Origin of the sequence: Nitrospira sp. (genome assembly GCA_037045225.1) — a bacterium.
Lineage (GTDB): Bacteria > Nitrospirota > Nitrospiria > Nitrospirales > Nitrospiraceae > Nitrospira_A.
In genome coordinates this window covers 57,672-110,643 of sequence record JBAOHZ010000008.1, presented here as the reverse complement: position 1 = coordinate 110,643, position 52,972 = coordinate 57,672, and the positions used below count along the sequence as shown (strand labels likewise).

General features: G+C 58.9%; 46 protein-coding genes, 3 pseudogenes and 1 riboswitch (1 of these 50 running past the window's edge). Of the genes and pseudogenes, 43 read left to right on the top strand and 6 right to left on the bottom strand.

The genetic code is table 11. The annotated features are described in order from the left end of the window. From V9G17_01135 to V9G17_01055, 17 genes and pseudogenes are all read left to right on the top strand, one after another. Positions 1-1,476, top strand: a 1,476-nt coding sequence (locus V9G17_01135) for a phosphoketolase family protein (protein MEI2751176.1), incomplete at its 5' end; no start/stop codon positions are given. Next, entirely contained in the window at positions 1,473-3,596 is a 2,124-nt protein-coding gene (gene glgX, locus V9G17_01130; protein ID MEI2751175.1) for a glycogen debranching protein GlgX, read from the top strand. The genes V9G17_01135 and glgX, both read left to right, overlap by 4 nt. Continuing rightward, entirely contained in the window at positions 3,593-6,073 is a 2,481-nt protein-coding gene (locus tag V9G17_01125) for a glycogen/starch/alpha-glucan phosphorylase (protein ID MEI2751174.1), read from the top strand. The genes glgX and V9G17_01125 overlap by 4 nt, the downstream gene beginning before the upstream one ends. 109 nt (positions 6,074-6,182) lie before the next feature. Then, complete coding sequence (locus V9G17_01120; protein MEI2751173.1) at positions 6,183-9,368, top strand: beta-phosphoglucomutase family hydrolase; 3,186 nt, start codon at positions 6,183-6,185, stop codon at positions 9,366-9,368. Between the two features lie 28 nt (positions 9,369-9,396). Further along, the gene (locus tag V9G17_01115; GenBank protein MEI2751172.1) at positions 9,397-10,551 is read left to right on the top strand and encodes an MlaE family lipid ABC transporter permease subunit; all 1,155 of its coding nucleotides are present in this window, start codon (positions 9,397-9,399) and stop codon (positions 10,549-10,551) included. Positions 10,552-10,565: 14 nt separating this feature from the next. Beyond that, on the top strand, positions 10,566-11,360 hold the full coding sequence (locus tag V9G17_01110) for an ATP-binding cassette domain-containing protein (protein ID MEI2751171.1): 795 nt from the start codon (positions 10,566-10,568) through the stop codon (positions 11,358-11,360). After that, a complete protein-coding gene (locus V9G17_01105; protein MEI2751170.1) occupies positions 11,357-12,388 on the top strand; it encodes an MlaD family protein in 1,032 nt (343 codons plus the stop codon). The genes V9G17_01110 and V9G17_01105 overlap by 4 nt, the downstream gene beginning before the upstream one ends. 1 nt (position 12,389) lies before the next feature. Then, positions 12,390-13,013, top strand: a complete 624-nt coding sequence (locus tag V9G17_01100; protein ID MEI2751169.1) for an ABC-type transport auxiliary lipoprotein family protein — start codon at positions 12,390-12,392, stop codon at positions 13,011-13,013. 447 nt (positions 13,014-13,460) lie between these two features. After that, positions 13,461-14,318, top strand: a complete 858-nt coding sequence (locus V9G17_01095; protein MEI2751168.1) for an NADP-dependent oxidoreductase — start codon at positions 13,461-13,463, stop codon at positions 14,316-14,318. Positions 14,319-14,479: 161 nt separating this feature from the next. Further along, the gene (locus V9G17_01090; protein ID MEI2751167.1) at positions 14,480-15,079 is read left to right on the top strand and encodes an SgcJ/EcaC family oxidoreductase; all 600 of its coding nucleotides are present in this window, start codon (positions 14,480-14,482) and stop codon (positions 15,077-15,079) included. 9 nt (positions 15,080-15,088) lie between these two features. Further along, complete coding sequence (locus tag V9G17_01085; GenBank protein MEI2751166.1) at positions 15,089-16,042, top strand: MBL fold metallo-hydrolase; 954 nt, start codon at positions 15,089-15,091, stop codon at positions 16,040-16,042. 35 nt (positions 16,043-16,077) lie between these two features. Further along, complete coding sequence (locus tag V9G17_01080; GenBank protein MEI2751165.1) at positions 16,078-16,659, top strand: NAD(P)H-dependent oxidoreductase; 582 nt, start codon at positions 16,078-16,080, stop codon at positions 16,657-16,659. A 25-nt stretch (positions 16,660-16,684) separates the two neighbouring features. Then, a complete protein-coding gene (locus V9G17_01075) occupies positions 16,685-17,686 on the top strand; it encodes a beta-propeller fold lactonase family protein (protein ID MEI2751164.1) in 1,002 nt (333 codons plus the stop codon). An 80-nt stretch (positions 17,687-17,766) separates the two neighbouring features. Then, on the top strand, positions 17,767-18,240 hold the full coding sequence (locus V9G17_01070; protein MEI2751163.1) for a hypothetical protein: 474 nt from the start codon (positions 17,767-17,769) through the stop codon (positions 18,238-18,240). After that, positions 18,147-18,728 (top strand): annotated as a pseudogene (locus tag V9G17_01065) (SDR family oxidoreductase). Before V9G17_01070 ends, V9G17_01065 begins: the two are co-directional and overlap by 94 nt. 214 nt (positions 18,729-18,942) lie before the next feature. Then, positions 18,943-21,114, top strand: a complete 2,172-nt coding sequence (locus V9G17_01060) for a glycoside hydrolase family 3 C-terminal domain-containing protein (GenBank protein MEI2751162.1) — start codon at positions 18,943-18,945, stop codon at positions 21,112-21,114. 114 nt (positions 21,115-21,228) lie between these two features. Further along, the gene (locus V9G17_01055; GenBank protein ID MEI2751161.1) at positions 21,229-21,651 is read left to right on the top strand and encodes a RidA family protein; all 423 of its coding nucleotides are present in this window, start codon (positions 21,229-21,231) and stop codon (positions 21,649-21,651) included. A gap of 171 nt (positions 21,652-21,822) precedes the next feature. Here the strand turns inward: V9G17_01055 and V9G17_01050 are convergent, their stop codons facing one another. Beyond that, complete coding sequence (locus V9G17_01050) at positions 21,823-21,945, bottom strand: hypothetical protein (protein ID MEI2751160.1); 123 nt, start codon at positions 21,943-21,945, stop codon at positions 21,823-21,825. A gap of 53 nt (positions 21,946-21,998) precedes the next feature. On the opposite strand from V9G17_01050, the pseudogene V9G17_01045 reads away from it, so the two are divergent. The 6 genes and pseudogenes from V9G17_01045 (at position 21,999) to V9G17_01020 (ending at position 25,336) form a co-directional block, all read left to right on the top strand. Beyond that, positions 21,999-22,573, top strand: a pseudogene (locus V9G17_01045) (SDR family oxidoreductase). A 191-nt stretch (positions 22,574-22,764) separates the two neighbouring features. Continuing rightward, positions 22,765-23,757, top strand: a complete 993-nt coding sequence (locus V9G17_01040) for an aldo/keto reductase (protein ID MEI2751159.1) — start codon at positions 22,765-22,767, stop codon at positions 23,755-23,757. Between the two features lie 34 nt (positions 23,758-23,791). After that, a complete protein-coding gene (locus tag V9G17_01035; GenBank protein ID MEI2751158.1) occupies positions 23,792-24,076 on the top strand; it encodes an aldo/keto reductase in 285 nt (94 codons plus the stop codon). A 46-nt stretch (positions 24,077-24,122) separates the two neighbouring features. After that, positions 24,123-24,689 (top strand): dihydrofolate reductase family protein, encoded by a 567-nt coding sequence (locus tag V9G17_01030; GenBank protein MEI2751157.1) that lies wholly within the window; start codon positions 24,123-24,125, stop codon positions 24,687-24,689. 15 nt (positions 24,690-24,704) lie between these two features. Beyond that, the gene (locus V9G17_01025) at positions 24,705-24,992 is read left to right on the top strand and encodes an NAD(P)-binding domain-containing protein (GenBank protein MEI2751156.1); all 288 of its coding nucleotides are present in this window, start codon (positions 24,705-24,707) and stop codon (positions 24,990-24,992) included. Positions 24,993-25,027: 35 nt separating this feature from the next. After that, on the top strand, positions 25,028-25,336 hold the full coding sequence (locus V9G17_01020; protein ID MEI2751155.1) for a hypothetical protein: 309 nt from the start codon (positions 25,028-25,030) through the stop codon (positions 25,334-25,336). Here the strand turns inward: V9G17_01020 and V9G17_01015 are convergent. Then, a complete protein-coding gene (locus V9G17_01015) occupies positions 25,294-25,587 on the bottom strand; it encodes a Swt1 family HEPN domain-containing protein (GenBank protein ID MEI2751154.1) in 294 nt (97 codons plus the stop codon). The two genes, V9G17_01020 and V9G17_01015, sit on opposite strands and share 43 nt — an antisense overlap. Before the next feature lie 364 nt (positions 25,588-25,951). Between V9G17_01015 and V9G17_01010 the strand changes: the two genes are divergently transcribed. The 4 genes from V9G17_01010 to V9G17_00995 all read left to right on the top strand — a co-directional run bounded on the left by V9G17_01010 (position 25,952) and on the right by V9G17_00995 (position 30,644). Next, the gene (locus tag V9G17_01010) at positions 25,952-26,278 is read left to right on the top strand and encodes a hypothetical protein (protein ID MEI2751153.1); all 327 of its coding nucleotides are present in this window, start codon (positions 25,952-25,954) and stop codon (positions 26,276-26,278) included. 155 nt (positions 26,279-26,433) lie between these two features. Continuing rightward, on the top strand, positions 26,434-27,861 hold the full coding sequence (locus V9G17_01005; protein MEI2751152.1) for an IS1182 family transposase: 1,428 nt from the start codon (positions 26,434-26,436) through the stop codon (positions 27,859-27,861). 315 nt (positions 27,862-28,176) lie between these two features. Next, positions 28,177-29,868 (top strand): carotenoid oxygenase family protein, encoded by a 1,692-nt coding sequence (locus tag V9G17_01000; GenBank protein MEI2751151.1) that lies wholly within the window; start codon positions 28,177-28,179, stop codon positions 29,866-29,868. A 353-nt stretch (positions 29,869-30,221) separates the two neighbouring features. Continuing rightward, positions 30,222-30,644, top strand: coding sequence for a DoxX family protein (locus V9G17_00995; GenBank protein ID MEI2751150.1), 423 nt, complete (start codon positions 30,222-30,224; stop codon positions 30,642-30,644). 420 nt (positions 30,645-31,064) lie between these two features. Here V9G17_00995 and V9G17_00990 read toward each other — a convergent pair whose 3' ends face one another. Beyond that, positions 31,065-31,370 (bottom strand): hypothetical protein, encoded by a 306-nt coding sequence (locus V9G17_00990; protein MEI2751149.1) that lies wholly within the window; start codon positions 31,368-31,370, stop codon positions 31,065-31,067. A gap of 209 nt (positions 31,371-31,579) precedes the next feature. Here V9G17_00990 and V9G17_00985 point away from each other — a divergent pair. From V9G17_00985 to V9G17_00950, 8 genes and pseudogenes are all read left to right on the top strand, one after another. Further along, a pseudogene (locus V9G17_00985) lies at positions 31,580-31,711 on the top strand (alcohol dehydrogenase catalytic domain-containing protein). Between the two features lie 3 nt (positions 31,712-31,714). Continuing rightward, positions 31,715-32,104, top strand: coding sequence for a zinc-binding dehydrogenase (locus V9G17_00980; GenBank protein MEI2751148.1), 390 nt, complete (start codon positions 31,715-31,717; stop codon positions 32,102-32,104). Positions 32,105-32,150: 46 nt separating this feature from the next. Beyond that, positions 32,151-33,629: an aldehyde dehydrogenase family protein gene (locus V9G17_00975; protein MEI2751147.1), complete on the top strand. Its 1,479-nt coding sequence runs from the start codon at positions 32,151-32,153 to the stop codon at positions 33,627-33,629. A gap of 263 nt (positions 33,630-33,892) precedes the next feature. Further along, on the top strand, positions 33,893-34,534 hold the full coding sequence (locus V9G17_00970; GenBank protein ID MEI2751146.1) for an NAD(P)-dependent oxidoreductase: 642 nt from the start codon (positions 33,893-33,895) through the stop codon (positions 34,532-34,534). A gap of 252 nt (positions 34,535-34,786) precedes the next feature. Further along, positions 34,787-34,927, top strand: a complete 141-nt coding sequence (locus V9G17_00965; protein MEI2751145.1) for a hypothetical protein — start codon at positions 34,787-34,789, stop codon at positions 34,925-34,927. Positions 34,928-35,035: 108 nt separating this feature from the next. Further along, positions 35,036-36,040 (top strand): FAD-dependent oxidoreductase, encoded by a 1,005-nt coding sequence (locus V9G17_00960; protein MEI2751144.1) that lies wholly within the window; start codon positions 35,036-35,038, stop codon positions 36,038-36,040. 493 nt (positions 36,041-36,533) lie between these two features. Next, positions 36,534-37,847: an HlyD family efflux transporter periplasmic adaptor subunit gene (locus tag V9G17_00955; protein MEI2751143.1), complete on the top strand. Its 1,314-nt coding sequence runs from the start codon at positions 36,534-36,536 to the stop codon at positions 37,845-37,847. Positions 37,848-37,905: 58 nt separating this feature from the next. Further along, on the top strand, positions 37,906-38,304 hold the full coding sequence (locus tag V9G17_00950; protein MEI2751142.1) for a hypothetical protein: 399 nt from the start codon (positions 37,906-37,908) through the stop codon (positions 38,302-38,304). 136 nt (positions 38,305-38,440) lie between these two features. On the opposite strand, the gene V9G17_00945 is transcribed toward V9G17_00950, so the two are convergent. The 3 genes from V9G17_00945 to V9G17_00935 are packed head-to-tail and all read right to left on the bottom strand — an operon-like array spanning position 38,441 to position 44,048. Beyond that, positions 38,441-41,491, bottom strand: a complete 3,051-nt coding sequence (locus tag V9G17_00945; GenBank protein ID MEI2751141.1) for an efflux RND transporter permease subunit — start codon at positions 41,489-41,491, stop codon at positions 38,441-38,443. After that, entirely contained in the window at positions 41,488-42,600 is a 1,113-nt protein-coding gene (locus V9G17_00940) for an efflux RND transporter periplasmic adaptor subunit (GenBank protein ID MEI2751140.1), read from the bottom strand. Before V9G17_00940 ends, V9G17_00945 begins: the two co-directional genes overlap by 4 nt. Continuing rightward, a complete protein-coding gene (locus V9G17_00935; protein MEI2751139.1) occupies positions 42,597-44,048 on the bottom strand; it encodes a TolC family protein in 1,452 nt (483 codons plus the stop codon). Before V9G17_00935 ends, V9G17_00940 begins: the two co-directional genes overlap by 4 nt. A 167-nt stretch (positions 44,049-44,215) precedes the next feature. Between V9G17_00935 and V9G17_00930 the strand changes: the two genes are divergently transcribed. From V9G17_00930 to V9G17_00895, 8 genes are all read left to right on the top strand, one after another. Beyond that, the gene (locus V9G17_00930; protein MEI2751138.1) at positions 44,216-44,896 is read left to right on the top strand and encodes a response regulator transcription factor; all 681 of its coding nucleotides are present in this window, start codon (positions 44,216-44,218) and stop codon (positions 44,894-44,896) included. Then, complete coding sequence (locus V9G17_00925; GenBank protein ID MEI2751137.1) at positions 44,889-46,277, top strand: ATP-binding protein; 1,389 nt, start codon at positions 44,889-44,891, stop codon at positions 46,275-46,277. Before V9G17_00930 ends, V9G17_00925 begins: the two co-directional genes overlap by 8 nt. A gap of 909 nt (positions 46,278-47,186) precedes the next feature. After that, positions 47,187-47,251, top strand: a riboswitch (Fluoride riboswitch). Positions 47,252-47,343: 92 nt separating this feature from the next. Further along, complete coding sequence (locus V9G17_00920) at positions 47,344-48,549, top strand: cation:proton antiporter (protein MEI2751136.1); 1,206 nt, start codon at positions 47,344-47,346, stop codon at positions 48,547-48,549. A gap of 474 nt (positions 48,550-49,023) precedes the next feature. Next, positions 49,024-49,470, top strand: a complete 447-nt coding sequence (locus V9G17_00915; protein ID MEI2751135.1) for a DMT family transporter — start codon at positions 49,024-49,026, stop codon at positions 49,468-49,470. 375 nt (positions 49,471-49,845) lie between these two features. After that, positions 49,846-50,277, top strand: a complete 432-nt coding sequence (locus V9G17_00910) for a CHASE3 domain-containing protein (protein MEI2751134.1) — start codon at positions 49,846-49,848, stop codon at positions 50,275-50,277. Then, complete coding sequence (locus tag V9G17_00905; GenBank protein ID MEI2751133.1) at positions 50,274-50,501, top strand: hypothetical protein; 228 nt, start codon at positions 50,274-50,276, stop codon at positions 50,499-50,501. The genes V9G17_00910 and V9G17_00905 overlap by 4 nt, the downstream gene beginning before the upstream one ends. Before the next feature lie 388 nt (positions 50,502-50,889). After that, positions 50,890-52,104 carry an ATP-binding protein gene (locus V9G17_00900; GenBank protein MEI2751132.1) on the top strand — a complete coding sequence of 405 codons (1,215 nt, stop codon included), beginning with the start codon at positions 50,890-50,892 and terminating at the stop codon, positions 52,102-52,104. Next, positions 52,101-52,972, top strand: the 5' portion of a protein-coding gene (locus V9G17_00895) for a sigma-54 dependent transcriptional regulator (protein ID MEI2751131.1). It continues 517 nt past the right edge of the window; only the first 872 of its 1,389 coding nucleotides appear in the window; it begins with the start codon at positions 52,101-52,103; its stop codon lies beyond the right edge, outside the window. The genes V9G17_00900 and V9G17_00895 overlap by 4 nt, the downstream gene beginning before the upstream one ends.

The following is a 52,972-nucleotide window of genomic DNA, read 5'->3' as shown; positions in this document are numbered from 1 at the left end:
CGGGCCGAGGATTATTGGCGTTCTCACCAAGTCCCGATGGGCGACATGGACAAGGCGTCGCACGTCACGATCCTCGAAAAATGGATGAAGCGTTACAAGCCGCAGGACCTGTTCGATAAGACCGGACGCCTCAAGCCCGAACTCCAGGAGCTGGCGCCGCAGGGAACGCGTCGGATGAGCGCCAATCCCCACACGAACGGCGGCCTCCTCCTCAAGGATCTACGGTTGCCGGATTTCCGCGACTACGCCGTGAAGGTGACGAAACCTGGTGCGATGGCGGCCGAGGCCACCCGCGTTCAGGGCCGATTCCTCCGCGACGTGATGAAGGTGAACCTGGATAGCCGGAACTTCCGTCTCTTCAGCCCGGACGAGAACAACTCAAACCGTTGGCAGGACGTCTTGGAGATCACGAAACGCACCTGGATCGCAGAGACCTATTCGTACGACGACCGTCTGGATCCCGACGGCCGCGTGATGGAGATCCTGAGCGAGCACCAGTGCCAGGGCTGGCTGGAAGGGTACCTGTTAACCGGCCGGCACGGATTTTTTTCCTGCTACGAAGCGTTCATCCACATCGTGGATTCGATGTTCAATCAACATGCCAAGTGGCTGAAGGTCTGCAATCACATCCCCTGGCGGAGGCCGATCGCTTCGCTCAATTATCTCTTGTCCTCCCACGTCTGGCGGCAGGATCACAACGGATTCAGTCACCAGGACCCCGGGTTCATCGACCATGTCGTCAACAAGAAGGCGGAGGTGGTCCGGGTCTATCTTCCCCCCGACGCCAACTGCCTGTTGTCGATCACCGATCACTGCCTCCGCAGCCGTAACTATGTCAACGTGGTCGTCGCGGGAAAGCAACCGGCTCCGCAATGGCTCACGATGGACGCCGCGGTCAAACATTGCTCGGCCGGCCTCGGAATCTGGGCATGGGCCAGCAACGACAGGGGAAGCGAGCCCGACGTGGTGATGGCCTGCTGCGGCGACGTGCCGACGCTCGAAACATTGGCCGCGGCGGATCTGCTCCGCCTCCATCTGCCGCAATTGAAAGTCCGCGTGATCAATGTGGTGAACTTGATGAAGCTTCAGCCGCCGAGCGAGCATCCCCATGGATTGAGCGACAAAGAATTTGACGCGCTCTTCACGACCGACAAACCGATCATCTTCGCCTTTCATGGATACCCATGGCTGATTCACCGGCTGACCTACCGGCGGACCAATCACCCCAATTTGCACGTGCGCGGCTATAAGGAAGAAGGGACGACCTCGACCCCGTTCGATATGGTCGTGATGAACGACCTCGATCGGTTCCATCTGGTGGGGGATGTGATCGATCGGCTACCGCAGCTCGGGTCACGCGCAGCCTACGCCAAGCAGATGATCCGCGAGAAGTTGCTTGAGCACAAGCAGTACATCGCGAAGCACGGCGACGACATGCCCGAAGTGCGTGATTGGAAATGGAGCGGCAACGGATGATCCAACCGGGAAAAAGCTTTCCTCTCGGCGCGACGGTCTCTTCCGACGGGGTCAACTTCAGCCTGTTCTCCAAGAACAGCACTCGCGTGGAATTGTTGCTGTTCGATCACGTAGGCGATACCAAGCCCTCGAGGGTGATAACTCTCGATTCCCGCCGGAATCGGACCTATCACTACTGGCATGTCTTCGTGCCCGATCTCGAACCGGGCCAGATCTACGGCTATCGTGCATTCGGTCCGTTCGAGCCGCACCGAGGATTGCGCTTCGATCCCGGAAAGGTCCTGCTCGATCCGTACGGCCGGGCGGTGGCGGTGCCGGAGCAGTTCAGCCGGCATGCGGCAGGCAAGCCGGGCGAGAACACCGCCGTGGCGCTGAAGAGCGTCGTGGCGGATCCTCATGCATACGATTGGGAAGGGGATACCCCGCTGAGACACCCCTTTGCGCGCACCGTGATCTACGAGATGCACGTCGCAGGCTTCACCCGCCACCCGAATTCCGGTCTTGCACCGGCGACGCGGGGGACCTACGCCGGCCTGCGCGAGAAGATCCCGTACCTGAAGGACCTCGGCGTGACCGCCGTTGAGCTCCTGCCGGTCTTTCACTTCGACGAGCAGGACGCTCCGCCGGGCCGTGTGAACTACTGGGGTTACAGCCCCGTCTCATTTTTCGCGCCTCACGCCTCCTACAGCTCCCGCAAGGATCACTTGGGCCCGCTCGACGAGTTTCGCGACATGGTCAAGGCGCTGCATCGAGCCGACATCGAGGTCATTCTCGACGTCGTGTTCAACCATACGGCGGAGGGTGACCACGAGGGCCCCACGCTCTGTTATCGCGGCCTGGAGAACGAGGTCTACTACATCCTGGAGGAGGATCGGTCACGTTATGCCGACTATACAGGCACGGGCAACACCTTGAATGCGAATCAGCCGATTGTCCGCCGTCTGATTCTCGACAGCCTTCATTATTGGGTAGAGGCGATGCACGTGGACGGGTTTCGCTTCGACCTGGCGTCGATTCTCTCACGCGATGAGGGGGGCCGTCCGCTGGACAATCCTCCCATTCTCTGGGACATCGAATCGGATCCCTTGCTGGCCGGAACCAAACTGATCGCGGAAGCCTGGGATGCGGCGGGTCTCGATCAAGTGGGCTCATTCGTCGGCGACAGCTGGAAAGAGTGGAACGGCCGATTCCGGGACGACGTCCGGCGATTCCTGAAGGGAGACAACGGTACGGTGAGACGGGTGGCCCAACGATTGTTGGGCAGCCCGGATCTCTATGGGCACGAGGCGCGGGAACCGGAACAGAGCATCAATTTCGTGACGTGCCATGATGGGTTCACCGTCAACGACCTGGTCTCCTACAACCGGAAGCACAATGGCGCCAACGGCGAGGGCAACCGCGACGGGAGCGACGACAACCTGAGCTGGAACTGCGGCGCGGAAGGTCCCACCGGCGACCCGGCCGTCGAGCGCCTCCGCAATCGGCAAGTGAAAAACTTCCTGACGTTGACGCTGCTGTCGATCGGCGCGCCGATCGTGCTGATGGGCGACGAAGTCCGGCGCACCCAACGCGGGAACAACAATGCCTATTGTCAGGACAATGAGAGCAGCTGGTTCGACTGGACGGACGCCGACAGGCATGCCGACATCCACCGGTTCATGAAATGCCTGCTTGCACTGCGCGCGCGGGGCAATCTGGCGCGAAGAGAAAGTCCGCTCACTCTGAACGAGATCCTTGGCCAAGCCAGGATCACCTGGCACGGCATCACGCTCAACCGGCCAGACTGGAGCGACGAATCGCACAGCCTGGCGATGACGGCACGTTCCTTTGACGGCCGGTTTCTCATCCACGCCATCGCCAACGCCTATTGGGAGCCGCTCGCGTTCGAGCTGCCGCGCGCGGCCGGGAGACACCGGGGGTGGCGGCGCCTGATCGACACAGACCTGGACTCACCGCACGACATCTGTCCTGGGCCCGATGCGCCGCTCGTTTCGGATGATCGGTACCCGGTTCAACCCCGGTCCGTGGTGGTCCTGTTCGCGACGGCTGCGCTCGAATCGGAGGCCCTTGGCCATCCGGAGCGGCACCGCATCGGGAATTCGTCTAAGGAGTCCGTATGAGCGCCATGGACGATCGTCTGAACGAGCTTTTTCGACAATATGGATGCGGGCCGGTCCAGTTCTACGGGACAGATGATGCACTCTACGAACGGCATCTGGTGTTTGATAATGTCATTGCTCCCGAGAAGGCGACCCCGCGCGAGCGGTACGAGGCGGTGGCACGGTCAATCCGCGACGTCATTTCGCAGCGCTGGCTCCTGACGGAGAAGACCTATGAGCGAGAGAATCCGAAGCGGGTCTATTACCTCTCCATGGAGTTCCTTTTGGGGCGCTCACTGGCCAACAATGTCGTCAATGCGCAACTGGCGGCGATCTCGCTCGAAATCATGAAGAAGAAGAGCCATGTCGATCTGGCCCTGATCGAGACGGAGCCCGATGCCGGGCTCGGGAATGGCGGCCTTGGTCGTCTGGCCGCCTGCTTCTTGGATTCCATGGCGACGATCGAGATCCCGGGCATGGGTTACGGTCTCCGCTACGAATACGGCATGTTCAAGCAAGCTATCAAAGACGGCTGGCAATTCGAGCAGCCCGACAACTGGTTGCGGCGTCCGGATCCCTGGGAGGTGGCACGATTGGAGGAAGCGGTTGAAGTGAAGCTGAACTGTTCATTCGAACTCCGCGGGGGTGAACTGCATCCCATCATCGGCCGGCCGTCGATTTTGCTCGGCATCCCGTTCGACCGTCCGGTGATCGGCTACGGTGGAAAGACCATCAACACGCTTCGTCTCTGGGCCGCCGCCACACCGGGCTACTTTGATTTTCAGCGATTCAGCCGCGGCGATGCCGTGGGCGCGCTGGCGGAAACGCTCACCGCCGAAACGCTCACGCGCGTGCTCTATCCCGATGATTCGACGTATAGGGGACAGGGACTACGCTTCCTGCAGGAGTATTTCCTGGTCGCGTGCTCGCTTGCCGATCTTGTCCGCCGCTTCCGGCATGCGAACAACGACTGGAGTGCCTTGCCGGCAAAGGTCGCGATTCAACTGAACGACACCCACCCGGCGATGGCCGTGCCTGAACTGATGCGGATCCTGCTCGACGAGGTTCGTCTCGGGTGGGAGCAGGCCTGGGAGCTGACGCAGCGCTCACTGGCGTACACGAACCATACGCTGTTGCCTGAAGCGCTGGAGAAATGGCCGCTTAGATGGTTTGAAGTGTTGTTCCCGCGGCTGGCGGAGATCATCGGCGAGATCAACCGCCGCTTCCTCGACTCGGTGCGCGCCCGGTTTCCAGGAGACGAGGCCCTGGTCCAACGCGTCAGTCTCATCGAGGAAGGCAAGGAGCGACAGGTCCGCATGGCCAACCTCGCCATCGTCGGTTCCCACAGCACCAACGGGGTCGCCGCCATCCACTCCGAGCTCTTGCGCAGGCGAGTGGTGAAGGACTTCGCCGACATCTTTCCAGAACGTTTCAACAACAAGACCAACGGTGTGACGCCGCGGCGATGGCTCTTGACCTGCAACCCAGGCCTGGCACGTGTCATCACCGATGCCATCGGCGAGGCTTGGATCACCGATCTCAGTCAATTGGCCAAGTTGAAGCCGCTCGCCGGAGACGGGGCCTTTCAGGAGGCGTTTCGCAAAGCCAAACGGGAGGCCAAGGCGCGGTTCGTGGATTGGCTCAAGGCGACAACCGGTGAAGTGGTAGACTCCGACACGATCTTCGATAGCCAGATTAAACGCATTCATGAATATAAACGGCAACTCCTCAACGCCTTGCACATCGTGGTGCTCTACAATCGTCTGCGCGAGAATCCACACCTCGAGTTCTCGCCGCGCACGTTCTTCTTCGCCGGCAAGGCGGCGCCGGCCTATAGGCTCGCCAAGCTCGTCATCAAGTTCATCAATAACCTCGCCGGCACCATCAACGGAGATCCCGTTATGAGCGGGCGCCTGCGGGTTCTCTTCCTGCCGGACTATTGCGTGTCGCTGGCCGAACGTCTCATTCCGGCCAGCGACGTGTCCGAGCAGATCTCAACGGCCGGTTATGAAGCCAGCGGAACCAGCAACATGAAGTTCATGATGAACGGGGCGCTGACGATCGGCACACGCGACGGCGCGACGATCGAGATGGCAGAGGAAGCCGGGGAAGAGAACTTCTTCCTGTTCGGTCTCACGGCCGAAGAGATCGTCAAGAGCCGCGGTTGGTACAACCCCTACTGGCATTATGAGCAAGAACCGGAAACGCGCCGGGCGCTGGACCTGATCTTTTCAGACCACTTCAGCCGGAACGAGCCCGGCGTCTTCACTCCCATTCGTGAGGCACTGCTGACGCAGGGCGACTATTACATGCATCTGGCGGATCTGAAATCATACAGCGAGGCGCATGAAAGGCTGGGACGGCTCTATACCGACCAGGACCGCTGGACGAACAAGGCCATCCTGAATGTGGCCGGCTCCGGCAAGTTCTCCAGCGACCGCACCATCGCCGAATATGCCCGTGAAATCTGGGAGGTCACGCCATGTCCTGTGTCCTAGCCAGTGAGGCCAAAAGACATACCTATCTAGCCCGTCAGGGGAGTGGAGAAAGCGGAGATCGCCATCAATCAGGCCTTGTGATACGTGCGAGTCTTGGGCACGAACTCCGATGACGGAAACAACGCACATTGTCACGCTGTCTCCTCGTGAGTACGACGCCGTGTTGTTCGATCTCGACGGCGTGTTGACCAAGACCGCGAGCGTGCATGCAGCGGCGTGGAAAAGACTGTTCGACGGGTTGCTCGAACAGCGGGCCGCCGGCACAGGAGAAGCGTTCGCGGCCTTCGACATCGACGCCGACTACCGGCGCTACGTCGACGGCAAGCCCCGGTACGACGGCGTGGTCTCATTTCTTGACTCGCGCGGCATTGCCCTGCCTTCCGGCGCGCCCGACGATGCCCCCGGCATGCAGACCGCACATGCGTTGGGCAACATGAAGGACCACTATTTTCTGCAACAGCTGGAGCAGCACGGCATCGAGCCTTATGAAGCCTCGATCGCGCTCGTCGAAACACTTCGCGCTCAGAAGGTCAAGACGGCCGTCGTATCCTCCAGCAACAACTGCGCGGCAGTGCTGGAAGCCGCGGGGATATCGGGTCTCTTCGACGCGCGGGTGGACGGACTGGACATCACCAGGCTGGCCCTCAACGGCAAGCCGGCGCCCGATGGGTTTCTGGAAGCGGCGCGGCGCGTCAAGGCCGACCCCTCGCGGGCCGTCGTCGTCGAAGACGCCCTCGCCGGCGTCGAGGCGGGGCGCGCCGGCGGATTTGATTTGGTCATCGGAATTGATCGCAGCGGGCAATCGCAGGCGCTGCGCGAGGCCGGCGCCGATGTGGTGGTGACCAGTCTCGCGCAGGTCCAAGTGACGACGGAGTCACCTTCTACGTGGTCGCTGATCTACGAAGGGTTCGATCCGGCGAGCGAGGGAACCCGCGAGGCATTGTGCTCGCTCGGCAACGGCTATTTCTCGACGCGCGGGGCGGTGACTTGGGCACGGGCGGACGGGATCCACTATCCCGGCGCCTACCTCGCCGGCGGCTACAACCGACTGCGCACCGACATTGCCGGTCGGACGGTTGAGAACGAGGATCTCGTGAATCTGCCCAACTGGCTTGCGCTCGAATTTCGCATCGCAGACGGTGACTGGTTCGATCTGCGAACAGTCACAATCCTCTCATATCGCCAGGAACTCGATCTCCGACTCGGCATGCTGCTCCGCGCCATACATTTCGAGGATGGCCAGGGGCGGCGCAGTACGCTGAAGGAGCGCCGCTTCGTATCGATGAGCGACATGCATCTGGGCGCGCTCGAACTGGCGCTCACCGCCGAAAACTGGACTGCGCGCGTCACGGTGCGTTCGGCGATCGACGGGCGTGTCGTCAATGCGGGCGCCAAGCTCTATCGCAAGTTCAATAATCGACATCTGGAGCCGCCGGCAGGCGAGGTAGTCGGTGAAGACAGCGTCTCGTTGCTCGTCCGCACCTGCCAATCCCATATTCAGGTTGCGCAGACGGCGCGAACGCAAGCGTTCATCGGCGATGCCCCTTGGAACGGCCCGCGTCGGGTCATCAACGAACCGGACTACATCGGACAGGAATTCGACCTCGAACTGAGGCAAGGCGAAACAGCGAGGCTTGAAAAGCTGGTCTCGTTCTATACCTCGCGCGATCACGCCATTTCCGAGTGCGGATTGGCGGCCCGTAAGGCGATCGCCGGCGCGGGTCGCTTCGACGCGATCATGGCGGAGCATGCCCTCGCCTGGAAACATGTGTGGCGTTACTTCGACGTGCATATGCTGCCCGCCGACGCCCCGTTCAAGCTGAACGTCCCGATGCTTCTTCGGTTGAACATGTTTCATTTGCTGCAGGCGGTTTCGCCCCATTCGATCGGCCTCGATATCGGCGTGCCGGCGCGCGGCTGGACCGGCGAGGCCTATCAGGGCCACGTCTTTTGGGATGAACTGTTTATCTTCCCGTTTCTCAATTATCGAATGCCCGAGATCACCCGGTCTCTTCTGCTCTATCGTTACCGGCGGCTTAGTGAGGCGCGCGCAGCGGCCAGGCGCGCGGGGTTTCAGGGTGCCATGTTCCCCTGGCAAAGCGGAAGCGACGGGCAGGAAGAAACGCAGGAGCTCAATCTGAACCCGCGCTCGCAACGCTGGGTTCCGGACAACTCGTACTTGCAGCGCCATGTGGGGAGCGCCGTCGCCTATAACGTCTGGCAGTACTTTCAAGTCACTCACGACATCGAGTTTTTGCGGTTTCACGGCGCCGAGCTGATTCTCGAGATCGCGCGTTTCTGGTCCAGCATCGCCCATTTCAACGATCAGCGCGGACGTTATGAGATCCACGGCGTCATGGGACCGGACGAGTTTCACGAGGGATATCCCGGCTCACCGGCGCCCGGCTTGAAGAACAACGCCTATACCAACATCATGGCCGTCTGGGTGCTGTGGCGGGCGCTGGAGGTGCTCCACCTGCTCCCGGACATGCGTCGCGAAGCGCTCATGACGCAGCTGGGATTGTCGGAAGAAGAGATCGCCCGCTGGGACGAGATCAGCCGCAGGATGTATGTGCCGTTTCATGACGACGGAATCATCAGCCAGTTCGAGGGCTACGAAAAGCTCGCCGAGTTGGATTGGGAGAACTATCGCATGCGGTACGGCAACATCGGCCGCCTCGAACTGATTCTCGAGGCGGAGAACGACAGCGCCAACCGCTACAAGGCATCGAAACAGGCGGATACCCTGATGTTGTTTTATCTGTTTTCCTCCGAAGAGCTCGGTGAACTGTTTGAGCGCCTGGGCTATCCGTTCGACCCGGCCACGATTCCGAGACAGGTCGCCTACTACGACTCCCGCTCGTCCCACGGATCGACGCTGTCTCGGGTGGTCCATGCCTGGGTGCTGGCGCGTTCCGACCGGCCGCGGGCGGCACGCTACTTCGCGGAAGCGCTGCAGAGCGATGTGAACGATATTCAGCAGGGCACCACCGCGGAGGGCGTCCATCTCGGCGCCATGGCGGGAACGGTCGATCTCGTGCAGCGCGTGACGATGGGGATCGAAGTCTCGGGAGACGTTCTCCGTCTCAACCCGAAATTGCCTCTGGAAGTGGAACGCCTCGACATGCACCTTCGCTATCGCGGACATTCGCTCGATCTCCGACTCACACGTGATGCGCTCACCGTGCGCGGAAGCAATGGCGGCGCGACACCGATCAAACTGGGAGTCAAGAACGAGGTGTTCGAGTTCGCGGGCAGCAGCACGCGCGTGTTCAAGCTCGATCCCCCGACGTGAGTTGGAAGGGGAACGGAGGACGAAGGAGATGGTGAAGGGAACACCAGCAGCAGAGGCGTCTCTCAATTCGCTGGATGCGCGCCGCTCGAGCGACGGCAACACGCTCACGTTCATCATGACGGGACGCTGGGATTCGGACACGACCGGGGAGTGGTGGCAGCGAGGCCAACAGATCCTGACACAAGGGAAACCACGCCGACTCGTGATCGATGCGTCGGGGGTGAGCTATTGTGACGGCGCTGGGGTGGCGTTCCTGATCGATCTTCAGCAGTTGCAGATCCGCGCCGGCGGCGATGCCGCCATTCAAGGGCTGCAGGAGGAATTCCGGCGCCTTCTGGACATCTATGGGCACATCTCAATAGAGCGTCCACCGGGCCGGCGCCGTGAGCCGCTTTCGATCATTGAGCAGGTTGGAAAGGCGGCGGTCGTACTGTGGCAGGACTTCCGGGCCCTCCTGACCTTCGTCGGTGAGCTGGCGGTAACGCTGCTTCGCGCCGCTCGTCATCCGAGTCTTGTCCGTTGGCGGGATGCCTGGCTTGCGGTGGAGCAGGCCGGAGTCGATGCGTTCCCCATCATTGCGCTGATCGGAATTCTGCTGGGACTCATCTTGGCGTTTCAGTCGGCCATGCCGATGCGCCGGTTCGGGGCGGACATTTTCGTGGCCGATCTCCTGGGATTGGCGATGCTCCGCGAGATGGGACCCTTGATCACCGCGATTATCCTAGCCGGCCGGTCCGGCTCGGCGTTTGCCGCAGAACTGGGAACCATGAAAGTCAGGGAAGAGATCGATGCGCTGAGTACGATGGGGCTTGAGCCGGTTAGGTTCCTCGTCCTGCCGCGGGTCCTGGCGGCGGTGGCCGTGACCCCGCTCCTCACCATGTTCGCGAATCTCTTCGGATTGATCGGAGGAGCGGTGGTGATGCGGTCGCTCGGCTTTCCGTTGGTGACCTACATCAACCAGATTCTGTCGGCGGTGACCATTACCGACCTCGCCGGCGGGCTGGTCAAATCCCTGGTCTATGGCATCGTCGTGGCTGCGATCGGCTGCTTGCGCGGGCTGCAGACGGCGAGCGGCGCGAGCGCGGTCGGTCAATCGACCACAAGCGCGGTCGTCAGCGGCATCGTCTTGATCGCGATTGTGGACGGCGTCTTCGCCGTCCTCTTCTACTCATTGGGACTGTAACGGGGAGGCGCTCCATGCCGACAAGAGAACAGTCCATTATTCAGGTGCAGCACTTCACCGCTGCGTACCATCGTTCGGTGATTATCGACGACGTGTCCTTTGACGTGTATCACGGCGAGGTCTTTGCCATTCTGGGCGGGTCCGGCAGTGGAAAGAGCACATTGCTGAAGCACATGATCGGCCTCTACCAGCCCGCGGCCGGGCATATCTTCATCGGCGGGAAGGACATCGTGACGGCCGAGGGAGATGAGCGCACCAATATTCTCAAGAGCATTGGGGTTACGTATCAGATGGGCGCCCTGTTCGGTTCCATGACCCTGTTGGAAAATGTCCGGCTGCCTTTGGAGGAATATACGGACCTCCCGTCTGAAGCTATGGATCTGATCGCCCGCATGAAACTCAAATTGGTAGGACTGGAAACGTTCCTGGATTATCTGCCGTCCGAACTCAGCGGTGGCATGCAAAAACGTGCGGCCATCGCGCGCGCCATGGCGCTTGACCCGCACATTCTGTTTCTTGATGAACCGTCCGCCGGGCTTGACCCGATTACCTCGGCGGAACTGGACCGATTGATTCTCGGCCTGGCACGAAATCTCGGGATCACCTTTGTCGTCGTCACGCATGAGCTGCCGAGCATTTACACCATCGCTGATCGCGTGGTCATGCTGGACAAGCGGGTCAAAAAGATCGTGGCCACCGGACGACCCCAGGACCTGCGCGATCAGGCCAGCGATCCCTGGGTGCGCCAGTTTCTCAATCCCGGCCTGTCGGAAGCGCTCACCGGGGAACGCGCAGGTGAAGAGCCATGAGCGAGAAGGCGAACTATTTCAAGATCGGAGTCTTCATTCTATCGGCCGTGACCATCACGGTCATCGCGATCGTCGTGCTGGGTGGAGGCCAATGGCTCAAGCCCGTCGTGCATTGGGAAACTTATTTCGACGAATCGGTCCAGGGCCTTGCCGTTGGCTCGCCGATCAAGTATCGAGGCGTGCAGATGGGCACGGTCGAAGCCATCGATTTCGTGGGCGATGTCTATGGGCCGGAACTCGATACAACGAACCGATTGCGGTACGGTCGCTATGTGCGCATCACCGGGTCGGCCTCGCATGTCACTCCACATCTTTCCCGGGAAGAACAAGAGGCGGCGAAAGCCAGCACCATTGTCGCGGGCCTTCGGGTCCGGCTGGCTTCACAGGGCGTGACTGGAGTGGTCTACCTGGAAGCTGATTACCTAGATCCGCAGCAGTATCCGGCATTAGAAGTGCCGTGGAAACCTCAAGCTGCGTACCTGCCTTCCGCTCCGAGCACGGTGAGTGTATTGGGCGCCGCTCTCCATACGATAGCCAGAGATCTGGAAAAAGCCGACATCCACACAATAGCCGGACATCTCGATGGCCTTGTGCTGGAAACGACAAAATTTGTCAAGGACACAAATGTGCAGGCATTGAGCAGCCAGACGGGACGAGTGCTGGCAGAGCTGGAGAGGATCGCTCAGCAAGGTCGCCGGGTTATGGAGCGCCCCGAGTTGACAACCATCGTGTCGGATGCAGCCCGCACGATGGAAGGGGCAAAAACCCTGGTCATGGAATTGTCACAGATTTCCAAACAGATCAAGATCGCGTCCGACAGGTTCCCGGATGCCTCGAACCGGTTAGAGAAGAGCGTCCGGCGAGTAGACACGCTGCTCGCAAATAAAAGTCAAGATATCGAAGAGACGATAGAGAATCTTCGAGTGGTTTCAGCAAACCTCCGGGAGTTGACCGACAACGCGAAACGATACCCGGCTCAGGTGTTCTTGGGCGAACCTCCGCCAAAAGTAGGACCAGCAAAACGCTAATATGCTCACAACAGCAGTGCCCCGTCTCATATGCATCTGCCTTGCCAGTCTCGTCCTTGATGGTTGTGTCGGTCTCAGTAAGAGCTACCCGGAGAAACACTCCTATGCGCTCGAGGTGGTGCGCCAAGGCGAGCCGTTCGCTCCGACTCCTGGCAGCGTGTTGAAGGTCCGGAAATTTCGCGCCTCGCCGGCTGCTGGCGAGAAGGAGCTGGTGTATCGCACGAGTGATACCCGCTATGAAGCGGATTTTTACAATGAGTGGTTTGTCCCGCCCAATGCAATGATCACCCAGCAGGTCTTGAACTGGCTGACGAGGGCTGGCCTGTTTGAATTTGTCATGGATTCATCAGGCCCATTACCCGCCACGCACATGCTTGAGGGGACCCTGACGGCCCTGTATGGAGATTATCGTGCGACCCCTGCAAAGGCCGTTCTGGCTGTCCAATTCTTCCTCCTTCATGAGGCGTCCGGTCAGGCAGAGGTTCTATGGCATCAGGAGTATCGGAAAGAAGTGGACGTCATGGAACAGACGCCCGAGGCGCTCGTGTCCGGCTGGAATGGGGCACTTCGACTTATCTTGAGTGCTCTTGATGAGGACCTGACTGGAACGCTTCGGCGTCAGTGACCCATGGGCAGATCAAGCCGTTAGGGACATTCCTAGGTTCTTGCTCTGAACGATTCAGCCATTTTTATAAAGGTCCGCTGGAATCAGCGCGCGACGTGGCGATGACTGCGACCCAGTTCCACAAGCCCGGAACAGAGCGGAAAGTTCATTCTCCGCGTGAGGATAGGTCCAGTTCTGCCACGGCGTTGTCGAGCATCTGCGCGTAGCGGCCCCGAAGCTGTGCGTGCTTGTGAGCAGATGAGTGTTGTTGCCCTTGATCAAGGAGCGCCGGCCGCGCCTGAGAATGCTAGATGTGCCGTCAGATAACCCATGCACGTGCGGTCATGGAAGAAAAACGAGACGAAGGAGACGTACGCCATGAAAGCCTTACAGATCAGTCAATATGGAGCCTCGGATGTCTTGGATCTATATCAAAACGCGCCGAAGCCCGTGCCTGCGAAGGAGTAGGTGCTGGTCGAGGTGCGCGCAGCGAGCATCAACCCGATCGATTGGAAGGTCCGCACCGGATACATGAAAGACGAGGCGCCGTTCACGATGCCCGCGACGTTAGGCGGAGACTGTTGCAGCATGGTCGCCGGCGTAAGAGAGTCGGCCTCCGGCTTGAGAGTCGGGGATCGAGTGTACGGCTATGCGAGTCTCTCATCCGGCGGCTCGGGATCGTTTGCTGAATTTGTTGCGGCCAAAGAGGCGACCCTCGCCCTTGCTCCTCGGAATGTCGGCTTTACGGAAGCTGCGGCGCTGCCGCTTGTCGGAGCCAGCGCCGTGCAAGCGATCGAGGAACACATCAAGCTACAGCGTGGTCAAAGGATTCTCATACACGGCGGAGCCGGCGGCATCGGCAGCCTGGCCATTCAGCTCGCCAAATCCATCGGCGCTCACGTGGCGACGACCGCCAGTGCCGAGGACAAGGCCTACGTGAAAGAATTGGGAGCAGACGAGGTGATCGACTACAAGCACGAAGCATTCGAGCAAAAGCTGCGCGACCTGGATGCCGTGTTCGATACGGTCGGCGGCCCCACGACGGAGAAATCCTTCAAGGCGCTGAAAAAAGGCGGCACCCTGGTGTCAATGCTGGGCCAGCCTGATACCGGGCTCGCGCAACGACATGGGGTGACGGCGATCGGTCAACTCACCCACGTGACGACTGAGGTCTTGAAGCGGGTCGCGCAGCTGGTAGACAGCGGAACGATCAAAGTCCGCATCGACAAGGTCTTTCCGCTGGACAAAGCCAAAGAAGCGTTTGAGCACGTTGAAAAAGGCAGATCACACGGCAAGGTGGTCCTGGAGATCAAGCCGGGGAATTAATGAGCGGGGTCCTGCAACAACTCGCGCGCCTGGATATCGGCAAGGCCCCGAACTGGGTCGAGATCATCGCATTGCCCGAGTGAGCGCAGCAATGCATGGCGAGTGCGAATCCGAGGAGATCTCATGAGCAGCCGCAACAGAACGACAGAAGGAGGTTCCGTATGGAACGCCTGGACGCAGCCGGCGGATTCGACAAGATCTTAGCGCGTCAGGGAACAATTGCATTGGAACCTGCAGCACGACCGTCGCGCCTTCAACCGAATGGCGCCCTGAACCAGATCAGGTCGATGTTCTGCTCGGCCATGGCGGCTTTGCTGCTTGGCCTTGTCGGCGCTTTCGCTCCCTCGTCAACCTGGGCGGATTCCGCCCCCCCCGACAAAGCGGTTGCGGCATCCATCGCCGCTTTTGTCAATGTCTGGAACGCCCATGACGCAACGGCTCTCGGTCGACTGTTTACGGACGATGGGGATTTCGTCGGCATCGCAGGAACCTGGTGGCGCGGCCCCGCCGAGATTGCCAAGGTCCATGCCGAACTGTTCGCCGGCCGCTACGATAAGAGCGTCTACACCGCCGATGAATCGCCGAGTATCATCTTTCTCAAACCGGACGTCGCGCTGGTTCATTGGCGCTGGACGATTTCCGGAGTGCGCAGTGCCGATGGAGATCTCCTGCCACCGTACCGCGGGATATTCACATGGTTGCTGGTCAGTCGCGATGGCGCCTGGCGATTGCGAGCGGCCCAGAATAACGTCAGTAAATAGGAGGTCAGAATGAAGCCACTTTTCGGATTCTGCGCCATCGTTCTTGGCTTCGGTCTGTCGAGCGTGCCGGCGCTTGCGGCCGATGACGGCATTCCAGTCGACCGCGTACCCGACGCGAACCGCCAGACGTTGTCCGACTTCACCGCTGCCGCATGCCCGGACAATCCCCGCAGCCTAGAGCAGATCAAGGGCAATCTCTATCGCCACACGACGGGACCGGGCCTCGCGGTCCACAGCGGCCTTGTCCTGATCACGAAGGAAGGCGCGCTGGTCATCGATCCCGCGATGACCTGCACCGCGACGTGGTTACGCGACGAGATCAAAAAACGCTTCGACCTGCCGGTGAAGTATGTCCTCTACACGCACGCCCATGCCGATCACATTAGCGGCGGTCAGATCTTTCAGAACGACGGCGCGATCGTTGTGGCGAACCGGCGCGCAATTGAGCCGATCGTTGGCGAAAAGATCCCGACGGCGCTGCCGGATCGGGTATTCGACCAGGACATGACCATTACGCTTGGCGGCGAAATGGTGAAATTGCACCGCGTCGCACCAAGCCATTCCGACAGCATGGTCATGATACAGTTCCCGTCCTACAAGGCCTTGCAGTGCACCGACGTCTGCGAAAGCAAGTCGATGCCCTACAACGACTTGCTCGACTTCTACTATGACGGCTGGATCGAGACGCTCGACTGGGTAATCAAGCAGGACGTCGAGATCATCGATGTCGGTCACTACACGCCTGCGGTGAAGGCCGACATCGTGGCCGAACGAAACTATCTCGTCGATCTGCACCAGCAGGTGCTCGATCTCGTGCGCGCAGGCCAATCCTGGGATCAGCTCTACCGGAATGTGAAGTTCAGCGACGAAGTACAGAAATGGACTGCCTTCAGCACGATGAAGACGCTGAACATCCTCGGCATGTACCGCTGGGTGGAAAATCATCGCCGAGGCGAGTGGTAGCGGCGATGTCGACAACGAGTCTGAAAGGGGGAACGATGATGACTGATGCAGTCAGAATATTGGGCTTTGCGGGGAGCCTTCGGAAACAGTCCTACAACCGGTCCGCGCTTCGGGTCGCCGGTAAGCTTGTTCCTGCAGGCATCACGCTTGAGACGTTCGATCTGGCCGGCATCCCGTCCTTCAACCAGGATCATGAGCGAGAGCCGCCTCCCGCCGTGCGGCAGTTCAAGGACAAAGTGAAAACCGCTGATGCGATTCTGATCGTGACGCCGGAATACAATTATTCTGTTCCAGGCGTTCTCAAGAATGCCATCGACTGGGCTTCGCGTCTCTATGGCGAAAGTGCCTGGGACGGGAAGCCGGTGGGTATCATGGGCGCCTCGGTTGGAATGACCGGCACCGTTCGTGCGCAGTATCACCGGCGTCAGATGTTCGTCTTTCTCAATATGTTCCCGCTGAACCAGCCGGAAGTGATGATCGCCAATGCCCACGAAAAGTTCGATGAGGACGGAAACTTGAAAGACGAAAAAACGGCTGCAAAGATTCGTGAACTGCTCCAGGCCCTTGGCGACTGGGCGAAAAGACTCAAGAAGGGGAAGACCTGGGCCGGTGGATGATGGGTTACGGGATCATGGTGTTCACATGATTGCGTACGTTTCGAACGCCGAGAGTCGTGACATCTCTGTACTTCTGCTGAACGATCGTGACGGTAGTCTACGTCTGATCGAGACAGTCTCTGTTACCGGAGACGTCATGCACCTCGCGACCAGCCCCGACCGTAAATTCTTGTACGCGTCCTTGACCTCGAAACCCTACTCGGTGAGCAACTGGATGATTGATCCGGAGAGCGGTAGGTTGGGACCGATGCAAACAGCGCCTGCCGCCGACAAGATGGCCTATCTGTCGCTTGACCGCAGCGGCCGCTACCTGTTCGGCGCGTCCTATTTCGGCGATACGATTTCCGTCAATGCCGTCGGCGCACGCGGCGAAATCGGTCCGAAGCCGCTGCGCGTCATCCCGACCCGCAAGCACCCGCACTGTATCGTGACCGACCCTTCCAACACATTCCTGTACGTCCCCGCTTTGGGAGCGGACGCGATCCTGCAATATCGCTTCGCCGAGCTGAGCGGCGAACTCGCGCCGAACAACCCACCGGCTGTCGCAACTCAAAAGGGCGCCGGTCCTCGCCATCTCGTGTTTCACCCCAATCACCGCCGGGCGTTCTGCACGAACGAACTTGACGGCACCGTAAACATGTATGACATCAACGGTTCCGGCACACTCACGCCGCTCGGTTCGATTTCAGTGATGCCGGCCGGATTCGACAAGAAGAAGCCGTGGACTGCGGACATTCATCTGACTCCGGACGGGAGGTTTCTGTATGCGTCCGAGCGCAGTTCGAGTACGATCGCGGCATTTCGAGTCACCGACGGCACGCTGACGTTGATCGGCCACTATCCGACCGAGACGCAACCGCGTGGTTTCAATGTCGATCCCCAAGGACGATACCTCCTCGCTGTCGGCGAACAGTCCAACGGCCTCAGCGTCTACGAGATCCATCCAAAAACCGGCGCGTTGCGGAAACTGTCCCACATGGACGTCGGCAAGGCGCCGAACTGGGTCGAGATCATTGGATTGCCATAGTAGCGCGGCAATGCATGGCGAGTGCGAATTCAAGGTACTCTCAGGAGCAGTCGCAACAGGACAACACAAGGAGGTTCCGTATGGAACGCCATGAAGCAGCCGATGTCTCGCGGCGTCAGATGTTGGGGTGCGTCACCAGCGGGCTTGTCGCCGCCGTCGCGGCGCCGGCATTGGCGCAACAGGCGAGCGATAGGGAAGCGATGAGTGAGGCGCCGAAAAGTCGGAAACCGCTTCCACAGTATCCGAAACCGCCTTTTCTCCGACAACATCAAGAGCCGCCCGGCCTTGCGAGCAAGATGGCACCGCGGCCCGATCACGGGGAGATGACGTATCAGGGAAATCGACGGTTGGAAGGGCGCAAGGCGTTGGTGACAGGAGGCGATTCCGGTATCGGACGTGCGGCGGTGATCGCCTTCGCCCGCGAGGTGGTTCAGCTCATTCGCATGCGGGGCGGAAGGCGGTGGCGCTGCCGGGAGATATTCGGGATGAGACGTTCTGCAAAAAACTTGTCGACGCGGCCGTCCGCGAACTCGGCGGCCTGGATATTCTTGTGAACAATGCCGCCAGGCAGCAGGCCGTCGCCTCGATCCTCGACCTGACCACCGAGTCGTTTGACGCCACGTTCAAGACGAACGTCCATGCGATGTTTTGGATCACCAAGGCGGCGCTTTCCCATCTCAAGCCGGGCGCCTGCATCATCAACACAACGTCGGCCCAAGCCTATGAGTAATCCGCGCATCTGCTCGACTATGCCCAGACGAAGTCGGCGATCGTGGCCTTCACCAAAGCGCTGGCTCAGCAAGTCGGACAAAAGGGCATCCGTGTGAACGCGGTCGCCCCTGGACTGGTGTGGACGCCGCTCGAGGTGAGCGGCGGGTTGCTCGACGGCATGCTCGAGACCTTCGGACAGGGCAAGCCGATCGGAGGACGCCCAGGCCAGCCGGCAGAACTGGCGTCACTGTATGTGCTGTTGGCATCCGAGGAGCCCGGCTACTCCTCAGGTCAAGTGTTCGGCGCAACCGGAGGGACAGGGGGACCGTGAACGAAACTACACTTCTCTCACTGGAACGCCATCGGATGAAACGCTCTGTTGACTGCGTTGCGGCATGGGTTCTCGGTGCGCTCGTCGTGACAAGCGGCTCACCGAGTTCCGCCACGGAGCAGACCATCACGGTGAACCCTTCGACCATGCCACGCTTCGGCTCTGTAGAGGCGCGCTACCAGTCGTACAATATCGAGATGCTGGAGGAGGTCACATGCGCCACCGTGTTTTCTCAACCACCGTTCGTCCATGGATGGACCGCGGCCTGACGGCCGATGCACGCGCCGCGCTGGTCGTGGAGGCCATGACGCAAGATGAGAAGTTCTCCTGGCTGTCCGCGCCTATGGCGATCCCGCTTGGGGGTGCTTCGAAACCGGAGGGCGCGATCGGATCGGCAGCCTATTACCCTGCCATCCCACGTCTCGGCATTCCGGCCATGCAGCAGACCGACGCGAGCCTCGGCGTGGGAAACCTCGTCAACGTTCGTCCCGGCGACCACGCAACCGCTCTTCCTTCCTCGCTTCTCCTGGGAGCAACCTTCGATCCCGATACAGCGCGCGAGACCGGAGCTCTCATCGGACAAGAGGCCAGGGCGAAGGGCTTCACTGTGCTGCTCGCAGGGGGCTGCAACCTCGTTCGGGATCCTCGCGGCGGTCGAAGTTTTGAATATGTCTCGGAGGATCCACTGCTGACCGGCACCCTGGTGGGCAACTCGATCGCCGGCATCCAGAGCCGGCAAGTCGTCTCAACCGCAAAGCACTTCATCCTGAACCCGCAGGAGACCGGGCGCGTGATGGTCAGTTCCGACCTTGGGGATGCAGCGATGCACGAGTCCGACCTGCTGGCCTTCAAAATCGCAATCGAAATCGGCCAACCCGGCGCAATCATGGCCGGTTACAATCTCATCAACGGCGAGTACGCCTCCGAGAACGCCTATCTTTTGAATACCGTCCTGAAGGGTGAGTGGAAATACCCGGGTTGGGTGATGGCCGACTGGGGCGCGACCCATTCGACGGAAAAGGCCGCATTGGCCGGACTCGATGTCCAGTCCGGCGCCAATCTCGACCCAGAGCACTTCTTCGGTGAGCCGTTGCGCAAGGCCGTTGAGAAAGGCCGCGTGCCTCAGTCGAGGATCGATGACATGGTTCGCCGCCAGATGCGCAGCCTGTTTGCGGTCGGTGCGATCGACAATCCTGCCGCTCCAGGGCAGCCGATCGATTACGAGGCTCACAAGCTCGTCGCGCAGCGCGCGGCCGAAAAGGGCATCGTGCTGTTAAAAAACGAAGAGGATGTGCTGCCTTTTGCCAAGGGCGCAAAACGGATTCTCGTGGTCGGCGCACATGCCGACGTTGGAGTTCCGTCCGGCGGAGGATCGGCTTCCGTGACGCCGGTCGGCAGCATCGTAGAGCCGGGCGCATCGTTCATGGGCCTTATGACGGCGAAGGTCTACCATCCATCATCGCCTCTGATGGCGATTAGGGCTGAGGCCAGTGCCGCGAATGTCGACTATCTGGACGGCAAGGATATTGAGGCGGCTCGCAAGGCGGCCCCCGATGCCGATATGGTCATTGTCTTCGCGGAAGAGTGGCGCTCGGAGGGGCTGGACGCGCCAAATTTGTCTTTGCCTGACAATCAAGACACGCTCATCGATGCGGTTGCCTCGGCCAATCCCCGAACAGTCGTCGTTCTACAAACGGCTGGTCCGGTCTTGATGCCATGGCTTTCCAAGGTCCCGGCCGTCTTGCAAGCATTCTATTCGGGATCGGGAGGAGCGCCTGCGATGGCGGGAGTTCTGTTCGGACGCGTGAACCCCTCCGGTCGCCTTCCGTTCACGTTTCCTCAAAGCGAAACACAGTTGTCACGTGTCGAGCAGCGGGATCCGAAAACAACGACGTCCAATCCTGGCGAGGAGCGGAGGGGCGGGATATTCCATGTCTCCTACGACATTGAAGGTTCGGACGTCGGCTATCGCTGGTTTGAGCGAGAGAATCTGACGCCTTTGTTCCCATTCGGATATGGCCGGTCGTACACCGACTTCGCCTTCTCCGATGTGGAGATCCGGGCTGTCGGAGCCACGATTGAGGTCTCGCTGAAGGTGGAGAACACCGGAGACCGCGCTGGAGTCACCGTCCCTCAGATCTACTGCTCGAAGGCCGGGAAGAACGGCTTCGTGTCCCGACTCGGCGGCTTTAGCCGCGTTGAATTGGAGCCGGGCGAAAGGAAGTCGGTGACGGTAACGGTCGACCCGCGTCTGCTCGCCCGGTTCGATCCATCGGATCGTGCCTTCCATATCTCAGGCGGTGACTACACGGTTTTCGTTGGTGACCATGCACAGGACCAGAACGGTGTGCGCCGGAACGTGACGCTCGGCAAGCATCGCCTTTGACCCGAGAAGGCCGCCCTCGGATCGGCTCTCGGCCAGATAGGTCAGATGAATGCTCTCATCAGCGAGTGGATGCCTTACTACGCTCATTCCATTTATCAAGAAGGAGGATCAGATATGAGCACGGTTGAATTTTTTGTGACACCAGGCTACGGCGAGAGGAAATTGGAGAAGTTCCATTACTCGCAAGCCGTCAAAGTCGGAAACCGAGTCGAAATTTCCGGACAAGGGGGCTGGAACAACGATGGGGAGTTTCCTGATTCTGTCGAAAAAGAGATCATGCAGGCGTTCGAGAATGTCGAACGGACACTTGCTACGGCAGGAGCGTCCTGGAAGGATGTCGTCCATGTGAACTCCTATCATGTGCCTACTGCAACTGATTTCATTGGAGAGGAGCATCTTTCCACTATGACGGATCAGTTCAGGAAGCGCATGGGTGCTCGGGCACCTATTTGGACATGCATTGGAGTGCCCTCACTGGGCGACCCAAAGATGCGTGTGGAAATACGCGTTACGGCAATCATCGAAGATGACGCTTAAGCTGAAGCGGCGTATGGGACCCTCGTGCGGCTGACAGAAGAGGCACCCCGCATGAATAGCACCCTATCCCACAGGAGGTGACATCATGAAGATCGGCATCATCGGCGCAGGCCAGATCGGCGGCACACTCACCTGTCGCCTGACGGCACTGGGGCACGACGTGTCCGTGGCCTACTCGCGCGGACCCGAGACGCTGCGCACATTGACGAAGGAGACCGGCGCGAAGCCGGTCACGGTGAAGGAAGCCGCCCGTGCTGGCGAGGTGGCGATCGTCACCATCCCGATGAAGAGCATTCCAAAACTCCCGCGCGACCTCTTCGAGGGCGTGCCGGACGACACGGCGCGCGGGCCTCATCGAAGAAGAAGCGGAGCGGCTGACGGACGCAGGCTACCGCGCGCTCGCGGTTGCGGCGGACGTGACGAACGGCGGCCAGGTGAACGCGATGGTTGCGCGCGCCGTCGAGCACTTCGGTCGACTCGACTACGCCGTGAACAATGCCGGGATCATCAACGAACGGATCGCGGCGCACGAGATCACCGAGGAGGAGTGGGATCTGTTGATCGCCGTGAACCTGACGGCGGTCTGGCTATGGATGAAGCACGAGCTCACGCAGATGGTGAAGCAGCGATCCGGAGCGATCGTGAACCTCTCCTCGGTCGCCGGGCTCCGCGCAGCACCGGCGTCGAGTACGCCTCGCAAGGTATTCGCGTGAACGCCATCTGTCCGGGCTGGGTCGAGACATCTATGCCGGCGGACTACGGCAGCGACCTCGAGCGCCATCGGCAGATGGTCGCGTCGGAGCCCATCGGCCGGACCGCGCAACCCGAAGAGATCGCCGCCACCGCGGTCTGGCTTTGCTCCGACGCGGCCAGTTTCATCACCGGCGATGCCATCGCAGTCGACGGTGGCATGACCGTTTGACGCGCGAACGCGAACTCGATGAGGTAAGACGGTCGTGAAGATTTCCTGACGTGCCCCGCATTTCATTCGTATTTTGCCGGCGCGCCCGAGGCGTCCGTTCTTGCGACCGAGACAAGGCCTCTTGGAGGGCGACACGTCATCCACCGCTTCGACTGACAAGCTCGATCAACCCGTTTTATTGGAGAAGACACATGCAAGCACGCACACTCGGCAATTCGCTTCAAGTCTCCGCACTCGGTCTTGGCTGCATGGGCATGAGTTCGGCCTACGGCCCGCCCGCCGACAAGCAGGCGATGATCCAGCTCATGCGCAGCGCCCACGAGCGCGGCGTCACCTTGTTCGATACGGCCGAAGCCTACGGTCCGTTCGTCAACGAGGAACTGGTGGGCGAGGCGCTGGCGCCGATCCGCGATCAGGTGGTCATCGCCACCAAGTTCGGCTTCGACATCGACCCGCAGACGGGCCGACGCGGCAGCGGCACCAACAGCCGGCCCGAGCACATCAAGGCCGCAGCGGAAGGTTGCCTCAGGCGCCTCAAGACCGATCGCATCGACCTGTTCTACCAGCATCGCGTGGACCCGGACGTGCCGATCGAGGACGTGGCCGGCGCGATCAAGGATCTCATCAGGCAAGGCAAGGTCAGGCATTTCGGCCTGTCAGAAGCCGGCGTGCAGACAATCCGCCGGGCGCACGCCGTTCAGCCGATCACTGCTGTCCAGAGCGAATACTCGCTGTTCTGGCGCGGCCCCGAAGCCGAGCTGCTGCCGGCGCTGGAGGAACTCGGCATCGGCTTCGTGCCGTTCAGTCCGCTCGGCGCCGGATTCCTGACCGGCAAGATCACCGAAAGCACCCGGTTCGATCCGACCGATTTCCGCAACAGCGTTCCGCGCTTCTCGCCGGAAGCGCGGAAGGCCAACATGGCGCTGGTAAATGTCGTCAAAGCGGTCGCGGAGCGCAAGCACGCGACGCATGCCCAGGTCGCGCTTGCCTGGCTGCTGGCGCAGAAACCCTGGATCGTGCCGATCCCCGGCACCACCAAGCTGCATCGCCTCGAAGAGAACCTTGGCGCGCTCAGTCTCGATCTGACCGCCGGTGATCTCGCCGAAATCGACACCGAGGCGTCGAAAATCAAGATCCAGGGCGAGCGGCTCCCCGAAGCCGTGCTCAAGATGTCGGGGCTTTGAATCACATCACCGTTACTTGGCAAGAGCATTCGACATGCAAACACGCACACTCGGCCACAGCGGTCTGGAAGTCTCGGCCCTCGGCTTTGGCTGCATGGGATTGAATTACGCGTTCGGCCGCGGATTGGAAAAAGCCGAGGCCATCGCCATGGTGCGCGCGGCGCACGAGCGCGGCGTCACCTTTTTCGACACCGCGGAAGTCTATGGGCCGTACACGAATGAACAGATCGTCGGCGAGGCGCTGGCGCCGATCCGTGAGCAGGGCGGCAACCTTGGGACGATCTGGGCGCGCGCCGGACACGCAGTGACCTTCAGCTAGCGGTCGTTGTAGGACGACCCACGAAACAGACTGCCAAAAAGGAAATATGAAAAAAGTAATTGCAGCAATCAATATGACGATTGACGGGTTTTGTGATCATACCTCAGGTATTCCTGACGAAGAAATACATCAACATTACGCCGACCTGTTGAGAAGCGCTGATACCGCTTTATATGGCAGGATAACCTACCAGCTTATGGAATTTTGGCGAACCGTGCTGGAAAATCCCACAGGTGATAAAGCAATGGACGACTTTGCAGTCGCAATAAACAACACCCCGAAGATTGTTTTTTCCCGCACACTAAAAAGTGTAGATTGGAAAAGTGCGAAATTAGCAAGTCAAGACCTTGAGAAAGAAGTTGTGGAACTCAAACAACAATCGGGTAAAAACGTTTTTGTGTGCAGTCCGAGCTTGATTGTAGCTTTGACGAAGCTTAATTTAATAAACGAATATCAACTTTGTGTTCACCCTGTTATCGCAGGAAGTGGGTTGCCGTTATTTAAAAACATCAGCCAAAAAATTACGCTTAAACTCATACAGACCAAAACGTTTAGCGGTGGTGCGGTCATTCTTTATTATGAACCGACAACCGCAAGAACAACGAACCGCTGACAAGGGTTTGGCGTAATGGCGGCTGACGTGCTTCGTATCAACGGCAGTGCTAAAATGCCGCCACTACGCCAATCCCCGAACCGTTATCCGCACAGCCGCAAGAAACTGGAAAAGCCGGCACAAGACGCCGGCAGCCGGGCGCGTGCGGGTACGCCGCATGAGGCGGCACAGAACGCAGACGCCATAACGGTGGCGGTGCACTGGTCACGCATGGACGATGTGCTGAAGCAGGCCGGAAGGCGGAAACCGCTTTCGGCGACGCGTTCGCTACGGTCACACCGATGTCACCTCGACCTGACCTAAAGTCATGGCACGCCGCCCTCGTAGTTCAAGAGTGCATGCGTCGCGAAGTCGAATTGCCGCGCCCTGCCAAAGACTCTGATGCTCAACGCAACCGAAGGGAATATTTCATGAAGCAGCCTCTCATCGTCATCGCCGTCGGCGCCACCCTGCTGCTCAGTGCCGCTTCGACCTTTGCGCAAGGCATCGCGATCACTCCTGCCGGCAAGACGCCCACCCTGATCGGCGACGCCAGCAACTTCTCCGGCCAGGCGGCGGTGGACATCAAGGCCGCGGGCAGCAGCGGCCGCCAAGGCAGCGTTGGTCAGGTCGATTTCATGCCCGGTGCGCGCTCGGCGTCGTCGTAGGTGAAGGTCTCGTTGTGCGAGAGCTTGTTGCGCACATCGCCCAGCTCATTGACCACCGAGCGTTCGGCGCGACCGAGGACGGCCTTGTTCACGCGCATTTCGTTCCGCAGGTATATCGAGAAGCGGCGCTCGCCACCGGCCACTCCCATCCCGATGGTATGCCTGGCCTGCCTGCATGGAGCGAAACCGATATGCTTGCCACGATGGATAGACAAGGTATCGACGTTTTGTTCCTTTCCATCAGTTCTCACGGAGTGCACTTCGGAAACGACGCGGCAGCTCGTCGCTTGGCGCGAGTTGTCAATATCGAGGGCTCTCGGCTGAAGGCACGCCACCCATCGCGCTTCGGGCACCTGGCATCGCTGCCCCTCCCCGACGTTGAAGGGTCTTTGGCAGAAATCGGATTTGCGTTCGATATGCTCAAGGCGGACGGCTTGAGCCTGGAGGTCAATTGTGGCGGCATCTATGCAGGAGACGCCAGGTTCGACCCCGTGCTTGCCGAACTTGATCCCCGTGGAGCGGTACTACTCCTTCATCCCATATCTTCCCACATCACCACATTGCCCATGCTGCGCGCAGATCGTGGGGAACTTGCCGGCACCCGTAATCGAGTTCATGTTCGAGACCACCCGAGCCGTCACCAACCTGTTGATCGCAAAAGTACCGCAGCGGTTTCCTGGCATCCGCTTCATCATCCCGCATGGTGGAGCCGCGCTATCGGTTCTGATCGACCGAATCGCGACCGGCACCACCATATTGCCCGGCATGGGGGACTCCTCACCGGATGATTCCATCTACGCGATGGGCAGTTTCTTTTATGACTTGGCTGGCTCCCCTGTCCCCAGGCTGCTGCCCGCATTGCGCACGCTGGCCCCCGAGCAGAGAAGCCGTTCAACGTCGTTCCTACGCCAAAATTACGTCATGATGCTGCTCAGCTATTGATAATAGTGCTATCTGTGAAACGGCATATAAATAATACGGTTCGGGAGGAACCGCTCTAGGAGCCTGTCCGACATTGCCCTCCAGAAATTTCTTGGCAAGCCCCTCCGAGTCGTGTACCGGTACGAACACCGAGCCACACCAGAGGAGGCCCTGCGATGACGATGCGCACCTTTCGTTCCTATGACCCCGATGAGCTGTGGCTGTTGCCGCCGTCGCCGCGTGACTGGTTGCCGGAGGATCACCTGGCGTACTTCCTGGCCGATGTGGTGGAGGAACTGAACCTGCAGCCCATCCTCGCCACCTATGGCGGGGTGACGCGCGGCACGGCGCCGTATCATCCCCAGCTGCTGGTGAAGGTGCTGCTGTATGCGTACGCCGTCGGGATTCCGGCCTCGCGGCAGATTGCCCGGAAGCTGGAGGAGGATGTGGCGTTTCGCGTCCTGGCGGCGAATCAGCGGCCGGACTTCCGGACGCTCAGTGATTTTCGGATGCAGCATCTGCCGGCGCTGGCGGATCTGTTTGTCCAGGTGCTCCAGCTCTGCCAGCGGGCGGGCATGGTCAAGCTGGGCCACATTGCGCTGGATGGCACGAAGGTCAAGGCCAATGCGTCGAAGCACAAGGCGATGAGCTACGGACGGATGGTGACGGAAGAGGCGCGGCTGCAGGCGGAGGTGGCGGCCCTGCTCAAGCAGGCGGAGGCTGCCGATGCGCGGGATGATGCGGCGTATGGCCCGGACCGGCGGGGTGATGAACTGCCCGCCGAGCTGGCACGTCGGGAGCAGCGGCTGGAAACCATTCGGGCGGCCAAGGCGGTGTTGGAGCAGGAGGCCCAGGCCGAGGCCACCCTCAAGCAGGCGGCCCGCGAGGTTCGCGAGACAGAAGGACCGCGCCGGGGACGGCCCCCGCAGCCGCCCCGCTCGGTGCCTCATCCGAAGGCCCAGCGCAACTTCACCGATCCGGAGAGTCGGATCATGCCGGCGTCGGATGCCAAGGGGAGTGTCGTGCAAGGGTACAACTGCCAAGCGGCCGTCGATGCACAGGCGCAGATCATTGTCGCGGCCGACGTCACCGATGAAGCCAATGACAAACAACAAGCGCAACCAATGTTGACCCAGGTGCTGGCGAATACGGCGCAGGTCCCCCGGACCGTGAGTATGGATACGGGGTATTTCAGCGAGGCGAATGTCGCGGCCCTCACGGCGCTGGGCTGTACACCGCTTATCCCGCCCGATCGCCAGCTTCACGGCCCGGTGGTGCCGGCCGCGCCCCGAGGCCGACTGCCAGCGGGTCTGTCGGTGGCTGACCGGATGCGCCGCACGCTCCGCACGACGCACGGTCGACGGCTCTATGCCCGGCGCAAAGCGATTGTCGAGCCGGTCTTTGGCCAGATTAAGCAGGGCCGCGGCTATCGACAATTCTTGCTACGCGGGATGCGGCAGGTGCGCGGGGAATGGGCGCTGATCTGTACCACACACAATGTGCTCAAGCTCTGGACCGCCCTGCGCTGTCGATGCCGACGCCCCGGGGACGGGCTGCGGGCCCTGAGCGGCAGTCGGAAGGTGACCCGGAGAGGACGGCACTAGCGGGAGGGCTCTGTGCCGATCCAGGTGCCGCCGAACACAAACGGACTCACCGGTGAAGAACAGGCTTCTCTTCCATCAATGTCGGACAGGCTCCTAGACATGTAAAATGCGTTAGCGTGTCTAAGTCCTAGGCTTGAACAACAGATCGGCGTGGTGTTCAATGTTCACATTTAAGAGCTCGACCTGAAACCGGCATTGGTGCAGGGATCAAATTTCAAAGAATACCGCCTATGGGTCTGCGATCGTAGCCATCGTGATTGATCTTCACACCATGCCGCATAAGCCTAACGCCGCCTGATGCGGCGCGGACTGGTCATGCCGGCCCCGACCTTGCGCCGCAAGCCCGGCGGCCGCCGCTTCCGCCTGATGCGCAAGCGTCACGCCAAACGCCTGTCCAAGGATCTCAAGCCGACCATGCCGCGGAACCTCACCGCCGTCTCATATGTCATGAACCCGGACATCACGCTTGACCCCGTTCTGAAGCGCATGCACAATGTCGACAGGAGGAATGAGATCATGAGCATTACCTTCCCCCAAATCCCCGAATTCACGGGGCTCTACAAACCCAGCCGCGTGGAAACCCAGATCGTCGACCTGGAAATCGAAGGCACCGTTCCCCCTGTAATCCACGGCACATTCTTCCAGGTTTCGCCGGACTCTTACTATCCGCCGATGCTGGGCAAGGATATTTTCTTCAACGGCGATGGCCTCGTCTCTGCCTTCAAGTTCGAGAACGGCCATGTCAGCCTTCGCCGGCGCTATGTCCAGACCGCCCGACTGAAGGCGCAATGGCGCGAACGGCGCTCGCTCAACGGCGTTTACCGCAACGTCTACACCAATGACCCGCTCGCGGCCGCGAACAATACCACGTCCAACACCACTGTTTTGTATCACGGTGGCGTGTTGCTGGCGATGAAGGAGGATGCGCTGCCCACCGCGCTCGATCCGGAGACTCTCGAGACGCTCGGCGACTGGGATTTCAACGGGCAGATCAAATCGGCAACGTTCACTGCCCACCCCAAGGTTGATCCCAACAACGGCGATCTTCTCTGCTTCTCCTATGAGGCTAAGGGGGATGGCACGCCTGACATCGCCTATTTCGAGATCGACGCCACCGGCAAGCTGAAGAAGGAGATCTGGTTCAAAGGTCCCTACGCGGCAATGATCCACGATTTTGCCGTCACCGCCCGCCACGTCGTTTTTCCGCTTATCCCGCAGACCGTCGATATCGAGCGGATGAAAGCCGGGGGACAGCATTTCGAATGGCAGCCAGGCCTGCCCCAGCTCTTTGGCGTCCTGCCTCGCGACGGCAGTGCAGAGGATGTCATGTGGTTTGAGGGGCCGAAAGATGGCTTTCAAGGCCATACCCTTAACTCCTACGAGGAAGACGGTTTCCTGCAGGTCGACATGCCGGTGACGACCGGCAACGTCTTCTACTTCTTCCCGCAGGCGGACGGCTCAGTGCCTCTCCCCGAAACGCTCAGCTCGCAACTGATGCGCTGGTCGTTCAACCTCAACGGCCCGGGGGATCCCGGCGTGGGCGAACAAGTTCTTCAGCCACGTCCCATCACATCCTTCCCGTGTGAATTCCCGCGTTGCGACGAGCGTTTCACTGGCAAGCCTTATGAGCACGGCTTCGTTCTGGCCTCCGATCCCACGCTGCCATTCGACGAAAGCCTGGGAGAACGGCCGTTCCAGTTCTTCAACCAGCTTGCCCATGTCAACGTGAGGACGGGGAAGACTGACGCCTGGTATCCGGGCAACGCCCAATGCTTCCAAGAGCCGATCTTCGTGCCGCGTTCGGATGATGCTCCCGAAGGTGATGGATATGTCATCGCGCTTCTCAACCATCTCAACGGCGACAACACGGAACTTGTCGTGCTGGATTCGCTGAAGATGTCCGCGGGTCCGGTGGCAAGGATCAAGATCCCGTTCCGCCTACGCATGTCGCTGCACGGAAACTGGACGCCCGCGAGCGCGCTTGCGACTGCAGGCAAGCCGGCCTGATCCGCAAACCTACCGTTCGCGACATGCCTATTTCGGCAAGGATCAGTGGGGGCCCTACGCTCCTGGACTCAAGGCGCTTGAGGATGCGACGACAATCCTCGGATGGAGGCTGCTTGCTTTCGAGAACGGCAGATTTAAGGGGTTTCCCGCGCAGAACGTCATCGCCGATAAGGGAACGACAGCAAAAAGATCGTCGAAACCGTCGAGCAATCCGGCGCAAAAGCCGTAATCCCGCCGCGCTCCTGCGTCAAGAACCCGCGCGAATGTGAGATCGTCCAGCAGCTCTTGGTTCACCCCAAGGGCTGTTGGCGGTTCGTTTTGTTACGAGTGGATCCTGAATGAGGAGGTCATCCATGCCCATGTTTATGCAATCTTTTACCGCCCAGACTTATGCCTTGATGCGCATCGTCACCGGATTCCTATTGCTCTGGCACGGCACCCAGAAGTTGTTCGGGTTCCCTGGAACGCCACACCCCGTTCCTCCCTTTGTCGCATACATTGCCGGTCCGATCGAATTGATCGGCGGCACGCTCGTGATGATCGGCCTTTTTGCCGGGTGGGCGGCGTTTTTCTGTAGCGGTCTGATGGCCGCCGCCTATTGGATGGCGCATGGTACACAGGCGCTGTTGCCCATTCAGAATATGGGCGAACTCGCGGTTCTCTATTGCTTCACGTTCCTATACATCTCGTCGCAAGGGTCCGGCATCTGGAGCGTGGATGCGGCGCGTGGCGAAACCGCCGGCTTTTCGAGAACGCCATCACCAATGGCGCATTGAAAGGGGGGCATGATATCCATGTGCCGAGAGAGATTCTATAGCGAGTGAAAGATTGTTCTCAGCAATGTAGTTGTCGGCAGCACTCATGAACTGAAGGAGAGGAGGATTCATGGCGAAGTCAGACAACGAAACAGGCACTGGTTCCACGATGGGCAGCGGCGCCCCGGCGCCGAGCGACCGCAACTCGCTGACGATCGGTCCCGATGGCCCCATCATGCTTCACGACGTGCATTTTCTGGAACAGATGGCGCACTTCAATCGTGAGAAGGTTCCCGAGCGCCAACCCCACGCCAAGGGTGCGGGCGCATTCGGTGTCTTCAAGGCGACCGAGGACGTCTCCGCTTACACGAAAGCTGCCTTATTGAACACCTATCTGTTCGACGGCCATATGGCCTACCACCACAGCGGCAACGCACCGGTCTATGCCACCAACAGCGGCGGGCGAAGCTGGTCGATCAAGTCTCGGGCAGCCTGCTCGGCGGCGTCCGCGGCGAGGTGCTCGAACGGGCCTTCCAATACTGGAAGAACATCGACGCCGATATCGGGAAGCGGGTCGAGGCGAGGGTGCAGGCGGGCGGTGCGCCGAGACCCGCCAAAGGCATAGGCAAGGGCTGAGACCGCCTCTGCCCGCGCCACGCCGTCGGCCCTGAAGCTGCGCGTCCATGTGAGCAGACGAATGCTGTTGTCCTCGATCAAGCTCGACGAATCTTGTTCTTGCAGCATCATCGGGCGGACAGTGCTCGGCGGAGGTGCGGCGGAGATCGACCCTGGGATGCCCGATAAGCAGGCAACCATTCGGCGGCGGTCGTGATGACGGTCGGCGGAAAGGAGCAGGAATGGCAAACACATCAAAGATGCAGACCCGAGAGATCAAGGCGGCCGTGGTCCGCAAGAAAGGCGGGCCGTTCCAGATCGAAAGCCTGCTGTTGGAGGAGCCGCGCCCCGACGAGGTCTTGATTCGAATCGTCGCCACCGGCAGGTGCCACACCGATATGGTCGCGCGCGACCAGCTCTATACCGTGCCGCTGCCGGTCGTGCTGGGCCACGAAGGAGCCGGCGTCGTCGAATGAATCGGCGGCGCGGTCGAGAAGCTCGCGCAGATTACCGGAGGGGGCGCCGACTTTTCACTGGAATCGAGCGGCAGGCCCGCCGTGCTGCGCCAGGCCATCGATGCCTTGGCGATTAAAGGCGTGTGCGGCATTGTCGGGGCCCCGGCTTTGGGCACAGAAGCCAGCTTCGATGTGAACGGGGTCATGACCACCGGCAAGCGGATCATCGGCATTATCGAAGGTGACAGCGTGCCGGACATCTTCATTCCGAGCCTTGTCGAACTCTACACACAAGGACGGTTCCCATTCGACAAGCTGGTGAAATTTTACAGCCTTGATCAGATCAATCAGGCGGCGGAGGACAGCGAGAAGGGCATCACGATCAAGCCGATTGTCCGTTTCGGGTCATGACCACCGGCGCCGTTGAGCCACGTTGTTTCACAGGAGGTCGAATCACATGAGTGCTCCCACACGTGCGCGTTACAGCGGGTACGATAAGCTGTACATCAATGGCCAATGGGTAACGGGCCGATCTTCTCACGTGGTACGGGTGACCGACCCCTATGATGACAGTCTGCTCGCGGAGATCCCCGGTGCCAGCTTAGACGATGTGAACCAGGCGTTTGAATCCGCCAAGAAGGCCCAAACCGGATGGGCCGCCGCTTCTCCGGGCGAGCGAGCCCGGGTCCTCCGCCGCGCCTACGATATCGTTAAAGCGAGGAAAGATGAAATCGTCGATTGGTCGATTCGCGAATCGGGGAGCGTCCGCATCAAGGCTGAAATCGAATGGCAAGCGGTCGTCGATATCATGGAGCAGGCCGCAGCGGCGCCCTACCGTGTGATCGGCCACATCATGCCCTGCAACATTCCCGGCAAGGAATGCCGGGTGTATAAAAAACCGTTGGGTGTGATCGCCGTGATCAGCCCATGGGATTTCGCCATGCATCTCTCGAACCGCTCGGTCGCGCCGGCCCTGGCGGTCGGCAACGCGGTGGTGCTCAAACCTTCGAGCGATACCCCGGTGACCGGCGCGTTGATGCTCGCGAAGATTTATGAAGAAGCCGGGCTGCCCGCGGGGTTGTTCAACGTGGTCGTCGGCTCCGGTTCGAAGATCGGCAACCCATTTGCTCTGCATCCGATTCCTCGCCTCAATTCGTTCACCGGCTCAACCCCTGTCGGTATCGGCATCGGCATCAACAGCATGAAGAGCCCGATCATCAAGAAGATCGCACTTGAACTCGGAGGGAATGGCCCTCTTGTCATCCTGGATGATGCCGACATGGACATAGCGGTCAATGCCGCCGTCTTCGGCAAATTCATCAATCAAGGGCAGATCTGCATGATTGCCAACCGCATCATCGTTCATGAATCGATTCATGAGGAGTTCGTGAACAGGTTTGTGAATCGCGTCAAGAAACTCAAGGTGGGCGATCCCAAGGAGCCGGACACAGTCATCGGACCAATCATCAACAAGCAGCAATGTCAGGGAATCATGGCGCACATCGAATCGGCCCGCAAGGAGGGCGCGAAGGAAATGGCAGGCGGGGAGCCAACGGGATTGGTGATTCCGCCGCATGTGTTTACCGGCGTGACGATGAATATGACCATCGCGCGAGAGGAAATCTTCGGTCCAGTCGCGCCGATCATCAAGGTGAGGAATGAAGCTGAAGCCTTGCGGGTCGCCAATGACACCGATGCCGGACTGACCGGCGCCGTCATTACGAAGGATGAAAATCGCGGATTGGCCTTTGCGCTCAAAATGGAAGTCGGCATGGCCCATATCAACGATCAACCAGTCAATGATCTTGCGAACAATCCATTCGGTGGCGAGAAGAACAGCGGGCTCGGACGCTTCGGCGGCGACTGGATTATCGAGGAGTTCACGACTGCGCAGTGGGTGACGGTGCAGCATACGCCGAGGCAGTATCCGTTCTGACAGAAGGCGATGCCGTGAATGAAAAGGCCAAGATGTTGGCCAGAGGCCGCTGTTTGCGTGCGACTACGGGTACAACATCCGTCTAGGCATCAACGGGTTCGTCAACTTCAGCTGTGTGTTCCTGGATTGCACGCCGATTGAGATCGGAGATTACGTCCAGATGGGGCCGGCCGTCCAGCTCTACACGACGACCCATCCGCTCGAAGTGGGAGCCCGAGTTGTTGAGTGTAGGCGTTTCAGTTTGAAATGATTCGGAGGACGACATGAAAATCGCGCTTATTGGGGCCACGGGATTCGTCGGATCGGCACTCCTCAAAGAGGCTCTGGACCGCGGGCATGAAGTCACGGCCATCGTGCGGCATCCGGAGAAGCTGCCTGCACATGCCAAGCTTCATCCTCACAAAGTGGATATCGACAATGTCGATGAATTGTCGCCTGTGCTGGCTGGTCAGGATGCCGTCATCAGCGCCTTCAGTCCCGATAAATCCGATCCTGAGATTCGGGAAAAACATGTGCAAGGCATCCGGACAGCGATGGCCGCTATGAAGCGGGCCGGTGTGAAGCGGTTGCTCGTGGTGGGCGGAGCGGGGAGCCTCGAAGTCAAACCCGGTGTTCGGGTGATCGATACGCCCGATTTTCCCGAGCAGTTGAAGGGCACGGCTCGCGCCACGGCAGATGTTCTGCAGTTGTTACGACATGAACATGACCTCGAATGGACCTGCTTGAGCCCCTCCGCGATGTTACAACCAGGAACGCGGGCCGGGAAGTTCCGCCTGGGAACGGATCAGTTACTCACGAATGCGCGTGGTGAGAGTTCAATCTCGCTCGAAGACTATGCGGTAGCCATGATGGATGAAGTGGAACGACCGGCACACATCCGACAACGCTTCACCGTTGGATATTAAGGAGCGGATCGGTAAGTCACCGCAGAGCAGCGACTCCGCTCTCGTGCGCCCCTGCCCAAGGACTTCTCCGGACCGGACGCGACCTGAACGGTCGTCCGGACAAGAAGCACCTTGATCTCGGCCGCCGCCGCGATGACAATGTCCTGAGGTAAGGCAGCTTCTCTCCAAGAGAAACGTCCATGAAGCAGACGCGCGACGCATCCGCCGACCGCCTCTCTCCTAACCGCCGCAAGGTCCTCGTGATCCCGGCCTGTGCAGGCTCAAACGGTACGGCGGAAGACATGGCGCCGCTATGTCGATGATGTCGTGGCCGCGCTCCACCGGGCGCTTCAAGCCGACTATGTGGTGCTCGGCGGCGGCAACGCGAAACGGCTCATGACGCTGCCTGAATGAGCGCATTGGGCCACAACAACCACGCGTGTACCGGCGGCTTTCGCCTGTGGGAAGAAGCCTGGAAGGACGAGCGCCCTTCCTGCGTGGTGCGGTATTCGAGGTGACGGCATGAACCCTACGAGAATCGTCATCATCGGCGGGGGCTTCGCCGGCGTGAAGTGCGCAAGGACTCTGCGCAAGAAATTGTCGACGAACACCTGCGAGATCGTGCTGTTCAGCCGGGAGAACAACATGATCTTCTACCCATTGCTGGCGGAAGTGGCGGGTGCGGCGATCAATCCGAGTGCGGTCACGGCGCCGTTACGTCAGATGCTGCCCGGAGTCCGCTGTCGAACCCAAGAAGTCCGGCGCATCGACCTGGCCACGTCAGAGGTGGAATACGAACGATACGATGGTCGTCCGAGTCGTATGACGTTTGATCATGCGGTGCTGGCTTGCGGGACTGCCGTCAATCTGAGTGTGGTCCCCGGCATGGCCGACCATGCATTCCCACTGAAGTCCGAGGGCGATGCCATGGTCTTACGATTTCACGTGATGGCACAACTTGAAAAAGCCGAAGTCTGTGACGACCCGGACCGGCGACGGTGGTATCTCTCGTTCGTCGTGGTCGGCGGCGGCTTTACCGGAGTAGAGACGGCCGGCGAGATCAATGATTTGATCAAAGCCGGCATGCGGTTTTACAGCAACTTCACCGCCGGTGACGTGACGGTCACGTTGGTGCACAGCCACGATCAGATTCTGCCGGAAGTGAGCCCGACACTCCGGGAGTTTGCCCGAACGAAGATGGAGCAGGCCGGTATCAAGATGATTCTCAACGCGCGCGCGACGATGGCCACTGCCGAGGGCGTCGAACTGCACGATGGTCGAATGCTCCGCGGCGCCACGGTCGTTTGCACGATCGGCACCACGTCGCCGCTTCTAGTGGACCGGCTCGATGTGTCCAAGGAGCGCGGACGACTGCTGACCGAGCCGGATCTGCGCGTGCGCGGGACGTCGAACCTATGGGCGATCGGCGACTGCGCACATCATCTGTCCGGTTTAGGGTGCGTCTTCAAGGAGGGCCACCATGACACGGGTGACCGTACTCCAGGAGGTGCGACAGATGCGCTTTGAAGAACTGTACGAGCGGCGACAACGGCGGGAACTCACGATGGCGGAGGCGTCGGAGATGCTGGGCAGCACAGAGCGGAATTTATCTGAAGATCGGCGGCGCAAACACGCTCTATGTCAACAGTGCGCACACCAAACGGCTGCAAGCGCTGCCGAGATATGATCCGCAACGTATGCAGGCGTTGTACGATGCCCATGAAAGAGGAATCGAGATCCTGAGGCGCTTTTCCGATGTGCGCTGGACCTATGTCACACCGGCGTACAAGTTTGCCCCGTTTGGGATATACACAGGCAAGTACTATGTCATGGGAGACGAATTTACGCCGGGCAAGGACGACAATCGGAATGACTACATCAGCTACGCTGACTATGCCAAGGGCATGATCGACATCATCGAACGGCATCAGTACATCCGGGAGCGCCGCATGGCTTTATTCCCTCGCAGGTCGAGCGGTTGCGTGTGGAGACGCATAATGCCTTCGTCGCAGGAAACTTGGTGCCTGTCACGTCCCAAGTGTCCGGCATTATCACGAATGTGCTGGCAGAGGAAACCCAATTCGTCAACAAAGGCGAACTCGTCATGACGCTGGATGCCAATGAGGCTGCAGCCACGCTCGGTCAAGCGCGTGGCAACCTTGGCGAAACTGTAAGACGGATCGCCGCACTGTATGTGCACAGACGGCAGTTTGCGGAGAAACTGGCGGCTCGGCAAGCGCGATTGGATGTCATTCGTCATGACATGGCGCGGTATCGCTATGTCTCTCCCCACGGTGCAGTTCCAAAACAGGTAGTTCAAAATGCCGAGGATCACATGAGGGCGTTGGAGGCAGATGTCCGTGAAACACAGGCGGAGTTGGAAGCACTCGATGTACAGATCGGGAGAACGACCGTCACAGAGCATCCAGCCGTGCAGCTAGCCAAATACCAATTCGTTGAAGCTCAGCTCCGCTACGGCCAGCAACAGATTCACTCCCCGGTTGCGGGTTATGTCGCCAAACGGAAGGGACAAGTTGGTGACCGCGTTGCACCCGGCGTGACCCTGATGACCATCGTGCCGCTGGACCATCTGTGGGTGGAGGCCAATTTGCGTGAGACCGAGCTAGCTCATGTTCGACCTGGTCAACCGGCGCTGGTGTCCGTCGATATGTACGGCAAACGATATCGTTATCACGGCACCGTCGAAGGATTGGTGCCTGGCTCAGGCAGTGTGTTTGCGACGCTCCCCCCAGATAATGCCACTGGGAACTTTATCCACATCGTCCAGCGGGTACCGGTTCGGATTGCACTACCTAAGGAAGAGCTGATGGAAAACCCTATTCGGCCAGGGCTGTCGACGGTCACGCAAATCGATATCAGCGAACCCGGCCAATCGGTGTGGACATCCCGCACCAACACATCGACCGCGGAATATCACACCGATTTTTTTGAAGAAGAACTGCAAGAGGCCGATGCCATCGCCCGTGAGACCGTCAACGAAAATTTGCCATTGGAGCCGAGTGAACCACACAACCTGCAACCACTTGTCCAACTCGAGCGCGGTCACGACTTGGATCGACGAGACGGGAGAGCAGACGGATCAGGAACTATTGCTCCGGGTGATCGCAGCCCTGAGCCATTACGGGAACAGCACGACTTTACACCCCAATCACATGTACCACCCAGGAGCCCCGATCTTGGGCTGCCGAGTTCCCCGCTTTCACCATCGACTGCCGGCCCCGGCTCGGGCCTTCTAGGAACTGAGGCCGGGCGTATTCCGCCGCCTGCACCGTCGGGAAACATGGAAAGATCGCGAGATAGATTGAGACGCTAAACATCGGGCGTCAGGAAGCAAACAAAGCTATCCGGCTTGCAAAGAGGGAGCACTGAAAATGCTTAAGCAAATTGGCCAATTCATCGGGCTCTTCGGACAATGTCCAGGGTACCGACAAATTTCTCTTCGCAGCGTACTGACTGGAGCAGGCATTCTGACCTGCCTGTCCATGGGAATGGGGTGTACCACACAAACGCAGATTGCCTCTGGGCATCCCGCTATGAATGTTGACCATGCGCGAGACCTTGCCTTTCGGTATCGAGAAGAAGCCTTAGTCTTGAGCAAACTGGCTGACGGCCTTGAGCTCGAAGCGAACAGCGTTTCGACACAATCTCAGCACCTCGGATCCGTTACAGCGGCCGACCCTCGTATTCATAACCTTCGTAAGCAGGCAGAAGCAGCATTTGAGCGGGCTCGTGAATACAGAGCGGAAGTCCCTCACAATCAAGTCTACTAAATGACGTGGAAGGTCTTTGGCGAATACCTGGAAGAGTGTGGTGCTCCGTATCGCACCGCCACCCCATCGGGGAGAGAACCACCCGTCAGATCCCAGCTAGACCGTGTTGAGGTCTGCCCCCCGCCCTCCTCATGATTCAAGTCCTGCTAGGCGTGGTGTTGCCTGTGAGCAGCAACAAGAAGGTTGGAAGTACAATTACCACCAGCGGCACTTGAACCAGAAGACCAGAGATAATGGCGATCGCGAGCGGCTTCTGCATGGCCGATCCCTCGCCAATGGCCAAGGCTAACGGCAGCAGGGCAAGAATGGCGGCTAACGTCGTCATCGTAATGGGGCGGAGTCGGTTTAATCCTGCCTGGATTAGTCGGCCTCGTAGGTCTACAGACCTTGGCAAATCCTGATATTCGCAGTAATAAAAAATGCCCACCTCTGTGACGATCCCGAGGACCATAGTGAGTCCCATCAGCGAGGTGACATTGAGTTCCGTGCCGGTCCACCAAAGGCCGATGAACACCGCAGGGATAGTGAGGAGCGTCGTCAGGAGCATCAAGGCTGCGACTCGTAGGCTCTCATACAAGAAGAGCAGCACGACAAAAACGAGCACGGCGGCTGCAATGAACACCCCTAGCAATCCCCGAAACGCCGTCTGCTGTTCCTGATACAGGCCGCCAAGGTGATAATACACGCCCTTCGGCAGGAAGCCAGGCCGGTCCAATCGTTCGGTCATCTCCACGATCGTGCTCCCGAGATCTCGACCGCTAATGCGAGCCGTGACCGGGACCATGGTCTTGAGATCTTCCCGCTTAATTTGCGGTTGGCCCGTCATGACCTCCATGGTCGCCACACGCTTTAGGGGAAAGAGATGTCCGTCTGGTGCCCGCAGTCGTAACATCCCAAGGTCACGCGCGGTCGCTCGGGTCCTTTCGTGAACCCAGACACGGACTCCGGTCATTTTGACGCCCTCCTGCACGTGTGTCGTGACGGCGCCGGTCACATAATCCGTCAACATGAGGGTGACGGCGTCCGGCAAGAGTCCCTCCAAGGCGGCTTTCTCCCGATCCACACGAATCTCCAATGCGTCACCGGCGACCACCAGGCCGTTCTTGACCTCCACAATCCCGCGGACCGTGCCAATCGTGTCTGCCACCTGCCCGGCCACTTCCCTGAGTAGGGGGCCGTCATCCGAAAACAATTTCACTTCGATCGGCTCTGGGACTGCGGTGAGATCCCCAATGAGATCCTCCATGAGCTGCGCCATTTCGATTTGGAGACCCGGGATGTGATGTTCGATCCGCTGTCGGACCTCATCCATCACGGCATGAATGGGCCGACGAGGCAGCGGCATGAGGCGCACGAACAGATCGCCATTATTCGCCTCCGTCAGCCCACCGCTCAACCGGAGACCGGTCCGGCGGGAATAGGTCTGCACCTCGGGCGTGGCGCGGAGGATCGTCTCGAGTTGACGCACGAGGCGATCCGTCTCGCTGATCGACGTCCCAGGCGGCGCCAAATAGTCCAGCACAAAGCCGCCTTCATCCATGACGGGCATAAACCCAGATCCGATCTGGCGATACCCCACCCATCCGAGGACCAATAACGGGACCAGCACGACGGCCATAAGCCAGGGGGCGCGCAGCACGCGCGTCATCAACGAGGTGTACCCGGTGTGCACGCGCGCGGTCCATGTCCCACCCCTGTGCGGCTCAGCATCGTGCTCCCGTAAGACGTGTAACGCGAGTAACGGGACGGCAAGCCAGGCGATGAGAAAGGAAATCACGAGGCTGGCGGCCATCGTGAGCGACAAGGCTTTGAAAAAGGCCCCGGTGACGCCCGATAAAAACGCCAGCGGAACAAAGATAATAATCGTCGTGGCGGAGGAGCCGACGAGCGGCCGCGTGAATTCTTGCGCGGCCGCGAGCACGCGGTCCCGCCAGGGTCCGATCCCGCCTTGCAGCCGGCGGATGACATGCTCAATCATCACAATGGCATCATCGATTACGAGACCGACGGCGGCGGCCATGCCGCCCAGCGTCATGATGTTGAAGCTCATATTGAGCACAAAGAGCAGCAGAATCGTGACCGCCAGCACCGTGGGGACCGTGACGGCGGCAATGAGTGTGACTTTCACATTTCTGAGAAATAACAGAATGACCAATGACGCCAATATGATGCCCATAATGACCGCATCACGCACGCTGGAGGCGGAGGCGAGGATTAATTGACTCTGGTCGTACCAATTGACGACCCGCACGCCGACGGGGAGCTGTTTTTGAAGATCGGTTAACGCGTGCGCCACGTCACCCGCGATCGTGACCGTGTTCCCACCGGGCTGCTGGTAGACCTGAAATAAGACGGCATCCTGGCCATCCGCCGTAACACGCGTCCATTGCGGCACCGTGCCGAGTGTGATGGTGGCAATATCCTCGAGAAGGATCATTCCATCGGGCCCGGAACGGACGATCGTCTGCTCGAGTTGGGCCAGATCGTGGAATTGGGTGTTGAGCATCACCAGATAGAGCTTGAAATGGTCTTCCAACCGTCCAACGGCCGTCACCACATTGGTCGCGGACAGGGTCCTGGCGAGGTCATTGAGCGTCAATCCGAAGGAGTCCAGCTTGACCGGATCGACCATCACCTGATATTCCGCGGCAGCGCCTCCGAGAACGCCGATGCGAGCCACCCCGGCAATGGTAGAGAGCACTGGTCGCACCTGGTAAAAGGCCAGGTCATGGAGCTCGGTCAAGGAATGGTGATCGGAAATCAGGCTATAGCCCAGAATCGGAAACACGGTCGGATCCATTCTCCGGACGTCAATAACCGTATTTGGTGGAAGCGATCCCCGGACCTGATTGATGCCTGATTCAATCTGCAACATGGCCGAGACCATGTCCTCACCCCAGCCGAACGTGATAGAGATCTCGGCGCTGCCACGACTCGTGGTCGAACGGACATGGCGCACACCTGGCACGGCCCGAACGGCCTCTTCGACGAGGCGCGTCACCTCAATGGCCATGCGATCCACAGGGCGATTGCCTGCCTCAATCCCGACTTGGATCCGGGGAAAGGTCACATGCGGAAAGAGGCTGACCGGCAGGTTGAGACTTGAGGCCAGGCCCGCGAGCCCGAAGGCCAGTACGAGAAACAGGATAGACCGACGGTGAGCCTGGATCCAATGCGCCAGGTTCATCGAGGCACGTCCACGTCAACCGCCATGCCATCGTGCAATTGATTCTGTCCCACGATGACGATCCGCTGTCCCTCGTGCAGGTCACTACCGCGCACCTCGATCTGCTCCCGATTCTCCAGCCCCGCCTGGAAGACATGGCGTGTGGCGTGTCCGTCCTCCACGCTATACAACACCAAGTGCCCCTCCTGTTGGAGGACGGCACTTCGCGGGACCACGAGGCCTTCCTGGGAGGCGATAATGATCTCGCCGCGCACATATTCATTTAAAAGCAGGCGGTCCTGTGGTCCTGGCGCCGCGAGGACCTCCACGAGTCGGGTGGCGAGATTGACCTGTTGCGTCACCACCCGGATTTCTCCTTCCATAGGCTCACTGCCGGTCCCATGGACCGGAAACAGCCGAACGCGCTGCCCCTTCTGAAACAATCGCCGATCTTCCTCCTCCACGCCAAACCGGACCAGGATATGTTGATCGTCGATCATCTCCACCAATGAACCGCCAGGGGGAACAATTTGTCCTTGGCGGACGTGCACCAAACTGATGACCCCTCCGGTCGCGGCCCGAAGGATTTGCTCGCGCCCCGCCCCTCGCTTCTCCAAGCTGTTCGCCCGGAGCGTTGCCGCGTGCAGGTGCTGCTCAGCCTGGAGGAGATCCTGCCTCGTGGCTAGATTCATCTTCAGACGTTGCTGCATCAGCGTGAATTGGTCTTTCGCTGTCTGTTGTTCCTCCCGAGCGCCGTCCAGGAGCAGCTTCGTTTCATGGCTGGGTTCGACTTCCACGAGGGGCGTGCCGAGTTCCACCACGCGTCCGGTCGTCACCAAGACCTTCCGGACCTGGCATTCATAGGGTACGCTGAACGTCTGTGACTCATCGGGTGCGGGTAAGGTGGACCCGTACACGGTCAAGGTTTCTTCGATCACACGGCGGTCGAGATCCATGACGGTCACCTTGGCATGAGGCTCATGTGACTCAGCCGTCGAGCCCTCCTGGGCCACGGTGACACCGTGTTGTTGGGAGGTGGCAAACAATGCCGGCCAATAACTGAGCCCGACGCCAATCAGCACGACTCCCACCACAATCACCGTCATGTATTTTCCCTGACGCGGTGTCATGGGAGTGTTTTCCCCTGCATGGGCACTGGCGAAGGAGAGAGCTCGATGTCCTGAATCCGATAATAGCCCGTCTCCAACTCCAAGGCGATGAGCATGTCAATGAGTTGTTGTTGGAACGTCAGAATTTGGATTTGCTGGGCCGTCAGGTTGATGAGCGCCGTGTAATAGAGCACGACGGTGGCTTGCCCTTGACGGAGGGCCTCTCGCAGCGTCACGACCAACTTTTTGAGGATCGGTTTGCCGGCCTGCGCCATGGCCACCTGATCATTGAGCCAGTGGATTGTGACGAGCAGTCTGGCGATGTCATTACGTGTTTGAAAGACGCGGTTGGTGTACTCGTCCAACAGTTTTTGCCGCGTCGCCCGCTCGATGGCAATGTTCCCCTGATTGCGGTTGAAGATCGGGAGATCGGCTGAAATTTGAGGCCCCGGCCGGTAAAAATTCCCTAGATCGCGCACATCATACAGGCCCACCGCGACATTGGAGAACTGGCTGAGAATCGCCGCGCGCACGGTGGCTTCCTGGCTGCTATACCCTTGGCGGAGGGCCACCAAGTCGAGACGCCGGTCTTCCAGACCATTCAGAAACCACTCCAAGGTGGGCGGCACCAGCCGAGCCGGGAGCGCAATCGAGCGATCGAGCGGGAGGGCACTGTCGGGAGGTAAGCCTACGAGTCGATTGAACGCGACCTGTTGCTGGCTCACCTGCTTCTCCAGTTCGAGCCGATTCGTTCGAGCATTGATATGGGCCGTCTCGGCCGCAGACAGCTCCAAACCTGTGAGAATGCCGCGTTGCAGCGCCTGCCGCATTTGCGTGACGTTCTCCGTCAGGAATTCCGAGAGCTCAGTCGCCAGCAGCGCTTGATTCCGAAGCGTCACCAATCGATAGGCCGCTAATTTTGCCGCCTGGGCCACTTGCCACTCCTGCCATGCGACATCCAGATCGACCGCCTGGGCCCGCGCTTCGGCAGCCTCGACCCGCGCGCCACGATTGATGAGCGTCTGCAAGTCCCACATCAAGCTTCCCCCGAATTCCGTGACCGTCCCTAGAGGAATCGGGCCAGCCGGGATACCCGACAGAAGCCCCGAAGGGCTCTGGCCGCTGATCGGGATCGAAAGAAAGTAGGTGAGGCGCGGATTCGGCAAGATGCCGGCTTGGAGGACTTGTCCTGCCGCAATCGCGCGTTGATCGCGCACGGCTCGCAACCCAGGATTGGCGAGGACGGCCAGCACCGCAGCTTCGTCCGGCGACAGACCATCTCGGTCATCAAAATCGAGGGGCTTGAGAATGGGGTGGTGAATCTCTTGTGCGGCAATGCGGATCCGAGTCATGCTGGGCGTCTCTCCGGCGGCATCGGAGGACAGCGGCAGGGGGTGATAGCCGGTGCACGCCGGCAAGATCGTTCCGAGCGCGACACCAAGAATGATAGGGACGACTGATATCTGCATGGTCCTTCAACCCTACCGCACCCAGTTAACCCCAGAGTGATCCGGACATTACCGTTTGGTCATGTAGAGCTCACGGCTTGCTTGGCACAGAAAGACGAAGGAGAATGCGAGGTGCACGGTAGCGAAAAAGCCAGAATCCGATCCTATGCATTCTCGGGAGATCGCGTGTGAGGGTCCTTATCATCGACGACGATATGCGCACCGCCTCGTTTATTCTCAATGGGTTGAGGCAAGCTGGGTTTGTGGCCGATCATGAGGGCGACGGCCAAAACGCGCTACATAGAGCCGTGCCCGAACCGTACGATGCGGCGGTGATTGACGTCATGCTCCCATCCCTAGACGGTCTGTCACTCGTTCGCGAACTGCGCCGACGGAGAGTGCGACTTCCAGTCCTGATCTTGAGTGCGAAGGGGTCCGTGCAGGATCGAGTGCAAGGGCTATCCGATGGTGGCGACGACTATTTAACGAAGCCATTCGCGTTTTCGGAGCTGCTGGCACGGCTCCAAGCTCTAATCCGACGGGCGCAAGGGATTTCTGAACCGGCTCGACACGTAGTGGGGAACCTGTCAGTCGATCTGCTCACCCGTAAAGTGTTTCGTGGTGACCGATTCATTGATCTTCAACCCCGTGAATTCGCCCTCCTCGAATATCTCATGCGTAATTGCGGGCGCGTGGTGTCAAAGATCATGATTATGGAGCACGTCTGGAATTATAACTTTGATCCTGAGACGAACATTGTTGAAGCGCGAATCTGCCGCTTACGTGAGAAGATCGACCGTGGACCGGATCCCAAGCTGATTCACACGGTGCGGGGCATCGGGTATGTGCTGCGAGAACAGCATGCGTAAGATCTATCGGTCGCTGACCTTTCGATTAACACTCTGGTACGCCGTCGTTTTTGCCGTTTCCCTACTCTCGATGCTGCTGGTCGTGTATCTGATGCTTGCCCAGCGGATGGACACACGCATCGATGAATTGCTTCTCTCCGATGCCCTCGAATTCAAACACCTTTACCGGTTATACGGCATAGACAACATGGAGGCAGAATTCGCCCGAGAAGCCGAGGTGGCTGGGACTGATCAGGTATTCTTTCGTCTCCTCTCGCGTGATGGTCGCCAACTGAGGGCGTCCGACCTTCATGCTTGGAAAGAGGTTCCCGTGACGCAGTCAATATTGGACCACCTCGCCCCGGATCAACCGGCGTTCGAGACGATGAGAGTCCCCGGCCAGCCCCATCATGTGCGCGTGGTCTATTACATCACGGCAGAAGATCGGAATGTTCTGCAGGTGGGATATTTGCGCCGAGATGATGAGCGCTTCTTGGAAGAGTACCGACACATATCTGCGGCCGTGATCTTGGCCGGTCTTTTCTTGGCGGCCTCGCTCGGTTGGTTTATGGCCCGGCGTGCGCTGGGGGGAGTAGAACATGTGACCGAAACGGCAAGAGTCATCGGAACAGGGGACTTCGCTCGGCGGGTTATTGTGAGTAATCGAGGCGATGAAATTGATCGCCTGGCGATCACCTTTAATCTGATGTTGGATAAGATTCAATCACTGATTCTGGAGTTAAAGCAGGTCACGAGTGATATTGCGCATGATCTGCGCAGCCCGATTACACGGATTCGCGGCATGGCGGAGGCGACGCTCCTTGTGGACACGACCATTCCAGCGTATCAAGAAATGGCGGGTCTCGTCGTGGAAGAAAGTGACCGCCTCGTCGCCATCATCAATTCCTTGCTTGAGATTGCAGAGGTGGACGCAGGAGTCGCCCAGTTGACTTTGTCAGATGTTGACATTGGACTCATGGCCCAAGACGCTTGCGACCTGTTTCGCCCGGTCGCAGAAGACAAGGGAATCGCGCTCGACATGAGAGCGCCTCTGACGCCGGTCATTGTGAGAGGAGACAAGGGGCGCCTTCAGCGTGTTCTGGCGAATGTCCTCGACAATGCTCTGAAGTATACACCTCGAGGTGGGCAGGTCCACCTCTCCGTGGAGAAGGGCACTTCTGACGTCAAGCTGTTCATTCGTGATAGCGGCAGTGGGATTGACGGGCAGGACCTTCCTCACATCTTTGACCGCTTTTATCGCGCTGACCGAAGTCGCTCGACCTGCGGGAATGGATTGGGGCTGAGTTTGGCATTTGCCTTTGTGAAGTCTCACAACGGCCATATTGACGTCGAAAGCGCTCCTGACAAGGGCAGCACCTTCCGTATCGTGTTGCCAGCTTAATCCATCCTCCACTGGCAGACCATCCTATAATTTCATAGCCGTCCGTCGGGCGGTGAGGCCGCATCGATATCTAAGGGGAGCACGGCGACCGATCGATTTGAAAGGGGAATGAGTGGGGCAGTTGGTACTTCTTCGACATGGCCGATCACAAGGGAACCTGGAGAATCGATTCACCGGGTGGATCGATGTCCCGCTTTCAGCAAAGGGCAGGGAAGCAGCAATCGCTGCCGGCAAGGAACTCGCACATTATAGGTTTGATCGGGCGTTTACTTCCCGGCTTGTGCGAGCAATTGAAACGCTCAGTTATGTGTTAGCGGTAGTCGAACAAGGATCTATTCCTAATGAGAACGATGAGGCACTCAATGAGCGGATGTATGGAAGTTTATAAGGATTGAATAAAGACAAGACGGCCAACCGGTATGGAGAGCATCAGGTCTTACTATGGCGTCGAAGTTATGATGCCAGGCCGCCCGGTGAAAGCTTACAAGACACGGCCGCTCGTGTGCTGCGTACTATCAACGTAAGATACAGCCTCACGTACTGGCCGGAGAAACGGTCATTGTCGTCGCGCATGGCAATAGTCTGAGGACCTGGTGGTGCATCTTGACCATCTTTCGGGAGAACAGATGATGCACGTGGCTGTGCGCGCTACCATCTGATTGCCAGAAATAACTGGGAGGCGATGTGCCAAGTATATTCAGGACTGTACGCGCAACTCCGCATTAGTACCAAATGCTTTGAAAGCGAACTCCTCCCAGGTGCCTTCTGAATCGTTTTGCACAAAGATAGCTTAGTGGAAATTTCTTTGACTATCCCGCTGGCCGGGTATCATTCGCGACCGGCCGAGAGGGCTTTCACGTCATGCGGGCTTTCAGGGCTAGCCTTCTCCCGCTAACTTGAAGTAATGTACAGGCAACAGGGGATGGAGTCCCCCGTCAACCGCCTTTCCGAAGGCTGATGACTCCTAGGCTATCTTGATGTAGCTGCGGAGTTGTCCTATTGCTGTGACAACCGCTCCCAGGCGGTTTTTTTATGTCCAGCAGTCGAATTGATGGAGGATTGTTGAATGGAACAGATCTTTACGGTTGCATCGCTTTGGCTGTCTCTCGCTGTCCTCTCTTCCCTCCTCGCGTTCCAACTGCGCGTATCGGTCGCATTGGTCGAAATTTGTGTGGGCGTTGCCGCCGCCGCGCTGTTGAGCTGCTGGGGGCTGCCAGAAATCCTCACGCCAAATGCTGAATGGGTACGGTTCCTTGCGGCGTTTGGTGCCGTCGTCCTCACCTTTCTTGCTGGAGCGGAACTTGATCCCCAGGTACTGCGGTCGAAACTGCGAGAAGTCAACGTGGTGGGCTTCGTAGGTTTCGCGGCACCGTTTCTCGGGTGTGCCGCTGTTGCCTACTATGTCCTTGGATGGGATTCCCGAGCGAGCTGGCTCTGTGGCGTGGCCCTTTCGACGACCTCCATGGCGGTAGTGTATGCCGTGATGCTTGAAACCGGTCTAAATAAAACCGAGTATGGCAAAGGGATTCTCGGGTCCTGTTTCATCAATGATCTGGGGACGGTGATTGTCCTCGGTCTACTCTTCGCTCCATTTACCTATAAGACGATCGTCTTTGTCCTCGGAAGCGCCCTGGTCTTGGCGTCATTGCCGACAGTTACCGCATGGTTAACCCGTCATCTGGCTCACCGAACCGCCGCCATCCGTACAAAGTGGGTGATGCTCATTTTGCTTGGGCTGGGCTCATTGGCCTTATGGTCGGGTAGCGAAGCCGTGCTTCCTGCATACATTGCGGGCATGGTGCTTGCCGGGAGTGCGGCCAAGGATACGCACTGGATTCGTCGGCTGCGCACACTCACCGTGGGGCTGCTCACGCCCTTCTATTTCATTCGTGCCGGTACTCTCGTCTCGCTGCCGGCGTTGCTATCTGCTCCGCTGGTGTTCCTCGCGCTCTTGGCTGGCAAGGTCTCCTCCAAAATCTTCGGTCTATATCCGATCATTGGACTGTTTCGACAGGACCAAAATGAGCGGTGGTACTACACGCTGTTGATGTCCACGGGTTTGACATTCGGCACCATCTCGTCGCTCTATGGTCTGGCGCATGGCATCGTGACTCAAGAACAATACTCCTTCTTAGTGGCGGCCGTTATTGCGAGCGCTGTCGTTCCCACCCTGATTGCTAGCTGGAGGTACACCCCGCGGCATCTCTTACCCCGTGATGAAATACATGGCAAAGGCCCCGGACGGATCAATGGTCTGAGCGAGGAGGGATAGGCTCATCTTTTCGTCTAATGGCAAGGATGCCGCAATCGAGCCCGGCGATAGCTCTTCGACAAGATCCTGCAATACGGAATTACCCCCTAGCCTTTGGGTGGAAGTTCCTCACTGATGGGGGAATTCTGCCCAACCCACGTTCCTTGGCCCGTTTATCCTCTGATAGTGTCTGTCGGCCTAGCCTCATTCCTGCTCAAAGCCTAATGCGTCGATCCTCCTATTAGTGTCAATGGTTTCATGATCATGCCGGAGTGACTCTTCCAATTTGCAAGGAGTGCATCGCTCTGCAGTCGCATGGTTCGTGCCTGCTGGTCCGCGACTTGCTCAGTCCTTCTGTACAAACGGCTCAAGCGGGACCTTCTGAGAGACATGAGGTTTTTTCAGAGCTCACTGCTCGCGGAGGTGCGTGGCGCACTGAGGTCTTCTCAAGGTTTTGCCGCCATTGCCGCCACAGAGGTGGTGTAAGGAGGAGAAATGAACTCTTTCTGGATTTACCCTTTCATCATTGTGGGAGGGGCGCTGCAGACCTGCGGCGCTGCGATGAATGCCCAGCTCTTTCAGTCTTTGGAAAACAAGTGGCTCGCAAGTGCCGTGTCCTTCGCGCTGATCACTGCTTTCTTCTTATGCATTTTTGCAATGTTTCCAAACCCACTTCCGAGTAGCGAAGGCCTCGCAAGGATGCCGTGGTGGGCTCCCTTGTGCGGCCTGGTCGGAGCCGTTCAGGTCTATGCCGGGCTCACGCTTGTGCAAAAAATCGGAGCGGGACCTTTTATCGGTTTCACCGTGACCACAGCTCTGGTCATGTCCCTCTTGCTGGACCACTATGGCTGGTTCCATATGCCGGTGCACGAGATCAACCATTGGCGTGTAGTGGGAGTTGTACTCATGATTGGCGGGATTGCGCTCATCGCAAAATACTGAAGGAACGTAACATGGGCCAGATAGTTATGAAGATCATTATCTTGGTCGCCTTCATGTCTTAGGCGTGGCGGCCGGATTGTATTCTGAGAGCAGTATAGGCTCCAATGGTAAGCGAGGCATCGGCGGCTTCCCCTTCCACCGCTGCCGTGCTGAGGATTGGCCAACAAAGAACTGGCTCGGAAGACTCCTATCGAAGATGCGGTTAGCCCAGAACAATACAACCCCATCTGATTGACGATGCAGGGATGTTGCTAGGTCCTTCGCAGCGGTGCTTTCGTCACCGAGATGTCGTTCCTTTCTACACATCTGAGTGCGGGTTGTGCTCTACTGTCGGAGTTCTCTCCTATTGTCGATCCTTTTGGAGATACGAACACAATGATTCAATGGATCCCGCGGGTCATTACACGGGTGGTCTTCATCAGCATGGTTCCATTCCTGGTTGTCCTTTTATTTGGTAGTTATCTCTCATATCGATACAACGGCATTCTCCGCGAGAACAGAGAGCTGGTTGTGCATACCTACCAGGTCATTGCAACCATCAATGACCTGTTTATTGTGATTGAGGATGCGGAGACTGGGCAACGAGGATTCGTCATTACCGGGGAACCGGCGTATTTGGATCCCTATCGGTCCGCCCTTCAGACGGTGCCCCGCTCACTCGTGGCGTTACGCCTACTGGTGACGGACAGTCCGAATCAGATGGACCAGGTCGCAACCCTTGAGGCCTCTCTAGAGAAAAAGCTTGACGAGCTCGGTGCGACCATCGCCCTGCGACATCTCAGGGGTTCGACGCAGCTCGATCGATGATCGTCGCCGAAAACGGTAAGGTGGTGATGGATACGATTCGCAGGATCGTCGCGAAGATGAGTGAGACCGAGAGGGTGCTCCTGGCGGCGCGCACGGCTCGCGTCTCAGTTGATGAGCGCAATATAGTCATTGTCGTTTTCCTCGGCGCAGCGTTGTCGATCGTCACACGCCTCGCCATTGCGTTCCTTGTTCAGAGATGGCCGACGCGACAGACACAAGCGTAAACACTCCCGGTCAACGAGAAAGTCCCGAGAGGCCTATAAGGACAAGGACACATTACTGACACAGGCACACCGCATGCTGGCCACCCGCGCACTTCTTTAACTGAGGACGATGATGTCGCATGCATCTTGCCTTGTTCAATTCATGGAACGCTGATTGGCTTGCACTCAAAATATTGGGCGCTTATACGCCATGCGGAGGGAGACGGTGCGCTTGTCGTGGCCCCTGGGGATGCGGATACAAGTTGCCTTCGTGCTCGTGCTATTTCTTGGATCTCTCGGAGTCTTAGTATGGAACGCATTTACGAGCGCTTTATTGCCAGGGCAGGAACTCCGCGTGCGCACTGTGCTGCGCGAGGCTAGTCATCGAATGGCCAAGTCAGCGGACCCTATGGTCACATCTCTCGCTCATGGCGGGGCTGACCCATTTGAAAAAATAGGTGTGGCCCTGCGCGGGATTGCCACAGGTGTCGTGGCGGATTTTCCCGGTGTAGAAGGGGGATTCTATTTGGCCGGCACGATTGACCGCTTCAGTGGGTATGCGACCGGCAACGCCCATCCCCATCCAGGACTTTCCCGAAACGATCCACCACCGCTTGAGGCACCGTATATTCAAGTCCAGGCTCGGCAAAGCCTCGCTGAAGCATCGACAGAGCCGTTGTTCAGTGTCCGCGATGTTGGGCCGAGCCGCGTGGCTGTTGTCACCGAGGCGATTGGCTCCAGTCGCCCCGCTCTTGCGACGACCTGGGTCATGTTTCGATTGACAGGGCCGGAGCAATTACATGCTGAAGTCCGGCGCTATCAGGTGTCCTTGACGCTGGCGCTGGTTGGCATGACATTGTCACTATTGCTCATGATTTCACTCGTACGATCACTCACGCGTCAACGAATCATGCAGGACAGACTACGCAATGAACTTCGTCGCTCTGAGCAATTGGCTACACTTGGCAAATTGTTGGCCGGTGTTGCCCATGAGATTAGAAACCCGTTAGCTGGCATTCGTTCGACCATTCAGCTCTGGGGCCGAATGCCTGAGACAGCCAAGACCAATGAGTCGATGGAAGCGGTGATCCAGGCGGTCGATCGTTTGAACAACATTCTGAGCCGACTTTTGTATTTTTCACGGGTGGATCGTGCCGAGCGGCAATCTGTGGATGTCAATCAGATTCTCGAGGCAACCTTCACATTGCTGGAGGCACAGGCGAGCGAGCAGCAGGTAGCTCTGGACCTCCAGTTGCAATCCGGACTACCCCCTGTCTTGGGATCTGGCGAGGCGCTCAGGCAAGTGTTTCTCAACTTGGCGACCAATGCGCTACAGGCGATGCCGGACGGTGGGTGTCTAAAATGCCGCAGTCGTTATCTTCAAGAAGAACGAGTGGTCGAAATCTCTCTATCCGATACTGGAATCGGAGTATCAGCTGAAGATCAAAAACATCTTTTCGAACCGTTCTTTACGACCCGATCTCATGGAACGGGGCTGGGCCTCGCGTTATGCCGGGAAATTATTCAACAGCATGATGGGCGGATAGACTTGGTGACGGAAGAGCGTTTAGGCGCTACCTTTCGAATCGTGTTGCCAATAGCGAAGCGAGAAAGTGACCAATGACCGGCGGCGTAAGACCTCGCACAACGATTGGGGTCGCAGATGATGAGGCCCTCATCCGGACGAATCTCCGTGTCTTGCTCGAAGCCGCTGGCTATACCGTCATTGAAGCAGCCGACGGCCTGCAGGCTGCAACGATGCTGGAGGATGAGAGGATCGCATTAGTCTTACTCGACCTGAAAATGCCGGGCCGATCTGGCCTCGACATTTTACGCGACCATCAGGATCGCACGGAGGACGTACCAGTAATTGTCATTACGGCAATGGGGGGGAGCCAGGCCGCGATCGAGGCCATGAAACTCGGCGCCTATGACTACATTACGAAACCCTTCGACCTCGACGAAGTCTTGTTTGCCGTGAAACGAGCCCTGACGCAATCCGCTCTTGTCGCCCAGGTCCAGGCACTAAGTGCGGAGAGTGACGGAATCACTTCCAGCTCAGCTGAAGAGGAACTGGTCGGGCGTAGTCCAGCGATGATGGGGATATTTAAGACCATCGGAAAGGTTGCCTGCACACAGGAACCGGTACTGATCTTGGGAGAAACAGGCACAGGCAAAGAGCTTGTGGCGAATGCCCTCCATCGGAATTCGAGCCGAGCCGGCGGTCCACTTATCAAGGTGAATTGTGCAGCGCTGAGCCCCACCCTTTTGGAGAGCGAGTTGTTCGGTCATGAGCGTGGAGCGTTTACCGGAGCGGTGGGCTCGCGCATGGGCCGATTTGAGCAGGCACACGGCGGGACGCTATTTCTTGATGAGATTGGAGAGTTACACCTCGATTTACAGGCCAAATTGCTGCGCGTGCTGCAATTCAATCAGTTTGAACGAGTTGGCGGCAATCGTACCGTGGTGGTAGATGTCCGGGTGATCGCCGC

Bases quoted from the DNA above. Each gene is read 5' to 3' on its own strand.
- V9G17_00990 (MEI2751149.1), bottom strand. From the start codon at position 31,370: ATGATGCTGCAAGAACAAGATTCGTCGAGCTTGATCGAGGACAACAGC.
- V9G17_00960 (MEI2751144.1), top strand. From the start codon at position 35,036: ATGAACCCTACGAGAATCGTCATCATCGGCGGGGGCTTCGCCGGCGTG.
- V9G17_01090 (MEI2751167.1), top strand. From the start codon at position 14,480: ATGGAACGCCTGGACGCAGCCGGCGGATTCGACAAGATCTTAGCGCGT.
- V9G17_00970 (MEI2751146.1), top strand. From the start codon at position 33,893: ATGAAAATCGCGCTTATTGGGGCCACGGGATTCGTCGGATCGGCACTC.
- V9G17_00945 (MEI2751141.1), bottom strand. From the start codon at position 41,491: ATGAACCTGGCGCATTGGATCCAGGCTCACCGTCGGTCTATCCTGTTT.
- V9G17_01050 (MEI2751160.1), bottom strand. From the start codon at position 21,945: ATGCTCTTCATCGGGATGGTGACGATCGCCACCTCGCCAGCACGGGCG.
- V9G17_01110 (MEI2751171.1), top strand. From the start codon at position 10,566: ATGCCGACAAGAGAACAGTCCATTATTCAGGTGCAGCACTTCACCGCT.
- V9G17_01030 (MEI2751157.1), top strand. From the start codon at position 24,123: ATGAAAAAAGTAATTGCAGCAATCAATATGACGATTGACGGGTTTTGT.
- V9G17_00910 (MEI2751134.1), top strand. From the start codon at position 49,846: ATGATTCAATGGATCCCGCGGGTCATTACACGGGTGGTCTTCATCAGC.
- V9G17_01070 (MEI2751163.1), top strand. From the start codon at position 17,767: ATGGAACGCCATGAAGCAGCCGATGTCTCGCGGCGTCAGATGTTGGGG.
- V9G17_00900 (MEI2751132.1), top strand. From the start codon at position 50,890: ATGGTCACATCTCTCGCTCATGGCGGGGCTGACCCATTTGAAAAAATA.
- V9G17_00950 (MEI2751142.1), top strand. From the start codon at position 37,906: ATGCTTAAGCAAATTGGCCAATTCATCGGGCTCTTCGGACAATGTCCA.
- V9G17_01035 (MEI2751158.1), top strand. From the start codon at position 23,792: ATGCAAACACGCACACTCGGCCACAGCGGTCTGGAAGTCTCGGCCCTC.
- V9G17_00995 (MEI2751150.1), top strand. From the start codon at position 30,222: ATGCCCATGTTTATGCAATCTTTTACCGCCCAGACTTATGCCTTGATG.
- V9G17_00935 (MEI2751139.1), bottom strand. From the start codon at position 44,048: ATGCAGATATCAGTCGTCCCTATCATTCTTGGTGTCGCGCTCGGAACG.
- V9G17_01025 (MEI2751156.1), top strand. From the start codon at position 24,705: ATGGCGGCTGACGTGCTTCGTATCAACGGCAGTGCTAAAATGCCGCCA.
- V9G17_01105 (MEI2751170.1), top strand. From the start codon at position 11,357: ATGAGCGAGAAGGCGAACTATTTCAAGATCGGAGTCTTCATTCTATCG.
- V9G17_01055 (MEI2751161.1), top strand. From the start codon at position 21,229: ATGAGCACGGTTGAATTTTTTGTGACACCAGGCTACGGCGAGAGGAAA.
- V9G17_00905 (MEI2751133.1), top strand. From the start codon at position 50,274: ATGATCGTCGCCGAAAACGGTAAGGTGGTGATGGATACGATTCGCAGG.
- V9G17_01085 (MEI2751166.1), top strand. From the start codon at position 15,089: ATGAAGCCACTTTTCGGATTCTGCGCCATCGTTCTTGGCTTCGGTCTG.
- V9G17_01120 (MEI2751173.1), top strand. From the start codon at position 6,183: ATGACGGAAACAACGCACATTGTCACGCTGTCTCCTCGTGAGTACGAC.
- V9G17_01010 (MEI2751153.1), top strand. From the start codon at position 25,952: ATGTTCGAGACCACCCGAGCCGTCACCAACCTGTTGATCGCAAAAGTA.
- V9G17_00920 (MEI2751136.1), top strand. From the start codon at position 47,344: ATGGAACAGATCTTTACGGTTGCATCGCTTTGGCTGTCTCTCGCTGTC.
- V9G17_01020 (MEI2751155.1), top strand. From the start codon at position 25,028: ATGCGTCGCGAAGTCGAATTGCCGCGCCCTGCCAAAGACTCTGATGCT.
- V9G17_01115 (MEI2751172.1), top strand. From the start codon at position 9,397: ATGGTGAAGGGAACACCAGCAGCAGAGGCGTCTCTCAATTCGCTGGAT.
- V9G17_01075 (MEI2751164.1), top strand. From the start codon at position 16,685: ATGATTGCGTACGTTTCGAACGCCGAGAGTCGTGACATCTCTGTACTT.
- V9G17_00915 (MEI2751135.1), top strand. From the start codon at position 49,024: ATGAACTCTTTCTGGATTTACCCTTTCATCATTGTGGGAGGGGCGCTG.
- V9G17_00925 (MEI2751137.1), top strand. From the start codon at position 44,889: ATGCGTAAGATCTATCGGTCGCTGACCTTTCGATTAACACTCTGGTAC.
- V9G17_01080 (MEI2751165.1), top strand. From the start codon at position 16,078: ATGATGACTGATGCAGTCAGAATATTGGGCTTTGCGGGGAGCCTTCGG.
- V9G17_00975 (MEI2751147.1), top strand. From the start codon at position 32,151: ATGAGTGCTCCCACACGTGCGCGTTACAGCGGGTACGATAAGCTGTAC.
- V9G17_00940 (MEI2751140.1), bottom strand. From the start codon at position 42,600: ATGACACCGCGTCAGGGAAAATACATGACGGTGATTGTGGTGGGAGTC.
- V9G17_01005 (MEI2751152.1), top strand. From the start codon at position 26,434: ATGACGATGCGCACCTTTCGTTCCTATGACCCCGATGAGCTGTGGCTG.
- V9G17_01060 (MEI2751162.1), top strand. From the start codon at position 18,943: ATGCGCCACCGTGTTTTCTCAACCACCGTTCGTCCATGGATGGACCGC.
- V9G17_01125 (MEI2751174.1), top strand. From the start codon at position 3,593: ATGAGCGCCATGGACGATCGTCTGAACGAGCTTTTTCGACAATATGGA.
- V9G17_01100 (MEI2751169.1), top strand. From the start codon at position 12,390: ATGCTCACAACAGCAGTGCCCCGTCTCATATGCATCTGCCTTGCCAGT.
- glgX (MEI2751175.1), top strand. From the start codon at position 1,473: ATGATCCAACCGGGAAAAAGCTTTCCTCTCGGCGCGACGGTCTCTTCC.
- V9G17_01040 (MEI2751159.1), top strand. From the start codon at position 22,765: ATGCAAGCACGCACACTCGGCAATTCGCTTCAAGTCTCCGCACTCGGT.
- V9G17_01000 (MEI2751151.1), top strand. From the start codon at position 28,177: ATGCCGGCCCCGACCTTGCGCCGCAAGCCCGGCGGCCGCCGCTTCCGC.